The organism is Nonomuraea sp. NPDC051941 (assembly GCF_044593615.1).
Genome location: NZ_JBIUCF010000023.1, coordinates 56,639 through 112,683, shown reverse-complemented (window position 1 = coordinate 112,683; position 56,045 = coordinate 56,639). Strand labels below are relative to the sequence as shown.

The 56,045-nt window shown below is 69.6% G+C and carries 53 protein-coding genes and 1 pseudogene (2 of these 54 running past the window's edge); 27 read left to right on the top strand and 27 right to left on the bottom strand.

Annotated features, from left to right (window positions below):
* From ACIHFD_RS34390 to ACIHFD_RS34380, 3 genes are all read left to right on the top strand, one after another.
* Nucleotides 1-714: the 3' portion of a mandelate racemase/muconate lactonizing enzyme family protein gene (locus tag ACIHFD_RS34390; protein WP_397370472.1), read on the top strand. It extends 426 nt beyond the left edge of the window; only the last 714 of its 1,140 coding nucleotides appear in the window; the start codon falls outside the window, past its left edge; the stop codon is at nucleotides 712-714.
* A 190-nt stretch (nucleotides 715-904) separates the two neighbouring features.
* Nucleotides 905-1,252, top strand: coding sequence for an STAS domain-containing protein (locus tag ACIHFD_RS34385; protein WP_397370471.1), 348 nt, complete (start codon nucleotides 905-907; stop codon nucleotides 1,250-1,252).
* A 139-nt stretch (nucleotides 1,253-1,391) separates the two neighbouring features.
* On the top strand, nucleotides 1,392-2,246 hold the full coding sequence (locus ACIHFD_RS34380) for a hypothetical protein (protein ID WP_397370470.1): 855 nt from the start codon (nucleotides 1,392-1,394) through the stop codon (nucleotides 2,244-2,246).
* A 56-nt stretch (nucleotides 2,247-2,302) separates the two neighbouring features.
* On the opposite strand, the gene ACIHFD_RS34375 is transcribed toward ACIHFD_RS34380, so the two are convergent.
* Nucleotides 2,303-3,772, bottom strand: a complete 1,470-nt coding sequence (locus tag ACIHFD_RS34375) for an MFS transporter (protein WP_397370469.1) — start codon at nucleotides 3,770-3,772, stop codon at nucleotides 2,303-2,305.
* Nucleotides 3,773-3,837: 65 nt separating this feature from the next.
* Between ACIHFD_RS34375 and ACIHFD_RS34370 the strand changes: the two genes are divergently transcribed.
* On the top strand, nucleotides 3,838-4,818 hold the full coding sequence (locus ACIHFD_RS34370) for a helix-turn-helix transcriptional regulator (protein WP_397370468.1): 981 nt from the start codon (nucleotides 3,838-3,840) through the stop codon (nucleotides 4,816-4,818).
* 2 nt (nucleotides 4,819-4,820) lie between these two features.
* On the opposite strand, the gene ACIHFD_RS34365 is transcribed toward ACIHFD_RS34370, so the two are convergent.
* Entirely contained in the window at nucleotides 4,821-6,521 is a 1,701-nt protein-coding gene (locus ACIHFD_RS34365) for a GAF domain-containing protein (RefSeq protein WP_397370467.1), read from the bottom strand.
* Between the two features lie 187 nt (nucleotides 6,522-6,708).
* A complete protein-coding gene (locus tag ACIHFD_RS34360; RefSeq protein ID WP_397370466.1) occupies nucleotides 6,709-7,128 on the bottom strand; it encodes a pyridoxamine 5'-phosphate oxidase family protein in 420 nt (139 codons plus the stop codon).
* 332 nt (nucleotides 7,129-7,460) lie between these two features.
* Between ACIHFD_RS34360 and ACIHFD_RS34355 the strand changes: the two genes are divergently transcribed.
* Both ACIHFD_RS34355 and ACIHFD_RS34350 read left to right on the top strand, forming a co-directional pair.
* Nucleotides 7,461-8,102, top strand: a complete 642-nt coding sequence (locus ACIHFD_RS34355) for a response regulator transcription factor (protein ID WP_350735980.1) — start codon at nucleotides 7,461-7,463, stop codon at nucleotides 8,100-8,102.
* 279 nt (nucleotides 8,103-8,381) lie between these two features.
* Complete coding sequence (locus ACIHFD_RS34350) at nucleotides 8,382-9,446, top strand: LLM class flavin-dependent oxidoreductase (protein ID WP_397370465.1); 1,065 nt, start codon at nucleotides 8,382-8,384, stop codon at nucleotides 9,444-9,446.
* A 690-nt stretch (nucleotides 9,447-10,136) separates the two neighbouring features.
* Here ACIHFD_RS34350 and ACIHFD_RS34345 read toward each other — a convergent pair.
* Nucleotides 10,137-10,259 (bottom strand): hypothetical protein, encoded by a 123-nt coding sequence (locus ACIHFD_RS34345; RefSeq protein WP_397370464.1) that lies wholly within the window; start codon nucleotides 10,257-10,259, stop codon nucleotides 10,137-10,139.
* Nucleotides 10,260-10,598: 339 nt separating this feature from the next.
* Here ACIHFD_RS34345 and ACIHFD_RS34340 point away from each other — a divergent pair, with 339 nt between their 5' ends.
* Entirely contained in the window at nucleotides 10,599-11,504 is a 906-nt protein-coding gene (locus ACIHFD_RS34340; RefSeq protein ID WP_397370463.1) for a TNT domain-containing protein, read from the top strand.
* Nucleotides 11,505-11,771: 267 nt separating this feature from the next.
* Here ACIHFD_RS34340 and ACIHFD_RS34335 read toward each other — a convergent pair whose 3' ends face one another.
* The 4 genes from ACIHFD_RS34335 to ACIHFD_RS34320 form a co-directional block, all read right to left on the bottom strand.
* Nucleotides 11,772-11,987 carry a hypothetical protein gene (locus ACIHFD_RS34335; protein ID WP_397370462.1) on the bottom strand — a complete coding sequence of 72 codons (216 nt, stop codon included), beginning with the start codon at nucleotides 11,985-11,987 and terminating at the stop codon, nucleotides 11,772-11,774.
* Nucleotides 11,988-12,158: 171 nt separating this feature from the next.
* On the bottom strand, nucleotides 12,159-12,683 hold the full coding sequence (locus ACIHFD_RS34330) for a hypothetical protein (RefSeq protein ID WP_397370461.1): 525 nt from the start codon (nucleotides 12,681-12,683) through the stop codon (nucleotides 12,159-12,161).
* A 110-nt stretch (nucleotides 12,684-12,793) separates the two neighbouring features.
* Nucleotides 12,794-13,462 (bottom strand): CBS domain-containing protein, encoded by a 669-nt coding sequence (locus ACIHFD_RS34325; protein ID WP_397370460.1) that lies wholly within the window; start codon nucleotides 13,460-13,462, stop codon nucleotides 12,794-12,796.
* Between the two features lie 96 nt (nucleotides 13,463-13,558).
* On the bottom strand, nucleotides 13,559-14,401 hold the full coding sequence (locus ACIHFD_RS34320) for a universal stress protein (protein WP_397370459.1): 843 nt from the start codon (nucleotides 14,399-14,401) through the stop codon (nucleotides 13,559-13,561).
* 124 nt (nucleotides 14,402-14,525) lie between these two features.
* On the opposite strand from ACIHFD_RS34320, the gene ACIHFD_RS34315 reads away from it, so the two are divergent.
* Nucleotides 14,526-15,194, top strand: coding sequence for a pyridoxamine 5'-phosphate oxidase family protein (locus ACIHFD_RS34315; RefSeq protein WP_350736000.1), 669 nt, complete (start codon nucleotides 14,526-14,528; stop codon nucleotides 15,192-15,194).
* Between the two features lie 4 nt (nucleotides 15,195-15,198).
* Here ACIHFD_RS34315 and ACIHFD_RS34310 read toward each other — a convergent pair whose 3' ends face one another.
* Both ACIHFD_RS34310 and ACIHFD_RS34305 read right to left on the bottom strand, forming a co-directional pair.
* Nucleotides 15,199-16,611: a wax ester/triacylglycerol synthase family O-acyltransferase gene (locus ACIHFD_RS34310; protein ID WP_397370458.1), complete on the bottom strand. Its 1,413-nt coding sequence runs from the start codon at nucleotides 16,609-16,611 to the stop codon at nucleotides 15,199-15,201.
* A gap of 109 nt (nucleotides 16,612-16,720) precedes the next feature.
* Nucleotides 16,721-17,599, bottom strand: coding sequence for an EamA family transporter (locus tag ACIHFD_RS34305; protein WP_397370457.1), 879 nt, complete (start codon nucleotides 17,597-17,599; stop codon nucleotides 16,721-16,723).
* A gap of 68 nt (nucleotides 17,600-17,667) precedes the next feature.
* Between ACIHFD_RS34305 and ACIHFD_RS34300 the strand changes: the two genes are divergently transcribed.
* The 6 genes from ACIHFD_RS34300 to ACIHFD_RS34275 all read left to right on the top strand — a co-directional run bounded on the left by ACIHFD_RS34300 (nucleotide 17,668) and on the right by ACIHFD_RS34275 (nucleotide 24,128).
* Entirely contained in the window at nucleotides 17,668-18,537 is an 870-nt protein-coding gene (locus ACIHFD_RS34300; RefSeq protein ID WP_397370456.1) for a LysR family transcriptional regulator, read from the top strand.
* 243 nt (nucleotides 18,538-18,780) lie between these two features.
* A complete protein-coding gene (locus tag ACIHFD_RS34295; protein ID WP_397370455.1) occupies nucleotides 18,781-20,328 on the top strand; it encodes an ABC transporter substrate-binding protein in 1,548 nt (515 codons plus the stop codon).
* A complete protein-coding gene (locus ACIHFD_RS34290; protein ID WP_397370454.1) occupies nucleotides 20,328-21,287 on the top strand; it encodes an ABC transporter permease in 960 nt (319 codons plus the stop codon). The genes ACIHFD_RS34295 and ACIHFD_RS34290 overlap by 1 nt, the downstream gene beginning before the upstream one ends.
* Nucleotides 21,284-22,153, top strand: a complete 870-nt coding sequence (gene opp4C, locus ACIHFD_RS34285; protein WP_397370453.1) for an oligopeptide ABC transporter permease — start codon at nucleotides 21,284-21,286, stop codon at nucleotides 22,151-22,153. Before ACIHFD_RS34290 ends, opp4C begins: the two co-directional genes overlap by 4 nt.
* Nucleotides 22,150-23,130, top strand: coding sequence for an ABC transporter ATP-binding protein (locus ACIHFD_RS34280; RefSeq protein ID WP_397370452.1), 981 nt, complete (start codon nucleotides 22,150-22,152; stop codon nucleotides 23,128-23,130). The genes opp4C and ACIHFD_RS34280 overlap by 4 nt, the downstream gene beginning before the upstream one ends.
* Nucleotides 23,127-24,128 carry an ABC transporter ATP-binding protein gene (locus ACIHFD_RS34275; protein WP_397370451.1) on the top strand — a complete coding sequence of 334 codons (1,002 nt, stop codon included), beginning with the start codon at nucleotides 23,127-23,129 and terminating at the stop codon, nucleotides 24,126-24,128. Before ACIHFD_RS34280 ends, ACIHFD_RS34275 begins: the two co-directional genes overlap by 4 nt.
* 3 nt (nucleotides 24,129-24,131) lie before the next feature.
* Here ACIHFD_RS34275 and ACIHFD_RS34270 read toward each other — a convergent pair whose 3' ends face one another.
* From ACIHFD_RS34270 to ACIHFD_RS34260, 3 genes are all read right to left on the bottom strand, one after another.
* Nucleotides 24,132-25,253 carry a CU044_5270 family protein gene (locus ACIHFD_RS34270; RefSeq protein WP_397370450.1) on the bottom strand — a complete coding sequence of 374 codons (1,122 nt, stop codon included), beginning with the start codon at nucleotides 25,251-25,253 and terminating at the stop codon, nucleotides 24,132-24,134.
* Nucleotides 25,250-25,786: a sigma-70 family RNA polymerase sigma factor gene (locus ACIHFD_RS34265; RefSeq protein ID WP_350736030.1), complete on the bottom strand. Its 537-nt coding sequence runs from the start codon at nucleotides 25,784-25,786 to the stop codon at nucleotides 25,250-25,252. The genes ACIHFD_RS34270 and ACIHFD_RS34265 overlap by 4 nt, the downstream gene beginning before the upstream one ends.
* 78 nt (nucleotides 25,787-25,864) lie before the next feature.
* Nucleotides 25,865-26,806 (bottom strand): LacI family DNA-binding transcriptional regulator, encoded by a 942-nt coding sequence (locus tag ACIHFD_RS34260; RefSeq protein WP_397370449.1) that lies wholly within the window; start codon nucleotides 26,804-26,806, stop codon nucleotides 25,865-25,867.
* 165 nt (nucleotides 26,807-26,971) lie between these two features.
* Here ACIHFD_RS34260 and ACIHFD_RS34255 point away from each other — a divergent pair, with 165 nt between their 5' ends.
* The 7 genes from ACIHFD_RS34255 to ACIHFD_RS34225 all read left to right on the top strand — a co-directional run bounded on the left by ACIHFD_RS34255 (nucleotide 26,972) and on the right by ACIHFD_RS34225 (nucleotide 38,160).
* Nucleotides 26,972-27,763: an ABC transporter permease gene (locus tag ACIHFD_RS34255; protein WP_397370448.1), complete on the top strand. Its 792-nt coding sequence runs from the start codon at nucleotides 26,972-26,974 to the stop codon at nucleotides 27,761-27,763.
* A complete protein-coding gene (locus ACIHFD_RS34250; RefSeq protein WP_397370447.1) occupies nucleotides 27,760-28,551 on the top strand; it encodes an ABC transporter permease in 792 nt (263 codons plus the stop codon). Before ACIHFD_RS34255 ends, ACIHFD_RS34250 begins: the two co-directional genes overlap by 4 nt.
* Nucleotides 28,548-29,537 carry an ABC transporter ATP-binding protein gene (locus ACIHFD_RS34245; RefSeq protein ID WP_397370446.1) on the top strand — a complete coding sequence of 330 codons (990 nt, stop codon included), beginning with the start codon at nucleotides 28,548-28,550 and terminating at the stop codon, nucleotides 29,535-29,537. The genes ACIHFD_RS34250 and ACIHFD_RS34245 overlap by 4 nt, the downstream gene beginning before the upstream one ends.
* Nucleotides 29,538-29,553: 16 nt before the next feature.
* Nucleotides 29,554-30,606, top strand: a complete 1,053-nt coding sequence (locus ACIHFD_RS34240) for a polyamine ABC transporter substrate-binding protein (RefSeq protein ID WP_397370445.1) — start codon at nucleotides 29,554-29,556, stop codon at nucleotides 30,604-30,606.
* Nucleotides 30,603-31,676: an adenosine deaminase gene (locus tag ACIHFD_RS34235; protein ID WP_397370444.1), complete on the top strand. Its 1,074-nt coding sequence runs from the start codon at nucleotides 30,603-30,605 to the stop codon at nucleotides 31,674-31,676. The genes ACIHFD_RS34240 and ACIHFD_RS34235 overlap by 4 nt, the downstream gene beginning before the upstream one ends.
* Before the next feature lie 258 nt (nucleotides 31,677-31,934).
* A complete protein-coding gene (locus ACIHFD_RS34230) occupies nucleotides 31,935-32,894 on the top strand; it encodes a hypothetical protein (protein ID WP_397370443.1) in 960 nt (319 codons plus the stop codon).
* Between the two features lie 67 nt (nucleotides 32,895-32,961).
* Nucleotides 32,962-38,160 carry a DNRLRE domain-containing protein gene (locus ACIHFD_RS34225; RefSeq protein ID WP_397370442.1) on the top strand — a complete coding sequence of 1,733 codons (5,199 nt, stop codon included), beginning with the start codon at nucleotides 32,962-32,964 and terminating at the stop codon, nucleotides 38,158-38,160.
* Between the two features lie 48 nt (nucleotides 38,161-38,208).
* Here the strand turns inward: ACIHFD_RS34225 and ACIHFD_RS34220 are convergent, their stop codons facing one another.
* Nucleotides 38,209-38,508, bottom strand: coding sequence for a hypothetical protein (locus tag ACIHFD_RS34220; RefSeq protein ID WP_397370441.1), 300 nt, complete (start codon nucleotides 38,506-38,508; stop codon nucleotides 38,209-38,211).
* A gap of 55 nt (nucleotides 38,509-38,563) precedes the next feature.
* Here ACIHFD_RS34220 and ACIHFD_RS34215 point away from each other — a divergent pair, with 55 nt between their 5' ends.
* Nucleotides 38,564-38,923 (top strand): hypothetical protein, encoded by a 360-nt coding sequence (locus tag ACIHFD_RS34215; protein WP_397370440.1) that lies wholly within the window; start codon nucleotides 38,564-38,566, stop codon nucleotides 38,921-38,923.
* A gap of 77 nt (nucleotides 38,924-39,000) precedes the next feature.
* Here the strand turns inward: ACIHFD_RS34215 and ACIHFD_RS34210 are convergent, their stop codons facing one another.
* The 6 genes and pseudogenes from ACIHFD_RS34210 to ACIHFD_RS34185 all read right to left on the bottom strand — a co-directional run bounded on the left by ACIHFD_RS34210 (nucleotide 39,001) and on the right by ACIHFD_RS34185 (nucleotide 43,287).
* Entirely contained in the window at nucleotides 39,001-40,143 is a 1,143-nt protein-coding gene (locus tag ACIHFD_RS34210) for a sensor histidine kinase (RefSeq protein WP_397370439.1), read from the bottom strand.
* Between the two features lie 216 nt (nucleotides 40,144-40,359).
* On the bottom strand, nucleotides 40,360-41,034 hold the full coding sequence (locus ACIHFD_RS34205) for a GPP34 family phosphoprotein (RefSeq protein WP_397370438.1): 675 nt from the start codon (nucleotides 41,032-41,034) through the stop codon (nucleotides 40,360-40,362).
* A gap of 25 nt (nucleotides 41,035-41,059) precedes the next feature.
* Nucleotides 41,060-41,218: an alpha/beta hydrolase gene (locus ACIHFD_RS34200; protein WP_397370437.1), complete on the bottom strand. Its 159-nt coding sequence runs from the start codon at nucleotides 41,216-41,218 to the stop codon at nucleotides 41,060-41,062.
* Between the two features lie 64 nt (nucleotides 41,219-41,282).
* Nucleotides 41,283-41,375, bottom strand: a pseudogene (locus ACIHFD_RS34195) (hypothetical protein); the annotation flags it as partial.
* 271 nt (nucleotides 41,376-41,646) lie between these two features.
* The gene (locus ACIHFD_RS34190) at nucleotides 41,647-42,366 is read right to left on the bottom strand and encodes an ABC transporter permease (RefSeq protein WP_397370436.1); all 720 of its coding nucleotides are present in this window, start codon (nucleotides 42,364-42,366) and stop codon (nucleotides 41,647-41,649) included.
* Between the two features lie 24 nt (nucleotides 42,367-42,390).
* Nucleotides 42,391-43,287 (bottom strand): ABC transporter ATP-binding protein, encoded by an 897-nt coding sequence (locus ACIHFD_RS34185; RefSeq protein WP_397370435.1) that lies wholly within the window; start codon nucleotides 43,285-43,287, stop codon nucleotides 42,391-42,393.
* Between the two features lie 273 nt (nucleotides 43,288-43,560).
* Between ACIHFD_RS34185 and ACIHFD_RS34180 the strand changes: the two genes are divergently transcribed.
* Entirely contained in the window at nucleotides 43,561-44,025 is a 465-nt protein-coding gene (locus tag ACIHFD_RS34180) for a hypothetical protein (protein WP_397370434.1), read from the top strand.
* Nucleotides 44,022-44,624: a DNA-binding response regulator gene (locus ACIHFD_RS34175; protein WP_397370433.1), complete on the top strand. Its 603-nt coding sequence runs from the start codon at nucleotides 44,022-44,024 to the stop codon at nucleotides 44,622-44,624. Before ACIHFD_RS34180 ends, ACIHFD_RS34175 begins: the two co-directional genes overlap by 4 nt.
* Nucleotides 44,625-44,838: 214 nt before the next feature.
* On the opposite strand, the gene ubiA is transcribed toward ACIHFD_RS34175, so the two are convergent.
* Nucleotides 44,839-45,711, bottom strand: coding sequence for a 4-hydroxybenzoate octaprenyltransferase (ubiA, locus tag ACIHFD_RS34170; protein WP_397370542.1), 873 nt, complete (start codon nucleotides 45,709-45,711; stop codon nucleotides 44,839-44,841).
* A gap of 60 nt (nucleotides 45,712-45,771) precedes the next feature.
* Here ubiA and ACIHFD_RS34165 point away from each other — a divergent pair, with 60 nt between their 5' ends.
* From ACIHFD_RS34165 to ACIHFD_RS34155, 3 genes are all read left to right on the top strand, one after another.
* Entirely contained in the window at nucleotides 45,772-46,620 is an 849-nt protein-coding gene (locus ACIHFD_RS34165) for an oxygenase MpaB family protein (RefSeq protein WP_397370432.1), read from the top strand.
* Between the two features lie 1,051 nt (nucleotides 46,621-47,671).
* Nucleotides 47,672-48,229: an aKG-HExxH-type peptide beta-hydroxylase gene (locus ACIHFD_RS34160; RefSeq protein ID WP_397370431.1), complete on the top strand. Its 558-nt coding sequence runs from the start codon at nucleotides 47,672-47,674 to the stop codon at nucleotides 48,227-48,229.
* Nucleotides 48,177-49,430: an MFS transporter gene (locus ACIHFD_RS34155; RefSeq protein ID WP_397370430.1), complete on the top strand. Its 1,254-nt coding sequence runs from the start codon at nucleotides 48,177-48,179 to the stop codon at nucleotides 49,428-49,430. The genes ACIHFD_RS34160 and ACIHFD_RS34155 overlap by 53 nt, the downstream gene beginning before the upstream one ends.
* Nucleotides 49,431-49,519: 89 nt before the next feature.
* Here ACIHFD_RS34155 and ACIHFD_RS34150 read toward each other — a convergent pair whose 3' ends face one another.
* The 6 genes in view from ACIHFD_RS34150 to ACIHFD_RS34125 are tightly spaced (at most 18 nt apart) and all read right to left on the bottom strand, a layout consistent with a single transcriptional unit that may run on beyond the window.
* Entirely contained in the window at nucleotides 49,520-51,379 is a 1,860-nt protein-coding gene (locus tag ACIHFD_RS34150) for a glycoside hydrolase family 15 protein (protein ID WP_397370429.1), read from the bottom strand.
* Complete coding sequence (locus tag ACIHFD_RS34145) at nucleotides 51,349-51,861, bottom strand: hypothetical protein (protein ID WP_397370428.1); 513 nt, start codon at nucleotides 51,859-51,861, stop codon at nucleotides 51,349-51,351. Before ACIHFD_RS34145 ends, ACIHFD_RS34150 begins: the two co-directional genes overlap by 31 nt.
* Entirely contained in the window at nucleotides 51,858-53,225 is a 1,368-nt protein-coding gene (locus ACIHFD_RS34140; protein WP_397370427.1) for a molybdopterin-dependent oxidoreductase, read from the bottom strand. The genes ACIHFD_RS34145 and ACIHFD_RS34140 overlap by 4 nt, the downstream gene beginning before the upstream one ends.
* A gap of 18 nt (nucleotides 53,226-53,243) precedes the next feature.
* Entirely contained in the window at nucleotides 53,244-54,710 is a 1,467-nt protein-coding gene (locus ACIHFD_RS34135) for a glycosyltransferase 87 family protein (protein WP_397370426.1), read from the bottom strand.
* On the bottom strand, nucleotides 54,707-55,720 hold the full coding sequence (locus ACIHFD_RS34130) for an NAD-dependent epimerase/dehydratase family protein (protein WP_397370425.1): 1,014 nt from the start codon (nucleotides 55,718-55,720) through the stop codon (nucleotides 54,707-54,709). Before ACIHFD_RS34130 ends, ACIHFD_RS34135 begins: the two co-directional genes overlap by 4 nt.
* Nucleotides 55,720-56,045, bottom strand: partial view of a TIGR04282 family arsenosugar biosynthesis glycosyltransferase gene (locus ACIHFD_RS34125; protein WP_355199716.1) — the 3' portion only. Its footprint extends 325 nt past the window's final position; 326 of the gene's 651 nt are visible here — the last part of the coding sequence; its start codon lies off the right edge, out of view; the stop codon is at nucleotides 55,720-55,722. The genes ACIHFD_RS34130 and ACIHFD_RS34125 overlap by 1 nt, the downstream gene beginning before the upstream one ends.

Genomic DNA, 56,045 nt, shown 5'->3' with positions numbered 1-56,045 from the left:
TGGATCGTGTCGGGCGCCGACCCCGAATCGGCGGCCAAGGAGACGGAAGAGGGCCTGGCGGCCGGATATCGGGCGTTCAAGACGAAGGTGGGCATCTCTTCGCCCGAACACGACGCCGAACGCGTGGCAGCGGTCCGCGCCCGCGCCCCCGACGCGCCACTCTGGATCGACGCCAACCAGGCCTACACCCTCGACCAGGCTCTCCGCCTGGCACGCGGTATCGAGCCGCTGGGGGTCAGTCTGCTCGAACAGCCGCTCCGGGCCAACGACCCGATCGGCCTGAGCCGGCTGCGCGACCGGAGCCCGATCCCGATCGCCCTCGACGAAAGCCTGGTCCACCCGTCCGACCTGGCCACCTTCATCCGTCTCGGCGCCCTCGACCTGGCCGTGGCCAAGGTCCAGCGAACGGGCGGCCTCCTGCTGTCGCGCCGCCTCTGCTCTCTGGCCGAGGACAGCGGCATCGGCCTCGTCGGCTCCGGTCTCACGGACTCCGCCCTGGGCCTGGCGGCCTCCCTCCATCTGTTCGCGGCGTTCGGCATCACCCACCCGGCCGACCTCAACGGCCCCCAGTTCGTCCGATCACCTTACGTACGCGGTCCAGACGTCGTGATCAGCGACGGCACCGCTCACGTGCCCTCCGGTCCCGGCCTGGGCGTGGAGGTCGACGAGGAGGCGGTCCGGGCCCTGGCCGTCCCTCAACCGGCTTGGTCATAGGCCGTACGGGAGCGTCCGCGCGCTGCCCCGGCCGGGCCGCATCGCCCACGATCTCTTCGTCGTCCACATCCGCCCTGGTCAACCGCCATCCCAGAGGACCATCGGAGGACAAGGACCGGGACTTTCGGCCCTACTGCGGCCGCCGGAGCCCCGACAGCATGGAGCGAGGGGGATCCGGCTGGAGGCGGATATGAACGGGAAACATGCCAATCCAGGCCTATATAAGGAACATTTCCAACTTTCCGAGCAGGCGGTGAACGGCGCCGCGAAGATCATGGTCAGTGGAGAGGTCGACCTGGCTGCGGCGCTGCCTCTGCAGGAACTGCTCGTCGGCACGATGAACGGCCCGAGCTCGACCACCGAGGTCGACCTGGGCGACGTGTCGTTCATGGACGCGTCAGGCCTCACAGCGCTCATCCGGGCCGATACCAAGGCCCGAGACGTCGGCGGACAGCTGCATCTGTCCCATGTTCCCGATCGCGTCTTCCGCCTCCTCAGGATCTTCGATCTTGATCAACGATTCTCCATCCTGACCTGATCACCTGTGTGACAAGCGGCTCGCCCACCGTGCGAGTGCGCGCCAGGTGACGCGATCGAGACCGCAGCGTCGTGAGTCCCACAATGCCCCACCAGGCGCGGCTGCGGGTTGTCCGCGTTTCGTGGTGGGATGCTCCGTTATGAGATCACTGAAAGGCGCAGTGATAGGGCTCATGGTCGGGGCGGCCGTGGCCTTGATCTACGCCGATACGATCGCACAGGAGCACGAGCTCGGCACGATGCTCAACAGTGCGCTGATGCTCTTGGTTCCTTTCCCGATCGGTGCGGCGGGCGCGGCGCTGCTGCGGATGCCGCGCTGGGGTGCCGTGGCGGTCGCCGGGGCGATCGCGACGCCCGTACTGGGATCGGCGCTGATGCGGGTCATCCCCGACTTCTACCTCTTCGGCTTCGACGAGATGTGGACCACTGGGGTATGGGTCGTCGCCGGAGTGCTCGGGTACGTGGCGGCAGCCTGGTGGGCCCGCGACCGGTGGGTGGCGATCACGGTCACCGGCGTGCTTTTGTCAGTGCACGTGATCTCGGGCCAGGTGCGGGATCCGCTGAACGAGTGGCAGGAGGCCCTGGCCTTCCGGCGGTCCGGCATCCCGCTGCTCGCACCGGAGATGCCGGGCTACTCCATCATGCGAGCCGAGCTGTGGACCGGCGAGGAGGACGGGACGGCGATCCTGCTCGAGTACACGCGCCCGGACCGGACGGAGGTCCAGGTTTTCCTCCGTCCTGCCACGGCCGCCACGCCGAAGACCGCGTGCGGCTCGCCTTTCCCTGTCCTCATATGGGGCACAGACGGCGTCTCCTGCACCCGGTCAGAGGGTGACCGGTGGAATCGTGAGGACTCGAGCGGGGAGGTCGCGGCGTTCGCCTGGCACGGGAGCGCCCTGGTCCAGGCTTCCGGCATGGCCATGACCCCTCAGGAGCTGTTCGCGCTCCTCGACAGCCTGCGTCCCATCACGGCCGCCCGGCTCGCCCGGGTGTAACCGGTTGTCATGCGGCCTGGGTTGCCGCCGTCCACGTCCATGACCGGGCGTTTGGGTCACCTCGGTCCGGCAGAGCCGTGCGCGGCTTTCGGGAGTGCCAGCATCACGAGCGCCGTGATCAGGTAAAGCGCGGCGGAGGCGATCAGGACGATGCTGAGCGCGTGACCGTAGTCGGGCAGCACCGGTGCTCCGGTGGCTGAACCGGTGACGGAAGTGAAGAAGATCGTGCCGAGCACGGCGATGCCGACGGCGCCGCCGATCTGGTTGACGGTGGAGAGCACCCCGCCCGCGGCGCCCGCGTTGCGTCCGGGGACGCCGGCGAGGACGACGTTGACGAGAATGGGTGCGGCGAGGCCGAGCCCGAGGCCACCGATGAAGAGCGCGAGGGCGAGGGGCCAGTATCCGGGATCGTTGCCGTCCTTGACGATGTACCACAGGACGAGCTGAGAGGCCGCGATGGTGAGCGAGCCGGCGATCAGGAGCGTTCTGCCCGCCTTGGCGGCGAGAGCGACGCCGAGGCCGGAGGTGATGATCGAGCCGAGCGCGTACGGGAGGATCACCAGGCCGGTCTCCCATGCGGTTCGGCCGGTTCCGTTCTGGAGGTAGACCGAGAGGGTGAGGAAGTACGACCCGATGCCGCCGAAGAAGAGCACCGAAGCGCTCAGGCCGACTGCGAAGGCGCGGATTCTCAGCAGGGCCGGGTCGAAGACAGGTTCGTCTCCGCGTTCGGTGAGGCGGCGCTCGTGGGCGAGGAAGATCGCGAGCACGATGATTCCGGCTGCGAGGAGGGCGGAGCCGGCCCAGGTCCATCCCCATGTCCCGGTCTGGATGATCGGCAGCAGCAGGAGAAGGATGCCCGTGGCCGCGAGGAGCGCGCCGGGGAGGTCCGGTCGCGCGGTCGAGGCGGAACGGGACTCCGGCAGGACCTTCGCACCGATGATGAGCGCCATGACCGAGACGGGCACGTTGATCCAGAAGATCGTGCGCCAGCCCAGGTCGAACAGGTCGATGTCGACGAGCAGCCCGCCCAGCAGCGGGCCGGCGACCGAGGCGAGGCCCTGGACCGCTCCGTAGGCGCCGAACGCCTTGGCACGCTCGCTCGGAGCGAATGATGCCCGGATGATCCCGAACACCTGCGGGACCATGATCCCGGCGGTCAGTCCCTGCCCGGCCCGCATGCCGATGAGCATCCCCGGATCGACGGCCAGCGCGCACAGCGCCGAGGTGACCATGAACCCGGCCAGCCCGATCATGAACAGCCGCTTGCGGCCATACTGATCACCGAGCCGTCCCCCGGTGATCAGGCCTGCGCCCAGGGCGAGGGTGTAGGCGGCGATCGTCCACTGGATCTGAGCGTCGCCGGCGCCCAGATCTTGGGCTATCGCCGGGGCCGCGACGGTGACGATCGTCGCGTCGAGAAGGTCCATGAAGGAACCGAAGAGCACCACCAACAGCGCCATGGTCGCGCCTGTCGGAGATGCCTCAGTGGTGAGGGTGCCCTCTCGGGGGCTCGGTGAATCGGTCATGCCGGTCACCATGGCGGGCATAGTTGCCATCGAGTGACCGCTATCGGTGGGAGAATCGGACAATCATGGCTGCCACCTCCGCGCGGACGCTCAAGCTGCTGTCCATCTTCGGGATCGGTGCGACCCTGACCGCCGAGGAGCTCGCCACCCGGCTCGGAACGTCTGTGAGAACCGTGCGTCGCGATATCGATACGCTCCGGGATCTCGGGTACGAGATCGAGGCCGTCCGCGGATCGGGTGGCGGATATCGGCTCGGTCGTGCTACCCGCCTGCCGCCGGTCGTCTTCGATGAGGACCAGGCCGTCGCCACGGCCGTCGCGCTCCAGACCGTGCCGACGGTCCTCTCCGGCATCCGCGAGAACGCGGCCCGTGCTCTCGCCACGCTGCACCAGGCGATGCCCGCGCGCAGCCGCGTGCACGCCGAAGCGTTCACCGTCCTTACGGCCCGCAACTACTGGGAGTTTCCCGCGCCACCGATCGATGCCGAGATCGTCCGCGCCGTCGGCAGCGCGATCAACCGGCAACACCTCGTTCGCGTGGACTACACCGGTGACGGCGAACCCGTCACGCTCACGCTGGAGCCACACGACCTCGTGGTCTGGGCCGCACGCTGGTACCTGGTCGCCTTCGGCCCGGATGCGGACCGATGGCGCGCGATGCGCATGGATCGCATCGAACCACACATGCCCACGCACACCCCCTTCGACCGACGTGATATCCCGCACGGCGATCCCGTCGCCTTCGTCATGACCGCACACGACCGCGGAGACGCCGCCGCCGAATGGCCATGCCGCGGCTCAGCCATCCTCGCCCTGCCCGCCTCCACCGTCGCCCGGTTCGCCCCCGGCGGATCAACAGTCGGGTACGTCACCGAAACCACGTGCCGGCTCACCCTCGGCGCATGGTCATGGCCAGGACTGGCAGGACTGCTCCTCACCTTCGACGCCGACATCACCGACATCGAACCGGCCGAACTCAGGCAGGCCCTGCGCTCCGTGCGCACCCGCATCACCAAGGCGATCCGACCCGACCGACCTCACCAGTGATCTCACAGAGGGACATGCCAGCGTAGCCGCGTGCCTTTCCCGTCCGGGCCCGGACTCTCCAGCTCGGCGGCGCCGCCCAGGCGGCCTGCCCGTTCCTCGATGTTGCGCAGGCCGCTTCGTCGTCCGCCCTCCCCCAGGCCGACGCCGTTGTCGGAGACCACGAGGGTGACGCCGTCTCTCGACACCTCGGCCGAGACGTCGGCGCGGGTGGCGTGGGAGTGGCGTACGACATTGGACAGGGCCTCGCGCAGGACGGCCAGCAACTGCTCGGCGACGCCTTCGGGCACCAGCGTGTCGATCTGACCTTCCATCCGCAGGCCCGGCATGAACCCCAGATGGCTTCCGGCGCCCTCCACCAGGTCCACGATCTGTCCCCGCAGGCTGGGCGCGGCCTGGTCGTGGGAGACCTGGAGGGCGAAGATGGACGAGCGGATCTGCCTGATCGTCTCGTCCAGCTCGTCGATGCCGCGCTGCAGCCGTTTGGCCGCCTCCGGATGGTCCACCAGCCGCACCGTGCTCATGAACGTCATCGCGGTCGCGAACAACCGCTGGATCACCACATCGTGCAGGTCCTTGGCGATCCGGTCGCGGTCCTCCAGCAGGCCGAGCCGCTCCGCGTCCCGGCGCGCCTCGGCCAGTTCCAGGGCGATCGCCGCCTGGCCCGCGAAGGCATGCAGCATCTGCCGGTCCGCGGCGCTGAACGGCAGCCGCCCGTCCCGCTTGGCCAGCGCGAGCACCCCGCGCACTTTCGGCGGGGCGCCGAGCGGGATCATGAGCCCGGGGCCGTAGCCCAGCCGCCGCAGCGGCGAGTCCAGGTACGGAGCGCTCTGCAGGTCCGCGTCGGTCAGCGGCTCCCCCTGGGCGAACGCGTCGCCGGCGAGCGTGGCCGACATCTCGAAGGCGGTTCCCAGCATTTCCTCGGCGCCCTCTCCTTCCACGACCTGCGCACGCAGCGAGTCGCCGGCCGGGTCCGGCAGCAGCACCTGGACGAGGTCGGCGTCACTCATCTGGCGGGCGCGGGCGGCCACCACGGCGAGCACCTGACCCGGCTCGGCGCCGGACAGCAGGCTCGTGGTCACCTCCGAAGAGGCCTGCAGCCAGGTCTCGCGCCGCCGCGACTCCTCGTACAGGCGGGCGTTCTCGACGGCGACGCCGGCCGCGGTGGCCAGCGCGATCACGATCGCCTCGTCCTCCTCGTCGAACTCGCCACCGCCGCGCTTCTCGGTCAGGTAGAGGTTGCCGAACACCTCGTCACGCACCCGTACGGGGACGCCGAGGAAGGTGCCCATCGGCGGGTGGCCGGCCGGGAAGCCGTACGACTCCGGGTGATCCGAGATGCGGCGCAGCCGCAGCGGCCGGGCGTCCTTGATCAGTAACCCGAGCAGGCCGAGCCCATGCGGCCAGTGCTCGATACGAGCGATCTCCTCCTCGCTCAGCCCGACCGGGATGAACTGGATGAGGGTGTTCTCCTGGCCCACCACGCCGAGCGCGCCGTAGCCGGCGTCGACCAGCTTGGTCGCGGTCTCCACGATGCGCCGCAGCACCGTTTCCAGGTCGAGGTCGCTGCCCACGGACACGACGGCCTCGAGCAGCGCGTGCACCCGATCCCGGGTGGCCAGCACGGCGTTGAGCCTTACCTGCAGCTCGGCCAGCAGCTCATCGAGCCGCATGTGCGGCATCAACGGACGGTGCTCGCTTTCCATATCGATCAGTCTGGCATCCCACAAAAACGCTTCCTACCCTCCGTTCCCGGTGTCCCCAGGCCACCTTCCGGCCTCCGACGTCAGGGCCACCCGGATCATGGACGAGAGCGGTGTCGAACGGCCGGTCACCGTCGTCGCCGGCCGCCGGGACCTGCACGACGATGACGAGACCAGGCGCCGCACGCCCTCATCCGGGGACGGTGGCAGGGACCAGTTCGTAGCCGGTGATGATCTGCGGACGGATGCGGATCACCTGGTCCAGCTGCCCCATCACCCAGGGCTTGATCATGGACTTGAGCCGGGCCGCCTCACCGGGATCCTGCACGAGCTGGGCGAAACCGGTGACGACCACGTTCCAGCCGAGGCGTTCCTCGACGTCCAGTTCGTCCGCTTCGAAGGCCACCACGGCTTGGAACGCCGCCACCTCCGCGCTCAGGATGGTCCCCGCGCTGGAGCGGATGACGATCTGCCCGTCGGCGACGACGTGATTCACCGGCCGTACGGCCGGAAGCGCGTGCCGCGTGAAGATGACACGTCCGAGCGGCACGCCGGCCAGCCGTCGCAGTGAGTCCGCCGCGGACAGTTCCTTGAGGTTGCGGCCGTTCATCCCACCAGACCGCCTGTCGTCCTGTAGGTCACCGCGACAGCCTGCTGTACGGGCTAGGCCAGGAATAGGGTCCAACGTCCCTTCTTGACGCTTCTTCTCCGGACTTCCGCCGCCGCAGTGCGATGAGCCCGTGGGGAGGTTGCCCGCGTGACCGGCCCAGCCCGGAAGCGGGTGCCGGCACGCATCCGCCCGCCCCTTCGGTGTAGCGGCCGATCGCGTACGCCCACCGCGGCATGGCGTGCGCCACCCTCGACGATCGATCGCCTCGGGTGCGCCCGGCTAGGGACTTTGGCCTCTTTGTGATCGTGGATCGTGTGACTAGCGTCGGGCACATGATTCGTGTGTTTCTCCTTGACGACCATGAGGTCGTACGGCGTGGGGTCGCCGCCTTGCTGGACTCCGAGGATGACATCGAGGTCATCGGCGAGGCCGGCTCGGCCGAGTCGGCCATCGCCCGCATCCCCGCGCTCAAGCCCGACGTCGCGGTGCTGGACGTGCGGTTACCGGATGGCAACGGCGTAGACGTGTGCCGAGAGGTCCGTTCCCGGGTGCCCGGGCTGGCGTGCCTGATGCTGACGTCGTTCGCCGACGACGACGCGCTGTTCGACGCGGTGATGGCCGGGGCGTCCGGCTACGTGCTCAAGCAGATCCACGGCTCCGACCTGGTCGGCGCCGTACGCACGGTCGCCTCGGGACAGTCCCTGCTCGACCCGCAGACCACCGCCGCCATGCTGCAACGCCTGCGCGACCAGGCCGCCCGCAAGGACCCCCTCGCCGCCCTGACGGAACAGGAACGCCACATCCTCGACCTGATCGGCGAAGGCCTGACCAACCGGCAGATCGGCGAACGACTGTTCCTGGCCGAGAAGACGGTCAAGAACTACGTCTCCAACCTGCTGGCCAAGCTCAACATGCAACGCCGCACCCAGGCCGCCGCCCTGTCCGCCCGCCTGCGGGCCTACAAGCCAGAATGATCACTTCAGCGTGCCTGAGCAGACGTCAGTCACGCCCCCTGGCCGCAGCGGATGCTGTTCTACGAGCCGCCAATGGCCGGGCCGAACAGTCGACCCATGACTGCCGAGTGGCACGCCCTTGGCCTGCTCACACGTAACGGCTGCGGGCGTTCCACCTTCGATGTCGCTGAACGACACCCGCAACCGCTGGGTGCCGACTGGCCAATCGACCTCGACGTGCTCGATCCACCATCTGGTGTCAGGCTGAGTACGTTCGATTCTTTGCGCCTTGGAGGTTTGATGCGTGCAGGCGTCGTGGTCACCGCACACCCCGGTGTGGAGGACCTCGCTGTACAGGCCGAGGAGTTGGGCCTGCACAGTTTCTGGCTCAACGACACCCCGATGGTCCACGGCGACCCCTTCATCGCCCTGGCACTGTGCGCGAAGGCCACCAGCCGCATCAGGCTCGGCATCGGCGTGACCTCACCGGCGCTGCGCTCGGCCCCGGCCGCCGCGAGCGCGTTCGCCAGCCTCAACGCCCTGGCACCAGGCCGGATCATCTGCGGGATCGGCACCGGAAACACCGCCCGGCGCACCCTGGGCATGCGGCCGACCACAGCAGCCACGATGGAGAACTTCACCACCGCACTGCAGAACCTGTGCGCCGGACGCACCATCGAGTACCGCGAAGGCGACCGAGTCCGCAACGTCCGATTCCTGCACACCGGGGCGCACGCGAACACGGCCGACCCGATCGAGTTCGTCGTGGCCGCGCTAGGACCGAAGGCCGCCGCCGTCGCCGGCCGCCGCGGCACCGGCCTGATCTCCTTCGGCCTGCTGGACCCCACCGCCTGGCAAGCACTTCATGACGCCCGCCGCCACGCCGCTCACGACACGCCACGCGACCCCGACTCCCGCATGGACTCCTACGTGGTCACCGCGCTGCACATACTCGACGAGGACGAGGACCCCCGCGGCGACGCGGCCCGGGACGCAACGGGCCACATCGTCCTGTCGCTGCTGGCCTTCGCCGCCGACACCGCCGCCGACGCACACGCTTTCGCCGACCAACTCGGCCCCGAGGAACGCGAGGCGGTGCGGCGACTCCTCGACCGGCGCGGCACCACCGCCACCGCACCCGACCGGCACACCAAGCTCTACCCCAACTACCTCGAACGCATCGCACCGGAGGACCGGGACCTGATCCTGCCCTCACTGATGGACACCCTGGCCCTGGTCGGCACCCACAACGACCTCCGCGCCCGCATCACCACCCTGGAACAGGCCGGCATCGACGAACTGCTCATCCAGCCGGTGATCGACCCACCAACAGAGATGGCCCAGCTCGCGGAACTCCTCACCTGAGCGGACCCGCCAACCGTGCGCACGCGGTTCACCGACAACAAGACCTGAACAACTTCAGCCGAACCCGTTCGGATCAACATGACGGGCCGCAGGCCAGCACGTGTCCCTCCCGCCAACCTCATCCGGAAGGGACATCGGCAGAGCGGGCGGCGCAGCCGGCGGGCGCTGCTGAGCACTGACAGCGAGGACAGAGCCACTGCGGCGGCCGGTAGAACGGTCCGCAGGGCCGACTGGCGAGTCAGGACCGAGTGCGTGACCCGTCCACGAGGTGCGGCTCAGCTCGCGGGCAAAGCGGTGGCCAGCAGGACGACACCGAGCGACCCCACCAGTGAGGCCACTGCCATGGTCCGCGCCAGCCGGGGACGGGCGGCGCTCGAGGCCCAGCCGTGGAGAGCGGCGGCCGACCGCGGTCAGCACCTCGGCCCGTGGTTGATCCTCCAGCAGGCGACGGGCCAGGGGCAGCACCACCAGCGACACCGTGAGCTGCCCGCCGACCCACAACGCCGCGGACAACACGTGCAGGAACCGGACCATCGTCCACCAGGTCATCGTCGTCCGCGCCTCCTTCGGCTTCTCGCATCCTGAAGCCCACCGTCGGCATGGTCGGGCCATGGTACAGCCACGTCGGTGCGTGAGCCCCGCGTGGCCGCACCACGGGGGACCACATCGCGCGCCCCTTTACAATGTAGATCAACTACTTGCGGCCAAGCGGGCGAGCCGCGCCCTCTTGACGACGCGTTCGCCACCGACGCGGTGCTCCACGACCGCGAAGAACTCTCCGAACAACTCCGCCCCGAACGAGATCAAACGCATGGCCGCCGCCTATGACCACGAGGCCACCAGCACACCTGAGGCCGCTTGATGGCCCTACTTCGCCTACCTGGCCGCGCCCGCGACCGCCTAGGCATGATCGCCTTCGCCATCTCGACCGCCAACTCCCCCACGGCGGCGGCGCGAGATCGGCACATATCCGACAAAGACCAACATGCGCAATAAATTCAATGAATGACAATCCTTACCACTTTTGTCGCAACATCTTTACCTTTTCCTTATAACGCCGAAGATGCGCCACAGGCGGCACTGGGAATGTAGAACCCGATCACCGCCGGTGATCTATTTTTTCACTTCCCAAGTGCAACCAACGGATAAATTATGCGATTTCATCGACGAAGCGCTGTACTCGCTGCCGCGATATGCGCGCTGGCCGGCACCCAAAGCGGCGTGGCCGCGCATGCTGACAATGCCGACCCGTCAGCAACCCAGTTCGTCCAACCCATAGCCTTCCGCCCCACGGCGCCTCCGGACAAAAGCGAGACCGAAAACGGGATCACGCAGAGCAGCGGCCAGGTATGCGGATCACCGTACATAACCGGCGACCCGGATCTGGGACCGAAACTCCTGCCCCAGACCGGCTATATCAGCAATCTCCTGCGTGGCTACGTGCCGTTGGGCGGTCTGAGTCCCCAGCATTTCCTCGGGCGCTACTGGGACTACGTCGTGAACAACTATCGTTTCCCGCCCGACTCCGGATTCGCCCGTTCCGGCGATTATCCCAACGGCAGACTGCTGCTCAAGACGACGTTTCTCCAGCCTGGCATGAGACTCGACCGTTTCGGCGGCTACACCGGGTCATTCTTGGCGCCACTGGGCGACCTGTACACCAGGCGCGCGTTGCCACCGCGGAATCTCAACACCAACCCGCAGGATCCCGAGCACCTGTGCAATTATCATGCGTTCCGGGTGCTCAAGTCGTTCCGCGTCGACGTGGGCCCGGCGGCGCCCGCCTTCGAGCAACCAGGCGGCGGCACGCAATATCACGTGCTCAGCAAATACATTCCCGAAGCTCCTCAGACAAGCGACGAAGTCCCGATCAGCTGGCTGCTGCAGAACGGTTATCTGGAAGAGATCGAGCCGGTCATCCTGACCGACCTCAGGACCGGCTCTCCCATCACCAAAAACGGCACGGTAAGCAACCAGACCACCGCCATAAGCCATCGGACCACTAGCGACAAGGCCGGCGGGCTGCAGCTGAGCCGAACAACCGCCGGAAAAACGTGACGGGGAAAGCTCTCCTGTCCGCTGAGGCCGGGCAGGCACCGGCAGCACTCGCCTTCAGCGCGATTGGCACCTCTCACTGAAGGCGAGCGGCGGCGCAGCCCGGAGGCCGCGACCTGCGACCGGCCCAGCTCCAGCGGGCGCCGGCCGCCGGGCTGCGCCGCCGCCAGGGCCGGAACGGGGTGCTCATCGACGATCGACTCGATCAGCTCGATGTCCGGGTATTTCTCCCGCCAGAGCGCCAAGTGCTGCCCGATCTCAGCGATCTCGTCAACGGGCAACGGCCCGTAACCCGGCGGGGTTCGGAGCCGTGAGCGGAGATCGCCTGCCGTGCAGGACGCGAAGGCGCGCCCGGCGGACGACCGCCTGCGCCGGTGCGTACTCCAGCGCCAGGTCCGCGCACAGCGAGGCGTCGCAGCCCACCACGATGGTGTCGGCGGCCCAGGCGAGCGCCGACCGCGCGGTCCGAGAATCATCGACTCCCACGACGACCGCTCTGTTCGTCGCCGCCCTTTCCCTGGTCCTCGTACCCACATCTACAGCTCACGTCCGGCGGGACCACGCCTCCAGGGAAGGCGAGAGACCATCGGGCTCCGCGACCGCTGCACGAGCAGCGCGACGCCCACCCCTTCCGAGGGGGGGCGTGGAGGTCGCCGGCTACTTGAGGTAGGGGTTGTGCCGGACGATGGGGAGGTTGCCGAGTCCGAGGGTGGTTCCCGCGTCGGCGAGGGCGAGGCCGGCCAGGACGATCGCGTAGACGATGTGCTCGTCCATGAACGGATTGTTGGCCAGGGGCAGCTCGGCCGCCCACATGAGAGCCAGCATCAGGCCGCCGGTGACCGCGGCGATCCTGGTGCCGACGCCCAGGACCAGCGCCAGGCCGATCCCCAGCAGACCGGCCATGAACAGCCAGTCCACCCACGCCTGCCCGGCCAGCGAGCCGAAGAAGCCGCCCAGCGCGTTCTCACCGGTGCCCTTGAGGAACCCGGTCGTCGGGCTGCCGCCGGAGATCCAGGCGCGGGCGGCCGGGGTGGCTAATCCCCAGCCGAAGGTCTTGTCCAGGAACGCCCACAGGAAGATCCAGCCGATCGAGATCCGGGCGATCGCCCAGACGTAGTCGACGGGACTGCGGGTGGTGGCGGTGCCGGTGTCCGTGCCGGGCCTGTTGACGGTGGTGTTCATGACGGCCCCCTTTCGGTGGGGTTCGGTCGTCCTTGTCACATCCCAAGCACACCGTTTTCGCTCTCTTCGAGGCAGTGCCGTACGGCCTGCGGCGCCGGGACCTTCGTCCCTCAGCCGCCGTCCCGGAAGGTCCCCTGGACGATGAGGAGGTCGTCCTTGTCGAAGGTCACCTCGGATCTCACGTCCACGACCCCCTCGATCAGCCGGATCTGCTCCGTCAACGCCAGGGCCTGGGACTTCCACTCGACCACGCCGCTGATCGTCACCACGCCCTGGTGGATGCCGACGGTGAACGCCTCGGGATCCGGCAGGACGTCTCTGACGTCCGCTGCCAGTTCCTCGGCAGGGCGGGTGAAAACGCGCAGCACATCGCGCTGGTGGAGGGTGCCGACGATGCGTCCGGTGTTCATGTCGATCACGGGGAGCTGCTTGACGCGCTCGGCGTGCATCAGCCGGGCCGCGTCCCGCACGGAGGTGTCCGGTGTGACGGTGATCGCCGGGGACGTCATGAGCTGAACGGCGGTCACGCCCGCGGCCTTCTGGTGCTCCTGCTGCCGCCGGCGAGACTCGAAGATCGGCACGCCGTGGCCGACGGTGCCGGCCTCCTTGAGAAGGAGATCGTCTTCGGAGACGACTCCCACGGGCCGCCTGTAGGCGTCGATCACCGTGACCGCGCCCACCGCGAACCGTTCCATGGCCTCCACGATCTCGGCGAAGGAGGCCTCCTTCAGCACGGCGATGGCCACCCGGCCCATGACGTCCTTGACTTCGAGCGACATAACTCCACCTCCGCTTTCACGATCCGCCGGCCCGGCCTCCTCCGGCAGTGGCCAACGTCCCCGATGCCGGGTGACCAAGGTCCTGACCGGCGATTATCAGGCGCGGACCACCGCCACCGGGCAGTGCGCGTGGTGCAGGACACCCCGGCTGACCGAGCCGAGCAGCATCGAGCCCAGGGCCCCGCGCCCGTGCGAGCCCACCACCAGCAGGTCCGCCCGCTCGGACGCGTCGGTGAGCGCTTCGACGGGATGGGCGGATTGGACGTCCTCGACCACCTTCACCTCCGGGTGGTCAGCGCTGAGGATCTTCACCCGGTCGCGCACGACCTGATGCTGCGCCGTACGGATCTCGTCTATGTCGTAGCTGATCTCCGGCGCGAAGGCGTGCACCGGCAGTTGCCAGGCGTGCACCACCCGCAGCGCGCTCCCGCGCAGATTCGCCTGCTCGAAGGCGTAGGCCAGCGCGGGCTCGCACGCCGGCGAGTCGTCCACCCCGACCACGACCTCCTGGCACACCGGCCGCCGCTCGCCGCGTACGACCACGACGGGACAGGGCATGTGGCCGGCCACGTGCATGCTGACGGAGCCCAGCAGCGCGCCGGTGAACCCGCCGAGCCCCCGGCTGCCGACCACGACCTCGGTGGCGTCCTTGGCCTGCTCGCGCAGGACCTCGGCGGGCGCACCCTCGAGGTCCTCGGTCGTGACCTCGATGGTGAGCTGGCGCGCGCACACGAGCACTTCCGCCTCACGCAGGATCCTCTGCCCCTCGCGCCGCAGCGCATCCGGGAGAGCGTCGATGGGGTACTTGCGGATCTGGTACGGCGAGCGGTCCATGGCGTGGACGATCCGCAGCGGCACCCGCATGCGGTACGCGTCGTCGGCCGCCCATTCCAGCGCGGCGCGCGAGTTCTCCGAGCCGTCGGCTCCTACGATGATCACGATACGCCTCCTTCGTCACCTCCATCCGACCCGCTCACGCCCGTCCGCAGCAGGGCCGGAGGTCGGTCCGGCAAGGGCCGAAGGACCCTGGCCGCCGAGCGGGTGACTGGCTAGCTTCGTGGACATGACCAGGGAGGACACGCTCATGACCGGCACCGGCGACTTCGCGCGTCGCATCAGCTACCACCGTCATCGGCTCGGCCTCACCGCCGAACAGGTGGCCGACCGGGCGGACATGTCCGCCGGATACGTCCAGCACCTCGAAAGCCATCTGGGCACTCCTGACACAGGTACGGTGGCCCGCCTGGCCACCGCCCTCGAAACGACGGCCGAAGATCTGCTGGGCGGTGGGCGCGATCGCCCGCCCGGCCCCGGATCCGGCTCGGCCGACGCGGTCCTGGAAATCCTCGAACCCGAGGAGTGCCTGCGGCTGGTCGCCCCGGGCGGCATCGGCAGGGTGGCGTTCAACGGTCCGGAGGGGCCCACGGTGCTGCCCGTGAACTACAAGGTCCACGACGGCGCCATCGTCTTCCGCACCGCCCACGGCGGCCCCATGGACCAGGACCTGCGCAGCGGCGTGGAAGGGGTGGAGATCAAGATCGGCTTCCAGGTCGACCGGATCGACGAGGCCCAGAGGGAGGGCTGGAGCGTCCTCGTCCAGGGCCCCGCCCACCACGTGCCCGAGGACGAGGTCATCCGGGCCGACATCACCCCATGGGCGGGTGGCGAGCGTCGCCTCTACATCCGCATCGTCCCGCACCAGATCACCGGCCGCCGCATCCACGGCCTCTGAGCCCTCAGGTTTTCCTGCGGGCTCCCGCCCTCCTCGGACTCGGGCTGAGCTCGTCCAGGGCCTCGCGCAGGTAGCCGGGAAAGGCCCACACGTCGGGAACCAGCTCCCCGCAGGCGGTGAATCCGACGTCCAAGCGCCCGTTGTAGGAGAAGGCCGTGACGTTCACGGCGCCGCTCACGTCGGTGACCACGGACACCGGGTAGTGCGCCAGCAGCCTGACCCCGGCGATCCGCAGGGGGAACTGCGGGCCGGGAACGTTGGAGACGACCACGTTGACAGGCGGCCCCGTACGTCCCAGAAGATCAAGCGCGGCGCGGTCGGCCAGGCCGTTGAGGGCGGCGGGCATGCTCTCGCTCAGGTCACGCAGCAGGCGCGCGGGGGTCAAGGCGAACCGTTCCTTGATCTGCCGCATCCCCTCGCTCACGAGTTCGAGCCGCCGGCGGGGATCGTCCACGTGCGTGGGCAACTGTGTGATCATCATGCTGACCTGGTTGCCCTCGTTCACACCCTCCTGGCCGCGTACGGAGAACGGCACCCCTGCGACCAGGGGGATCTCCGGCAGCGCCGCGTGGGCCAGCAGCCAGCGCCGCAACGCGGAGGCCACGAGCGCCATCACGACGTCGTTCACGGTGACGCCGAAGGCGTTCTTGACCCGTTTGATCTCCTTCAGCGGCAGCTCGGCGAAGGCGTAACGGCGGCGGGAGGAGACCGGGCCGCTGAGCGGGGTGTGCGGGGCCTCCATGTCCGGCAGCTCAGGCCGGGGTGCGCGCCGGATCAGCCGCGCGACACCGCTCGCACCGGGCAGCCGGGAGATGACGGGGAGCTGGTCCAGAACCGGCAGGGCCTCGCCCGCGAACCGCAGCAGGTGCGCGGGATTCCCCGCAAGGTGCCAGGCGCTCCTGGCCAGCATGCGCCACAGCCCCGGAGGGGCTTCCAGCTGGTACGAGGCCGCTTCGGGCACGGGATCCATGAGCGCGGCGAGCACCTCCGCCCCCGTCAGCCCGTCGACGGCGGCGTGGTGGACCTTGGCGTAGATACCGCAGCGGCCGCCGGCCAGGCCGTGGATCAGGTACATCTCCCACAGGGGACGGGTTCGGTCCAGGCGGCGCTCGTGCAGGCGGGCCACCTGCTCGCCCAGTTGCGCGTCGTCGCCGGGAGGGGGCAGGGTGAGCTCCCGGACGTGATGGTCCAGGTCCACCTCGCCGTCGTCGGCCCAGTACGGGTGATCCAGGCCGAGGGGCACGCGGACCAGGCGCTGCCGCAGCTGCGGCACCCCGGCCATCCGCTCCGCCAGCCTGCGCTGGATCTTCTTCCTGGACAGGTCCTTGTACAGCACGGCCAGACCGCCGACGTTCGCGACGTTGGTGGCGGTCTCGAAGTTGAGGAACTGCGCGTCCAGCGCGCTGAGCTGCCGCATGTCTCTCCCCTCTCCCCTCATCCCAGCGTGCGCCACCGCGCCGCCCCAGGGCCACAAGTCCCCCTTGAACAGGGCCAACGACCTGATCGGCCGACTCGGCGTAGGACGATCAGCGCCTGGGAGCCACGGCGGCGGCGTTGGCGGTGACGATCATGGCGATGGCCAGCCACGAGGCCGCGTCAAGGCGCTGGTCGAGAACGACCATGCCGATCAGGGCGGCGAACACCGGGTTGACGCTCATGAAGATCCCGAAGAAGTGGGCGGGGACCCGGCGCAGCGCGAGCAGGTCGGCGAGGAACGGCACCGCGGAGGACAGCACCCCCGCGGCGAACGCGCACAGCAGGGCACCGGCGGTGGGCCGGTGGAGCCACAGGACGGCGACGCCGACGGGCAGGTAGAGCACGCCGGAGACGGCCGCGGCGGCGGCCGACCCCTGCAGCCCGGGCAAACGCTCGCCCACGGTGCGGTTGAGCAGGACGTAGCAGCCCCAGCAGACGGCGGCGACCAGGGCCAGGCCGATGCCGAGGTAGTCGGTGCTGGGCTGGGGGCGGGCGAGGATCGCCACGGCCGCCGCGGCGGCGAGAGCGCACACCAGATCGGTACGGCGGCGCGAACTCGCCAGCGCCACGGCGAGCGGGCCGAGGAACTCCAGGGTGACCGCGAGTCCGAGCCCGATCCGGCCGATCGCCGCGTAGAGCGTCAGGTTCATGGTCGCGAACACCGCGGCCAGCCCCAGCACCGGCCGCCACTGCGCGGCACTGAACGAGCGCAGCCTCGGCCGGCCGGCGCTCAGCAGCACCGCGGCGGCCACCCATTGGCGCACCGCCACCACCCCCACCGGCCCGAGGACCGGGAGGGCGAGCGCGGCGACCGACGCCCCGACCTGGTTGGACAGCCCGCTGCCCACCATCAGCGCCATCCCGGACCACCGCGTCGGGCTCGGCCGCGACGCGGGAGCGGCCGTCTCCGTGCCTGCTTCGAGTGCCATGGCACAACCATCCGGTACGCCGAAGCATACGCAAAATGCATTCAAGGACGTATCTATACTCTGGACGCATGGATGGTCGTAAGGAGCTGGAGCTGCGGCACCTGCGCTGCCTGGTCGCGATCGTCGACACCGGCAGCTTCACGGACGCCGGGATCGAGCTGGGACTGTCCCAGGCGGCGGTCTCCCGCACCCTGCTGGCGCTGGAACGGATCCTCGGGGTGCGGCTGCTGCACCGCACCAGCCGCACCCTCACCCCCACCACCGCCGGTGTCCAGGTCCTCGCCCGCGCCCGCCATCTGCTCGCCGAGGCAGACGAACTGGTCCACCAGGCCACCACCGGCCACACCCGGCTGCGCATCGGCCACGCCTGGTCCGCCATGGGCCGGCACACCGCCGAGTTCCAGCGCCGGTGGCACGACCGCTACCCCGGCATCGAGCTTCACCTGATCCGTCACAACACCCCCACCGGCGGCCTCGCCGAGGGCCTGTGCGACCTGGCCGTCGTCCGCACCCCCATCGACACCCGCCGCTACGCCCACGCGCTCGTCGGCCACGAGCGCCGCTACCTCGCCCTGGCCTCCGACGACCCCTGGGCCGGACGCCGCAACATCCGCCTGGACGAGATCCGCGAGCGCACCCTGGTGGTCGACCGCCGCACCGGCACCACCACGCTGGACCTGTGGCCGGAAGGCGCCCGCCCCGCGACGGAGTACACCCACGACATCGACGACTGGCTCGCCGCCATCGCCACCGGCCGCCGCGTCGGCGTCACCCCGCAGGCCACCGCCAACCAGTACCGCCGCGACGGCATCACCTACCGCCCCCTGCGCGACGCCGACCCCGTGCCCGTGCACCTCATCTGGCGGCGGCACGACCCCCACCCCGCCACCCACGCCGCCGTCGCCCTGCTCGCCGATCTCTACCGCGAAGGCGCCTGACGCTCAAGCGAAGGTCGCCCACCTGGAGGAGAACACCAAGGCCGCTGGGCTGACCCTGCCCGCCGACGCGATCGCCAGGGTCCGTCCGTCGAAGCGGAACGACCCGGACAACGCGCGGTCGTCGGAGTCAAGTCCGAGGACTCAGTGGAACGTTACACACACCCCGCCCGCTTGCGTCGAGCCTATATTACTGTAAGTATTTTTATCGTCACCCAATGTGCACGATCCTTTCAGGAGGCTCCCATGAACCGCCTGTCAGGCGCGCTGGCCATCGTCGTCTTCGTGTTCACCGCCGGCTGCTCCGGCCCGGCCGACTCCCCCGCCCAGGATTCCGCGCACAACGCGATCAACATCCACCTGTACCAGAAGCCCAAGCGCTTCTCCCCGCTGGACCCGCCCACCGGCCCCGACCAGCAGGTCATGACGTTGATCTTCGACAACCTGCTGACCGTCGACGACTCCTACGCCTACGCGCCGCGCCTGGCCGAGCGCTGGGAGGTGGACGAGGACCGGATCACCTTTCACCTGCGCGCGGGCCTGAAGTGGAGCGACGGCATGCCGTTCACCAGCGAAGACGTGCTGTTCACCTACAAGCTGCTGGCCGACGCCAAGAGCGGCAGCGCGATGGCGGGCAAGCTGGCCGGGGCCGCCTTCGAGGCCCCGGACGACACCACGTTCGTGATCAGGCCGGCCAGGCCGAACGTCGGCTTCCTCAGCCTGATCGCCGGGCCGTTCGCCTTCATCCTGCCCGAGCACGTGCTCGGCATGGAGCCGGTGGACAAGATCGCCGGCAGCACCTTCTTCAACCACCCGACGGTCGGCATGGGCCCGTACACCTTCGTGACCTACAAGACCGACCAGTACGTGGAGCTGGCCGCCAACCCGCACTACCGCAAGCCTGTCGCGATCCCCAGGATCTTCCTCAAACCCATCAGCTCGGACGTGGCGACCGCGCAGCTCGGCACCGGCGAGATGGACCTGGTTCAGATCTCCCCCACCGACCTGCGGGCGGTGGAGGGGCTCAAGGGCGTCACCGTCTCGGCGAAGCCGAGCCCGGGCTTCATCAGGATCGCGGTCGACCAGAGCGACAAGCGCTTCGCCGATCCCCGGGTACGGCGGGCGATGCTCCACGCGATCGACCGCGAGGCGCTGGTCGCCAAGCTCCTGGCCGGCCGCGGCCGGGTGCAGAACTCCTCGTTCGTCACCCCCTGGGCGCTGCCCGGCACGCTGGAGGAGTACGCCTACGACCCGGCCAGGGCCAGGTCGCTGCTGGCCGAGGCGGGCTGGAAGGCCGGCCAGAAGGTGACGCTGTCGTGGATCCCCGGCCAGCGCGACCGCGACGTGACGGCCACGGTGGTGCAGGGCGCGCTGAGCGCGGTGGGCATGACCGTCGAGCTCAAGCAGGTGCAGGCGGCCGAACTGCTGGAGTCCTACGAGAAGCGCACGTTCGACCTGGCGCTCTTCGGTGGCGGCAGCTACGCCGTGGACCCCTCCAGCAGCGTCACGATCATCAATTGCGCAGCTTTCTACCCCAGCGGGGGAAATGTCAGTAACTTCTGTGATGAGTCGCTGGACACCCTCGCCGCCCGAGCCGACGCCCGCACCGACCGCGACCAGCGCGCCAAGCTCTACCAGGAGGCCGCCGGCAAGGACAACGCCCAGGTCCCGTACCTGTGGCTGTACAACCCCGACACCCTGTGGGCCACCGGCTCGCGGCTGCGCGGCTTCAAGCCCAGCGGCGACTTCACCACCGGCTTCTGGAACGCCGACGAGTGGACCCTGGCCGGCTGATGCTCGCCTACCTCGTGCGCCGGCTCCTGACCAACGCCGCCGTCTTCCTGCTCATCAGCGTCGGCGTGTTCCTCCTGATCCGCGCCGCGCCCGGCGACCCGGTCCGGATGATGGTCGACCCCGAGCGGCTGGCCTCGGGCGGCCCGGCGTTCGTCGCCGCCAAACGCGCCGAACTCGGCCTGGACAAGCCGGTTCTGGTCACGTACGGCATCTGGCTGCGTGACGTGCTGGGCGGCGACCTCGGCCACTCCTTCGTCAGCCGCCGCCCGGTCGCCGAGGTGCTCGGCGAGCGGATGGGTCCCACCGTGCTGCTCATGGGCACCGCCCTGGCGATCGGCCTGGTGCTGGCGGTGGCGGCGGGCACGCTGGCCGCGATCCGGCGCGACACCGCGCTCGACCACGCCACCACCGTCGCGGGCCTCGGCGCGATCTCGGTGCCCGGCTTCTTCCTGGGCATCGCCGCGATCTACCTCTTCTCGCTGCGGCTCGGCTGGGTGCCGTCCTCCGGCATGTCCACACCGGGCGACGGCGGCGCCGCCGACATCCTGGCCCACCTGGTGCTGCCCGCGGCCGTCCTCGGGCTGTCCATCGCCGGGCCGTTCACCCGGTACGTGCGCGCCGGGCTGCTGGCGGAGCTCGACGCCGACTACGTGCGCACGGCCGAGGCCAAGGGCGCCGGTCCGGGCCGGGTGCTGATGCGGCACGCGCTGCGCAACGCCCTGGTCCCGCTCATCACCGTCGTCATGATCTCCATCCCGCAGCTGCTGGCCGGGGCGGTCGCCGTGGAGCAGGTCTTCGCCTGGCCGGGCATGGGGCAGCTCGCCGTCAGCTCGATCGGCCAGCTCGACCACCCGGTGGTGATCGGGTTCGCGATGTTCGTCGCGGTGCTCGTCCTGGTCTGCAACCTCGCCGCCGACCTGCTCTACGCGGTGGCCGACCCGAGGATCAGCCTGTCATGACCACGACCGTCGCCCCCGCCTCGCCCCGCTCGCTCGCCGCCCGGCGCTTCCGGCGCAACCGCATGGCGCTGGCCGGAGCCGTGTTCCTGACCGCCGTCGGCGTGCTGGCGCTGGCCGCGCCGCTGGTGGCCGGGCACGACCCGAACGCGGTGGACCTGGCCGCCTTCCGCGAGCCGCCGTCAGCCGCGCACCTGCTCGGCACCGACTCCTCGGGGCGCGACGTGTTCGCCAGGCTCGTGCACGCCGGCCGGGTCTCGCTGCTGGTCGGCCTGCTGTCGTCGCTGGCGGCGGTCGCCTTCGGCACGCTGCTCGGCGCGCTGGCCGGCATGTTCGGCGGGCCGGTCGACGCCGTCGTCATGCGCGCCGCCGACGTGGTGCTCTCCTTCCCGTCGCTGGTCGTCATCGTCGTGCTGGCGGGCGTGCTCGGGCCGGGCGCCGCGATGCTCGTGCTCGTCTTCGCCGCGTGCAACTGGCCGACCGCCTGCCGCGTGGTGCGCGGGCTGACGTTGTCGCTGCGCGAGCGGGAGTACGTCCAGGCGGCGCGCGCCTTCGGCGCCGGGCGGCTGACGGTGATCGGCCGGCACGTGCTGCCCGCCGTCCTGCCGCAGGTCGCGGTGGCCGGCACGCTGCTGGTGGCGCAGATGATCCTGCTGGAGGCGGTGCTGTCCTTCCTCGGCCTCGGCGTACGGCCGCCGCGGGCCAGCTGGGGCAACATGCTGACCGACGCCCAGAACCTGACCCTCATCCAGACCATGCCGTGGTTGTGGCTGCCGCCCGGCCTGGCCATCGCGCTGACCGTGCTGGCCGTGAACTTCGTCGGCGACGGCCTGCGCGACGCCGTGGACCCGAAGGGAGCCCGCGGATGACGCCGCTGCTCACGGTCGACGACCTCGCGGTCGAGTTCCGCACGCGGGACGGCGTGGTGCGCGCCGTCGACGGAGTCAGCCTCGAGGTGGGGCCGGGCGAGATCCTCGGCGTGGTCGGCGAGTCCGGCTCGGGCAAGAGCGTCACCGCGATGTCCGTGCTCGGTCTGGTCCGCCCGCCGGGGCGGGTGGTGCGCGGCAGCGTCCGCTTCGACGGCGAGGACCTGCTGGCCCTGCCCGCGCGCCGGCTGCGCCGGATCCGGGGCAGCCGCATCGCGATGATCTTCCAGGACCCGATGACGGCGCTCAACCCGGTCGTCCCGGTCGGCGCCCAGATCGCCGAGGCCATCAGGCTGCACCAACCGCGCCTCGGCCGCGCCGCCGTGCGGGCCCGCGTACTGGAGCTGCTGGCCTCCGTCGGCGTCGCCGACCCTGCCGCCCGGTACGGCCGGCACCCACACGAGTACTCCGGCGGCATGCGCCAGCGCGCGATGATCGCGATGGCCCTGGCCAACGAGCCCGACCTGCTCATCGCCGACGAGCCGACGACCGCGCTGGACGTCACCGTCCAGTCCCAGGTGCTCGGCCTGATCGACACGGCCAGGCGGGAGGCCGGCGCGGCGGCGGTGCTCATCACCCACGACCTGGGCGTGATCGCCGAGCTGGCCGACCGGGTCGCGGTCATGTACGCGGGCCGCGTCGTCGAGCACGGCGACGTGCACCAGGTCTTCGCCACGCCCCGCCACCCCTACACGCGCGGCCTGCTGGCCGGCCGCCCCCGTCTGGAGCCGGCGACGGTGGACCTGGTGCCGGTCCCGGGCAGCCCGCCCGACCTGCTGGCGCCGCCGCCCGGCTGCGCCTTCGAGCCACGCTGCGCGTTGGCCGCCGGCCGCGCCGCCTGCCGGGCCGAACGTCCCGAGCCGGTCGCGGTGGCCGCCGGTCACCTGTCGGCCTGCCACTTCCACGAGGAGCCGGTGTGAGCGAACCCGTGCTGGCCGCCGAGGGCCTGGTCAAGCACTTCCCGATCCGTACCGGGGCGGTCCGGGCCGTGGACGGCGTGGATCTGGCGCTGCGCTCCGGCCGTACCCTCGGGCTGGTCGGCGAGTCCGGCTGCGGCAAGACCACGACGGGCCGGCTCGTCGTACGCCTGGCCGAGCCCACCTCCGGCCGCATCCTGTACGGCGGGCGCGACCTGGCCGCCATGTCGCATGCCGAGCTCCGGCCGCTGCGCGGCGAGATCCAGATCGTCTTCCAGGACCCGTACTCGTCGCTGTCGCCGCGGCTGACCGTGCACGAGATCGTCGCCGAGCCGCTGCGCACCCAGGGCCGCTACCGCCGCGGCGGCCGGGAACGGGTCGGCGAGCTGCTGGAGCTGGTGGGCCTGTCGCCCGAGCATGCCAACCGTTACCCGCACGAGTTCTCCGGCGGCCAGCGCCAGCGTGTCGGCATCGCCAGGGCGCTGGCCCTGAACCCGCGCGTGCTGGTGCTGGACGAGCCCGTCTCCGCGCTGGACGTCTCGATCCAGGCGCAGGTCGTCAACCAGCTCGCCCAGTTGCAGCGCGAGCTGGGCCTGGCCTACCTGTTCATCTCGCACGACCTGTCAGTTGTGCGCCATCTGTGCGACAGAGTGGCGATCATGTATCTGGGCCGGATCGTGGAGGAGGGCGAGCGGGCGGAGATCTTCGCCCGACCCGCCCATCCCTACACCAAGGCGCTCATCTCGGCCGTGCCGATCTCGTGTCCGTCGCAGCGGGGCGAGCGGAGGCGGATCGTGCTCACCGGTGACGTGCCCAGCCCGGCTGACCCGCCGTCGGGCTGCCGCTTCCGTACCCGCTGCTGGAAGGCCCGGGAGCGATGCGCCGTCGAGGAGCCGGCGCTGACCGGCTCGGGGCATCGCGTCGCCTGCCACTTTCCCGAGGAGAGCACCGATGCCGGACGGGAGGAGCGGCCGGCCTGGGCCGGCCGCTCCAACCCGTGACGGTCACTCGGGCTTGTCGTCCGTCCAGCCCGCCTTGATCACCGCGATGGAGTTCCACATGGTGCCGGGCTCGAAGCCGGCCTGGAGGCCGCGCGGCTTCACCGCGACGTCCTCGCTCGCCAGGGCCGACCCGATCTCCTCGTCGATGATCAGCCGGTGCTCCGTGACGCCGCCGTCGATGGTCGGCTCGTTGATCGCCACGGCCGTGCCCGTGCGCCCCTCGGCGTCCGTGACGTTCTCGATGACCCGTACGTCGTCGAGCTCGGCCAGCATCCGGAACGCGGCACCGCGCACCTCGGGTGTCACCGGCATGTCCATGATCAACCCAGCGCTGATCACGAACAGCCACCCATCACCCTGCATCGGCACGTCGTTGTCACGACCCTTCCAGCTCAGGAGTCGCTTCTTGAGCTTGTCCGGGTCACGGGGCAGCTCGCGCAGGTCCTTCACCGAGACGTTGCGGCCCAGCCAGAACACCTTGTCCCCGTCGGTCAGCGGGCTGCGGCCGGTCATGGCCCGGCCCGGCGACGTCTTCAGGATCATGGGCTTGGGCTTCCTGGGGACCGTGACCTCGATGGAGGTGGGCGACCCGGCCCGCTCCCACGCCTGCCGGTCCTCCTCGGTGGCCGGGCGGGCTCCGAGGGACTGCATGCGGCCCCACCGCTTCTGGTCCGGGCCGGTGGCGCTGGGCGTCCAGCCCTCGTCCCGCCGCTGGTCGAGCACCCGGTAGCCGCCCTTGGCCGCGGTGAACAGGGTCCGGCGCACCGACACGGCGTGCCAGTACCCGCCCTTGCCCTCCGGTTGCCGCTCCGCCCTCGCGGCCGCGGCCAGCAGCACCTCCCGGGCCGACAGCGTCACCGCCTGCCGGGTGCTCGCCGGGGTGTCGGGGCCTCGTGCCGTGGACGCCGTGCCGTTCGTCGCGACGACCACGGCCACGGCGGTGACGGCCGCCGCGGCTCCGGCGAGCCCCAGGCTCCATACGTGCCGCGCGGGCCTGCGCCGGCGCCGGGCCGGCCGGGGCTGGGACATGGCGCGGGAGAGCTCGGCGGCCCGGGTGCGCGGGTCGATCGGGCGGTCTCCGAGGTCGGCGGGCCGGGCGGCCCGGAGTTCGTCGATGGGGTTCATGACCACTCCTCGTTGAGGCTCCGCACGTGGGGCAGGGGTTCGCGCCGAGGGCCGGCGTCCGTGGCCTCCATGGCCTGCTTGAGCCGTTTGCGCGCCCGGTGCAGCCGTACGCGGAACGCCGCCGACGAGCAGCCGACGACCCGCGCGCCCTCCTTCGGCGACAGCCCGTGCCAGGCGACCAGGACGAGGATCTCCCGATCGTCCTCGGGCACGGCGGCCAGCGCGCGCAGCACGCCCATCCGCTCGGTCACGTGTTCGGCGACGTCGCCCTCGGCCCAGGCCCGCAGCTCCGCGGCGACCGCCTCGCGGCGTACCTCGGCTCGGACGTTGTCGCGCAGGACGTTCCTGGCGACGCCGAGCAACCACGGCAGCGCCGGCTCGGGCACGTCCTCCAACCGCCGCCAGGCGATCGCGAACGTCTCGCTCACCACCTCGTCCGCCACCTGGCGGCCCGCGCGGCTCACGACGTAGGCCCACACCCGTTGTCGGCATTCGTCGTACATGCCGGTGAACCGGTGCTCATCATCTGACACCGCCCAGCCCCTTCGTTCGGGATGCGTTCTTCTGACACCACGAAGTGGCCGCAACCCGCCCGTTGTTACACCTTTCAGTCAGCTGATCGGGACGGTGAGGCGGCGGGTGGTGGGTGTCGGCTCCCTGCGCTCCCCGAGGAGGGCCATGAGCTGGTCCATGGCCACCTCGCCGAGCTTCTCGCCGTCCACGTCGATCGCGGGGACGTCGCCCAGGCCGAGACTCTCGACGATCATGCGCTCCGAGCTGACCACGACATCGCGGATCCCGCGGTGGAGCAGGGCGAACATAAGGCCCAGGCCGATCGAGGTCGCGTACGGGACCACGGCGGTGGCGCGGGCGGCCACCACGGCCTCCGCCGTCTCCACCCCGGCGGCGAACGTCGAGGGGTGGGGGCCGAGCATGGTCAGCGTCGCGCCGCTCGGCCCGGCCGCGGCGCGGATGGCCGCCTGGCGCTGGCGGTCCTGCCAGGAGCCCGCCGGGCCGCCGATGTAGACGATGCGCTCGTGGCCCATCTCGACGAACCGGGTGACGAGCGTGCCGAAGGCGGTGGCCGTGTCGGCGACCACCGAGGTCATGCCCTCGATCTCGCGGTCGATGAGCACGGTCGGCTTGAACGACGCGGCCGCGCGGACGATCTCGTCCGAACCCCGGGGCGCGGTGAGCAGGAAGCCGTCGACCTGGTGCGCGAGCTGCTCGACCGCGGCGACCTGGGCGGCGTGCTCCAGGGAGTGCACCGCGATGGTCAGCTGCATGCCCGAGTCGGCCGCGCGCGCCTGGGCGCCGCCGATGATCGGGGTGAAGAAGGTGTTGTCGAGCGTGGGCACCACGACGGCGACCACACCGGTCCGCCCGCGGGCGAGCTGCGTGGCCGCCCGGTTGGGGACGAATCCGAGCTGCTCGGCGGCTGCGCGGACACGGGCCACCGTCTCCGGGGCGGCCAGGTCCGGCCGGCCCAGGGCCCGAGAGGCCGTCGCCTTGGAAACCCCCGCCAGCGCGGCGACGTCCGCGAGTGTCGGCACTGATCCTCCTTGAGTCGTTACACGGATTTCACACAGGGGTTTGTGCGACAGGCCGCTCATAATCTATGGTCAGGCTCATGCAACCGGTTCCGTAACCGGTTCCACCCAAAGCGTACGCCACGGAGAAAGGACGCCGACATCTCCCCCAAATCGGCCCTTCTGCTGGTGCCTGGTCTCGTCCTTCTCGTCGCGGGGTTCCTCATCCCCTCCGCGGCGATGCTCTTCGCGCCCCCGGACGTGCCGACCGGCGAGATCTTCACGCGTCTGGGCAGGATGCTGACGGATCCGTACGATCTGGAGGTGATCGGGCGCACGGTCGGGCTGGCCCTGGCTGTCACGATCATCTGCGTCGTCCTCGGCTTCCCCATCGCCTACTGGCTCGCCCGCTCGCCGTCACGCTGGAGCGGCGTCTTCCTGGCAGTGGCGATCTTCCCATTGATGCTGAGCAACGTGGTAAGGACGTTCGGCTGGCTGGTGATCCTCGGTTCCAAGGGGGCGCTCGGCCGGCTGCTCGTCCAGCTCGGCATCGTCGACGTGGCGCCGCAGCTGCTCTACACCAAGCTGGCGATCGTCCTCGGCCTCACCCAGCTGTTCCTGCCGCTGGCGGTCATCTCCTGCTACTCGGCCGTCGCGCAGGTCGATCCCGGCCTGGACGACGCCTCGCGCGGGCTCGGCGCGAGCCGGATCCGGACGATGTGGAACGTCGTCATCCCGCTGACCATGCCGGGCATCGTGGTGGCCGCCACCCTGGTCTTCGCCGGGTCCGTCACCGCGTACACCACGCCCTACCTGCTCGGCGGGTCCAGCCAGCGGATGCTGTCCACGCAGCTGTTCAACTACGCGAGCACCACGGTCGACTGGGCCTCCGCCTCGGCGACGGCGCTCATCATGACGGTCCTGGTCTTCCTGGTCTCCGGGCTGTCCTCGCTGATCGGGCGGAAGGGGGCCACCTCATGAGGCGGCCGATCACGGCGGCGCTCGCGGTCATCGGCTACGTCATCATGATCGTGCCGATCATCTTCGTGGTCGCCACGGCCTTCACCGCCGGAAGCACCCTGAGGTTCCCGCCCGACGGGATCTCGCTGCGCTGGTTCGACGAGGCGCTCGGCTACGAGCCGTTCATCGAGGCCGCGGTCTCCAGCCTGGAGCTCGCCGTGCTCGCCACCGCGCTCGCGCTGGTGCTCGGCGTGCCCGTCACGCTGGCCGTCCACCGTGGCAAGCTGCCCGGCAAGGGCCTGGTCGAGGGGTTGTTCCTGTCACCGCTCATCGTCCCGGAGCTGGTCGTCGGCCTCGCGCTGTTCCAGCAGCTGATGGTCGGCCTGGACCTGGACAACTTCAGCACCCTGCTGGTCGGGCACACGGCGCTGATGCTGCCGTATGCGGTGCGCGTCACCGGCGCCTCGCTCGCGCTGGCCGACCCCGCGCTGGAGGAGGCCGCCCGGGGCCTGGGCGCCTCGCCGCTGCGCGCGTTCTTCAACGTGACGTTGCCCGTCCTGCGTCCGGGCATCTTCTCCGCCGGGCTGCTCAGCATGGTGACGTCGTTCAACAACGTGCCGCTGTCGCTGCTGCTGCAGGGACGCGACTTCCGGACGCTGCCGGTGACGATGCTCGACTACGTGCAGCAGTCGTACGACCCGATGGTGGCCGCCGCCTCCACCCTCATCCTGGCCGCCACCGTGGTCATCGCGGTGATCGCCGAGCGCACGGTCGGATTCGCCAAGATCTTCGGAGGGATCAACCAATGACCGCCGCCGCCGAGCTGATCAAAGTCACCCAGAGGTTCGGCTCCTTCACCGCCGTCGACGAGATCGACCTCGCCGTGCCGGCGGGGAGGCTGACGACGCTGCTGGGCCCGAGCGGCTGCGGCAAGACCACCACGCTCAGGATGATCGCGGGCTACTCCGCCCCGACGTCGGGGACGATCCGCATCGACGGGGTCGACAGCACGCGCACGCCGCCGGAGAAGCGCGATCTCGGGATGGTCTTCCAGTCGTACGCGCTGTTCCCGCACATGACGGTGGCCGACAACGTCGGGTACGGGCTCAAGCTGCGCAAGGTGCCGGCCGCGGAGAGACGCACGCGGGTCATGGAGACGCTCGACCTCGTCGGGCTCGCGCACCTGGCCGACCGCAAGCCGAAGAAGCTCTCCGGCGGGCAGCAGCAGCGGGTGGCGCTGGCCAGGGCGATCGCGATCAGGCCCAAGCTCCTGCTGCTCGACGAGCCGCTGTCCAACCTCGACGCCCGCCTGCGCGTCCAGATGCGGGCCGAGATCAGGCGCATCCAGGCGGAGACGAAGCTGACCGTCATCCTCGTCACCCACGACCAGGACGAGGCGCTGGAGATGTCCGACGAGATGGTCATCATGAACGAGGGCCGGATCGTGCAGCAGGGCACTCCCCAGCAGGTCTTCCCCCGTCCCGCCGATCGTTTCGTGGCCGAGTTCCTCGGCTACGAGAACTTCCTCACCGCGGCCGACGGCACGCCGCTGACCATCCGGCCCGAGCATCTGCGCATCGTGGAGAAGGGCGACGGCCTTGGTCACGGCCTCGACGGCACGGTGGTCGACGTGGCCTTCCGGGGCGTCGACCTGCTGGTCTCGCTCGACGTGGTCGACCCGTCGGGCGCGACCGTCAGGCTGCTCGCCGACGTACGCAGCGGCGCTGCCCTGACGCCCGGATCGGGCGTCACGGTGATCGCGCCCGAAGACCATCTGGTTCCACTCCCCCGCTGAAAGAAGGAACGACCCCATGCCCACGCGCCGCGCCGTACTGGCCGCTGCTCTGACGGTGCTCGCCGCAGCCGGATGTTCCGGCTCCGGCTCCGCCGAGAAGCAGGCCGATCAGAACACCATCGTCGTCAGCACCTTCCCCTTCGGTGTGAAGGAGTTCGAGCAGGCGGTCGTCGCTCCGTTCAGCAAGCAGACGGGGATCAAGGTCGAGCTGGACACCGGGTCCAACTCCGACCGGCTGTCGAAGCTGAAGCTCGCCAAGGGCGAGCCGGAGGCGGACGTGGTGCTGATCTCCGACTACTTCGCCGCGCTCGGGCAGAAGGACGGCCTCTTCCAGAAGGTCGACGTGCCCAACATGAAGCAGCTCGCGCCGTTCGCGACCGAGGGCTCCTACGAGGGGCCGGCCTACACGCACCAGCTCAACGGGATCATCTACAACACCGGCAAGCTCAGCCAGAAGCAGGCCGCCGACTGGGAGCTGTTCGCGAACGCGGCGAACAAGGGAAAGGTCGCGCTTCCCGATATTTCGGTGACTGCCGGACAACTCATGATTTCGGGGGTTGGTGAGTCGTACGGCAAGGGCCCCTACGACATCGACACCTCGCTGAAGACCCTGTCCGGCTGGGCGCCGAACGTCCTGCAGTTCTACACCTCCTCGACCGAGGTCACGAACCTGCTGACCCAGGGCGAGATCGTCGCCGCCGACGCGCTGAGCGGCTTCGCCACCAAGCTCGTCACCTCGGGCGAGCCGATCGCCTGGACGGCGCCCGCCAAGGGCCGCTACATGGCCACCAACCGGGCGATGATCCCCAAGGGCGCGCGCAACGCGCAGGGAGCGGCGAAGTTCATCGACTACATGCTGTCGGCCGAGGCGCAGAGCGCCATGGCGAAGGCCGCCGGTGACCTGCCCACGAACCCGAAGGCCGAGATCCCGGCCGACATCGCCAAGGTGACGGGCGAGGCGGCGAAGGACCCGGTGGCCGCCGGGTTCAAGACCCTCGACCCCGCCCAGCTCGTCGACACCCGCACCACCTGGGTCGACCGCTTCACCCGCGAGGTGGCCGGCAAGTGAACCTTGACCTGATGCCCAAGGTCGATCTGCACTGCCACCTCATCGGCACCGTACGCGCCTCGACCTTCGCCGAGCTGGCCCGGCGGGAGGGGCTCGACCTGCCCGACACGCCCGAGCGGATCTACGCGGACGTGAACTCGCTGCCGCCGGACCCGGCGCTCTACCTGGACACCCGGATCCCGGTCCCGCAGGGCAGGAGCGCGGACGAGCCCGAGGTCTCCTACTCGCTGTTCCAGGTGTCCTCGTGGGTTCTGCAGGTCCTGCGCGACGCCGACTATCTCACCAGGATCACCTACGAGGCGTTCGAGGACGCCCACCGGACCAGCGCGACCAGGCATCTCGAGGTCTCCTTCGACGCGCTGACCGAGCATCAGGAGAAGCTCGGCTACGCCACGGTGGTCGAGGCGTACGCCGAGGGCATCAGGATGGCCGAACGCGACTTCGGCATGTCGGGCCGGCTCATCGCGGCCGTCGACCGGAGCAGGTCGGGAGACGAGGCGCTCTCCTGGGTGCGCACGGTCGTGGACAACCCGCACGACTACGTGGCGGGGATCGGGCTGGACAACCTGGAGACCGCCGGGCCGCCGGAGCGGTTCGAGGCCGCCTTCCGGCTCGCCGGTGCGGCCGGGCTGCGCCGTACCGCGCACTCCTCCGAGCACGCGCCCGTCGCCGTCAACACGGTCACCTGCCTCGACGTGCTCGGCTGCGACCGGATCGACCACGGCTACTTCGTGCTCGAGGACGACGAGGTCGTCGCCAGGGTGCGGGACGAGCAGATCCCGTTCACCGTCATCTCGACCACGTCGCGGCGCTCGTGGCGGCCGTGGCGGCGGGCGTCGATCGCGGCGATGCTGGAGGCCGGGCTCAACGTCATCCCCGCTTCCGACGACCCGGGGATGTTCCCGACGTCGCTGGCGAACGAGTATCGGATCCTCTCCGAGCAGCTCGCCGTACCGGATGAGCGGTTGCGGGCGATGGCGCTGGCCGGGGTGGAGGCGTGCTGGCTGCCGGAGCCCGAGAAGGACGCGCTGCGCAGGCGCTTCGAGAGCGAGCTCGCGAACGTGGAGTGATCGGGACAGGCGGCTTCACGCGGACCGTGTCCCGCTCCGGTGCTCACTTCGGTGACGCCAGGGGCTGCGGCCGGAGCCGTCGAGCCCGGCCGCCAGCGCGACCCGAGCATCGGCCCTCTCTTCCGTACCAGGTCGAGAGCCGAAATCTGCAGGACAGGAAACGTTTACAGATCATCAATCAAAGATCACCCGAGTGGACGCCGACGATCTTTACGTTTGCGGCGTTGTGCATCCCCCTCCGCATGTGGAAGGACATTCATGCGCATTTCCGCTCGGGCGATGATCGCCGCGTTAGCCACCGCCCTGGCAATCAGCGGCGCGAACGTGGCCGGCAGCCCGGCCTTCGCGAACGACGACCCCACGCTGGCGGCCCTCACCAAGGTCGTCCCCGAGATCGTCGAGGAGGCCAGGACCGTCCCGCCGACCGTGATCCCCGAAGGCGACGTCCAGCGGCCCTTCGCCGCCGCCACCGACGCCGACCACACGCTGTCGGCGTCGGTCAGCGAGAACGAGATCGGCATCGGCATGCCGGAGGCCGACGGCGCAGGCAGCCAGCCGCTGCCCGGCCTGGTCACCTACGCCGCCAAGCAGCCCAGCGTCACCTTCGCCCACCAGCGCACCGGTCAGATCGCCCGCGCGATGACCGTCATCCACGGCGCTTCCGCGCCGACCGAGTACCGCTTCCCGATCTCCGCTCCTGAGGGCAGCATGCTGGAGGTCGAGGAGGACGACGGCACCGTCCTGATCTACAACAACGACTTCTACCTCGCCGAGATCGACCTGCCCTGGGCCAAGGACGCCAACGGCAACCCGGTGCCGACCTCGTACCGGGTGGAGGGCATGACGCTCATCCAGACCGTCGACCACGCGGGCGCCGCCTACCCTGTGGTCGCCGACCCCGCGCTCAAGCTGCAGTGCGAGTGGTGGAAGGCGATGTGCCGGGTGATCTTCTCGAAGAAGCTCACGAGCCAGATCCACAGCTCCTGGCTGTACGCCGGGGCGGCCGGCGCGGTCAAGGTGGCCGACGCGGCCTGCGACAAGTCCAAGAACAGCAAGATCAAGCTGGCGTGCAAGGTGATGTTCGCGGCGGGCATCGCCCAGTACATCTACAAGATTCGGGAAGCCGCCAACAAGAAGCAGTGCTTCGCGCTGCGGATGCAGTGGCCGGGCCCGATCGTCTGGGGCGAGGTCCGCAAGAAGAGCTGCCAGAGCAAGTAAATCCCCCTGTGACGACCTGACGCCCCCGTCAAGCCGGCGGGGGCGTCGCTCTACCTCGGAGCTCCCCATGTCTGCCCTCCTGCCGCGGGCCCTCGCCGGTGGTCTCGCCTTCTTACTTCTTCCGCTGGCCGTGCCCCCCTCGCCGGCCGCCGCTGAACCGGCCGCCGCCGAACCGCCCGCCGCCACCCAGGCCGTTGACGACCCCAGTGACCCGGCCCGGATCGCCGCCGAGCCGAGCGCGCCCGACGAGGCCTCCGCCCGCCTGTCCGCCCGCCTGACGGGCCGCCGGGTCGAGGTCGCGGACGCCCGTACCGAGACCACCACCACCTACGCCAACCCGGACGGCACGCTGACGGTCGACTCCTTCGCCGGTCCGGTGCGCTACCGCGGCGACGGCGGGTGGGCCCCGGTGGACATCGCGCTCACCAGGACCGCGTCGGGCGAGATCGTGCCACGCGGCCACGGCCGCAAGCTGCGTTTCGGGGGCGGGCGCGCCGGGCTGAGCGCCCGGCAGGCCACCGCGAACACCGCGGCGACCGACCTGATCACGATCGGTGAGGGCTCCGCAAAGGTCACCTTGCAGTGGAAGGGCGCGCTGCCGGTGCCGGGCCTGTCCGGTGAGACGGCCACGTACGCGGAGGCCATGCCGGGCGCCGACCTGGTCGTCACCGCCACCCGAACCGGCGCCGAGCAGTTCCTGCTGCTCAAGTCGCGCCCGGCCGCGCCACTGTCGTACACGCTGACGCTGAAGGCGCCGGGCCTGACGGCGCGCGAGGCCAAGGACGGCGGGGCGGAGCTGGTCGACGCCAAGGGCAAGGTCGCCGTCACCATCCCCGCCCCGGAGATGTGGGACGCCTCCACGCACCCGATCTCCGGCGAGCACCTGCGCCGGGCTCCGGTGGGGATGAAGGTCTCCGGCCGCGACCTCGTCTTCACCCTTGACGCGGCCTTCCTGAACGACCCCGCCACGACGTATCCCGTCACCGTGGACCCCACGCTCAACCTGGGCCAGGTCTTCGACACGTTCGTGCAGGAGGGCTACGGCACCGACCAGTCGGGCGCCACCGAGCTCAAGATCGGCAACAACGGCAGCGGCCAGGTCGCCAAGTCGTTCATCACGTGGAAGACCCCCGGCATCGCGGGCAAGAAGATCATCTCGGCCACGCTGAAGCTCTGGAACTTCCACTCGTGGTCGTGCGAGGCCCGTTCGTGGGAGGTCTGGTCGGCCGACCGCGCCTCGACGTCGTCGCGCTACCCGGGCCCGCACATGGCCGCCAAGTACGCCTCCTCCAGCGAGACGAAGGGCTACGGCAGCGGCTGCGCCGACGGCTGGGTCAGCGCCAACGTCACCTCGCTGGTGCAGCACTATGCCGACCAGGGCTGGAAGGAGTCCGGCATGGGCCTGCGGGCCGCCAACGAGTCGGACAAGTACGCCTGGAAGCGGTTCAACTCGGGCAACGCCTCGTCGAAGGTGCCGGTCGTCTCGGTGACGTACAACTCCTACCCGAGCACCCCGGTCTCGACCTGGGTCTCGCCGTTCACCGACTACGACGGCACGCTCTGGACCAACACGCTCACCCCGCAGTTGCGCAACCACGTGCGCGACCCCGACGGCGGCAACGTCCGCGGCAAGTTCGACCTGTACGAGGGCTCGACGATGCTGATCGACGACCTCTACGGCGCGTACGTGGCCAGCAACGGCTTCTCCGGCGCGAACGTGCCGGCGGGCAAGCTGGCCAACGGAAAGTCGTACATGTTCCGGTCGTGGGCCCACGACGGCTCGCTGGTCTCGAAGCTCTGGCAGACGGCGTACTTCTCCGTCGACACCGTCAAGCCGCCCGCCCCCAAGGCCGCCTCCACCGACTACCCGAACGACGGGACCTACCATGGCGACGCCGGCAAGGCCGGCACGTTCACCCTCACCCCGGCGAACACCGACGCCGGCTGGATCGCCTACAAGCTCGACAGCGACGCCGTGACCAAGGTGCTCACCACCGGCGCGGCCGTCACCGCCAAGCTCACCCCGGCCACGACGGGCGCCCACACGCTCAGCGTCTACACCATCGACAAGGCCGGCAACGCCTCCCCGACGACCGCCTACACCTTCAACGTCGGGACCGGCGCGGCCGTGGCCTCGCTCACCGCGCCCGTGAACGGCCTGCGCAGCACCGCCAAGGTGCCCCTCGCCGTCGCCGGCACGGCGTTCACGCAGGCCAGGTTCCAGTACCGGCGCTCCGAGACCGGTGCCTGGGCGGACCTGCCCGTCGCGAACGTCACCGGCACCGACGGCAAGCCGCTGACCGCGTGGCCCGTCGCCGCCCCCGGCAGGCTGTCCGGCCTGACCTGGGACGCGGGCACGCAGCTCGGCGACGCCGCGGTGCAGGTGCGCGCGGTCGTCACGGGCACGACCACGGCGGAGTCCCAGCCGGTCGAGGTCGTGGTGGACCGCCGCGCCACCCGGGCCGCCACGAAGGAGGTCGGGCCGGGCGTGCTCAACCTCCAGACCGGCGACTACCGTCTCCAGGCCACCGCGGGCGGGCCCTTCGGCTTGACGCTCACCCGTACGGCCTCCTCCCGCGAGGCCGGCTGGTCGCTCCCGGTGCCCGTGCTCAAGGAGACCTCGGCCACCTCGGTCGAGGTGACGCGGGCCGACGGCCGGCCGGTGCAGTTCACCAAGACCGCGGACGGCTGGAAGCCGGAGCCCGGGGCCGAGAACCTGGCCCTCACCGGCACGTACACGCTGACCGACGCGCGCGGCGAGGTCACCACGTTCACCAGGCAAGGCGACCTGTACGCCCCCGAGGGCCACGTCTACGACCAGGGCCGGCTGAAGTCGATCACCAGGTCGGGGCACCCGCTGGAGCTCGGCTACGACACCGCGGGACGCCTGTCCACCGTCTCTCTGCCGGGCTCTCTGCAGGGCACGGTGATCACCCAGTACGGCTACGACAGCGCGGGACGGCTCTCCGAGGCGTGGGACCCGCGGATCAGCCCGGCGCTGAAGACCGTCTACGGGTACGACTCCGCCGGCCGCGTCTCCACGCTCACCCCGCCCGGCGAGCTGCCGTGGACCTTCGCGTACGAGACTGACGGGCGGCTCCGCACGGTCACCCGGGCCACGCTCAAGGCCGGCACCGCGGACCAGGTCGCCGGCGAGGCCAAGACCACCGTCGTGTACGGGGTGCCGCTCACCACGGCGGCCGGCGGCCCGGCCGACGTGACGGCCAAGGAGGTGACGGCGTGGGGCCAGGCCGTGGCGCCCGTGACCGCGACGTCGGTGCAGCCGCCGGGGCTGGCCGCCACGGTGACGTACCTGGACGAGTCGGGTAGGGCGGTCAACGTCCTGACGCCCGGCGGGCACCTGTCCGCCACCGGCTACGACCGGTTCGGCCACGTCGTCCGCGAGCTCACCGCCGCGAACCGGGAGCTGTCGCAGCGCGACATCACCGACTTCCGCCTCGCCGAACTCGCCATCACCGGCTACGAGCCCGAGGAGCGCGCCGAGCTGCTGTCCACCCGTTCGGTCTATGACGCGTCCGGGCGGCGCAAGCTGGCGGAGCTGAGCCCGGTCCACATCATCAACCTGGAGTCCGACGTGGACGACCTGCCCGCCGGGTACGCCATCGGCGCCAGGACCCGTACGGTCAACACCTACGACGAAGGCCGGCCGGCCGGTGCGGTGGCCCGCGACCTGCCGACCACCGTCAAGACCGGCGCGGTGATCGTCGGGCGCGAGTCCAAGCCGGACGCGGACGTCCGCACCACCGCCACCACCTATGACTGGGCCACGGGGCGGCAGATCAAGACGGTCCGCGACCCCGCCGGCAAGGCGGTCACCACCACGGTCGCCGGCCCCGTGCTCTACACCGCGACCGGCAGCGCGCCGTGCGGCGGGCGATCCGACTGGGCGGGCCTGGTGTGCCAGGACGGCGGGCGCACGTACACGTACGACGCCTCCGGCCTGGCCGCCACCGTGGCCGAGGGCGACACGGCCACCACCTTCAAGCGCGACACCGCCGGCCGCCTCATCGCCACCAAGGCGGGCGGTGAGGCCGAGATCGGCCTCGGGTACGACCCCGCGACCGGCCGGCCCACCCAGCGCTGGCGCGGCACGGAGAAGGTCGTCACGGCCTACGACAAGCTCGGCCGGGTGATCTCCCACACCGACGCCGACGGCGGCCTGACCCGCACCGAGTACGACGACCTCGACCGCCCGGTCAAGGTCACGGACTCGTCCCCGTCCACCAGGACCTACGGCTACGACGCCAAGGTCGAGCCGCGCGGCCTGGCCACCTCGGTGACCGACTCGGTCGCGGGCACGTTCACCGCGCGCTACGACGCCGAGGGACGCCAGACCGAGGGTGACCTGCCGGGCGGCCTGCACCTGCAGGTCGGCTACGACGAGCGTGGCCAGAGCTACGCCCGGATCTACACCCGGGACGGCCTGGAGGCCCCGGTGATGATCGACCAGGTCGCCCGGAACGTCCACGGCCAGGAGTTGCTGAGCATGCGGACCGATCTCATGGCCGAGCGGCAGCTCGGCTACGACAAGGCGGGCGAGCTCGCGTCGGCGCTGGACATGGCGTTCCCGGTGTGCACCCTGCGCCGCTACGACCACGACGGGGCGGGCAACCGGACCCGGCTGGCGGTGCAGTCGTCGGACGAGGACTGCCCGGTGGCCGACGACTCGGCCGCGTCGATCACCAGCTATGGCTACGCCTCCGACGGCAGGCTGACCGGCGACGGCTACGCCTACGACGCGGCGGGCCGGACCACGTCGCTGCCCGGCGGGCGTACCATCGGCTACTTCGCCGACGGTCTGCCGGCCAGGATGACCTCCGGCGAGCAGAGCCTGACCTGGACCCGCGACCCAGCGGGCCGGATCCGCTCGGAGACGAACGAGGCGGGCGCGGTCACCGTTCACCACTACGGCTCGGACGGCGACAAGCCCTCCTGGACCGCCGCGAACGGCACGATCGTCCGCGACGTCGCCGGCATCGGCGGGGAGCTGGCCGCGCTCACCGGCGCGACCGGATCGGTGCGCCTGCAGTTGCTCACCGTCGGGGGGAGCGTCGGGACCGAGCTGGAGCTCGGCACCGGCCTGGCCACGGTGGTCGGGTACGACGAGTTCGGCGTGCCCTCCCAGCCGGTCCGTTACGGCTGGCTCGGCGGGGCGTACCGCCCGACCGTGCTGGACGGCAGGGTCCTGGTGTCGAGCCGCGTGTACGACCCGGCGCTCGGCCGCTACCTCCAGCGTCCGTACTGAACGCACGTGACAAAGCCCGGGTGGTCCGCCACCCGGGCTTTGTCACGTTCAGGCCGCGCAGACTCCGGCCGGCTTGACCGACAGCACGGTGTGGGTACGGGTCTCCGTCTTCCTGGCGCCTAAGGTGTAGCCGTAGGGCGTGCTGCTGACGCAGTAGGCCACGCCGGTCTGATTGGACACCTGGCTGACCTGCAGCCCGCCGGAGAAGGACCGGCTGTCCCCCTGCTTGACGAGCACGGCCCTGGCCGACGACGCGCTCGGCTGCAGGCACAGGTAACCGGTCGGGCAGACGGCCGCGGCCTGGCTCGCGGCGGTGGCGGGCTGGGCGGCGTCTGGCGCGTCCGGCATATGGCCGGCTGTTACGACCCTTGATCTGGGCCGGTTTGCTACGTACGGTCGCGATGTGGCCGAGCCGAATCGTCGTAAGATTCTGTACGCGGACATCGTCGCCGTGCTCCTACTCTTCGGCACCGGGGCCTTGTTCCTGGCCGCTCGCCACGTGCCGGCCGCCGGCCGGATCGCGACGGTGCTGAACCTGGTGGCGCAGGCGTGTGCGGTCGGCGCGGCATTCCTGCTGTTCGCTGCGCTCTGGCGGCGGCCTGACTCCGGCACATTCCTGCTGGGCCCGGTCACGGACGAACGCGAAGTTTCCCAGCGGGCGAATCAAGCCCTTTACTGGAAACTCATGCTCCTTCGCTCAGTCGTCAGCATCGTTATCCTGCAAGCCGCGCTGACCGCCATATCGGCGGTCCTCCCCCTCTGAATCAGGACCGCTCCTGGGCCAGGTGCTCGCACGGCAGCGCGAAGGCCCGGAACACGACAACACCTGCACACCGGCGATCACCGGTGCCGCTGTGCTTCGGAACGTCGGTGCGGGAATGCCGCGGCTGTCAGGAACTGCCCGTCCTTCTGTTCGACCGTCAGTTCGCCGCCTTCGGCGGTGACGCGTTGTTCGAGCGCCGCCAGGCCCCGGAGCTCGGGCAGCGGTGCCTGCTGGGCGCCGTCGTTGACGATGGTGATGCTCGACTCCGACAGGGTGACCCGCACCCGCGTCGCTTGGGCGTGGCGCAGGATGTTGGTCGTGGTCTCGCGCAGCACCTGGCCGAGCAGTTCGCTCGCGCCCGGGTCGACGTCCGCTTCGCGGTCGATGCGCACGCCGATGCCCGCGGCCTCGAAGAGGTTCCTGGCGTTCTCCAGTTCGGCGGAGAGGTTGAGCCGCCGCTGTGCGTAGGCCAGCGCCTTGGTCTGCGTGATGGTGTCGCTGACCAGGGCATGGATCTCCCGCAACTCCTGTTTGGCGCGTTCGGTGTCGCTGTCGACCAGTTTCTGGGCGAGCGCCGTTTTCAGCTTCACCACGTGCAGGGTGTGGCCCTGGATGTCGTGCAGGTCGCTGGCGAACCGGACGCGTTCGCGGATCACGGCCAGCTCCGCTTCCCGCTCCCGTGCCGCCTCCAGCTCGGTGACGACGTCGTAGAAGCGCTTGTTGGGGAATCTGAGCCCGATGATCGCCGCCGTGATGCCCGTGGGGATGAGGACGTACCGGAACAGCACGCCGGGAACGTCCTCGTGCGCCACCAGCAGCCTCGACGCGCCCACCGCGGCGACATAGACGGTCAGCGCGACGGCCCACATGACCTGGCGCCGCGACAGCTGGGGGATGACGAACGCGCCAGCGGTGGCGACGGCGAAGAACACCGCACTGCCGCCGGCCACCAGCACGGAGTAGGGCCACACGGCCGCGGTGACGATCATGCAGGGCAGCGCGACGCGCAGAACGTCTCCCCCTGCCCACCTCACGAAGGACACCAGGGCCGCCACCACGCCCACGCCCAGGACGAGGGCATCCCACCAGGACCGGGCGTCCGTCGCCACCACCACCGCCCCGGCGACGACGAGCAGCGGGAGAAACATGGTGAGGTTGAGCTTGCGCAACTGCCCCTGCGCCGGCTCGTTGTCCTCGGACACCGGGTGGGCCGGGCTCACGGGCTCCTCACCTGGTTGCCGGACGATCCGTTCACGCCGTAGGACCGTGGCCGTCCACGCCGGGCGCGCTGGTCTGACATGAGGGCTCTCCGGGGTCGAACAGCAGCGTCTGCCCAGTATTCTTCCTGCTCCACGGCGGCACCAGTGACACCGCGTCATGACGTCACCGCGAGACCGCATCGGGCGCGGCGCCGCCGTTCGGCATCGCGTGGAACTTCAGGTGACCGCCGTGATCACGGCGACACTGACGGCAGCACTCGACGCGGCGATCGCCGCGGCGGTGCGCGTCACTGCGGTGTTCACGGCCGCGGCGCCCCAGCTGCCGTTCTCGAGCTCCTTCGCACGCTCGCGGACCTTGGCCGACCACGCGAGGGGCGGCCGGAGAGCCGGCAGGGTGCCGCTTGACGAGAGCAGCGCGATCACCGCCGCGGTGCGAGCGTCGGGAGTCTCGCCGTCTGCCAGTACGGCACGAACTTTCCGCCGGAGCTCCGCCTCGTGGCCGGTGTCCTCGGCCGGCAACCTGGTCGTACGGAACACGCCCAGCACCCTCCTGCTCTCGCGACGGATGAGGCCACGCTCGACAAGCCGGTCGATCACCGGTTTCCGAAGTCCACCGCCGATGGCGAGCAGGAGTGGCTGCACCCTCTGAGGCCGCTCGGCGACCTTCACGTAGGCGGACTGAAACAGGGGGTCCGAAAGTGGGCCGTCCCCGACCGCGATGATCTTGGGACCGTTCAGCCCAGGGCGGCCCCCATCGGTCTCAATCCTGCCATTAAGGGCGAGTTCGACGAGTACGGCGCCGCCGAGGGCGTAGTGCAGTGTGCCGGCTCCGGCTATGGCCCCTGTCTCGTCGTCGAGCATCAGCAGCATCAGATCTTCGACGATCAGCATGTATCTCCCTACCTTCTCTCGGTGGTCAGGCCGGACACGCCACGTCCAGCCGTGGGCGCTCTCCCGTGACCAGGAACTCTGTCGCGATGTCGTTGGCGCACCGGTTCTCCATGAACAGGTACGCCAGGTGCCCGCCCTGGTCGGCGGTCACCATCCGGGCCCGGTCGCCGAAGGCCTTCCGCAACTGCCCGGGCACCGGCCGGCGGCGTCGCCGGGTCGCGGAGGTCCTGCAGGACGAGTACGTTCGACGGCCCCCGATCGGTGATCCGCACCGGCGGCTCGGACGGCTCGGACGGCCGGAACGCGCACGGCGTGCTGTCGGCCCCGGCCGCGCCGAACATCGGGTAGCGGACCCGGTCGATCGCGACGTTGCGCTGGTAGGCCCGGACTCGGCCGGCCACGGCATTCTCCTGTCGTAGTAGAGCTCGGCGAACGTGATCTCGCGAAACAGCACGCCGTTGAAGCCCTCCGGCTCGGCCTACGCTGCGACGTTCAAGGTGTCCGATGCCGACACCGCCGACACCGTGGCGGCGAGGACGGTCACGATGACTCCCGCATCCTGTTCCTCCTCAGGACATGACGAACGGCGCTGGTCGGGGACGGTCCCGTACGTCATCGGCGCGGCTCCCAGCGGAAGCTCCGGGAAGCCAGCGCGACGGCGACGACGACCCAGCTCAGCGTGGGTGCCAGCAGAATCAGCGAGTCAGCGATCGGTACGCCGCCGTTCCAGGCGTTGACGACCAGTTCGGCGGCCGAGCCGCCGGGAAGCAGCCGCTTGAGCAGCGTGAGATCCTCGGTGCCGGCGATCCCCACCCAACTGGCCACGACGATGGTGCCGATGGCGATGGGCAGCGTGGTCACCTGGGCGTGCTCCGGGGAGTTCGTCACTCCAGCGGTGGCCAGTGCCAGCCCCAGCATCATGATCATCGTCGCGACGACGGCTGCTGCCAGGAGAAGTACGTTGTCCGGCGCGCCCGTGACCGCGCCCAGCACGGTCGTGATCACGGCGGCCTGTACCAGCGAGATGGCGGTGACCGGGAGCAGCAGCCCCAAGAGGATGCCGGTGTCGCCCGCCGCGGTGGAGCGCAGCCGCTTGAGGAAGAGGTTCTGCCGGCGCGAGGCGAGCGTGGTCACCGTGGTGGTGTAGAGCGTGAACGCCGCCACCGTGAACAGCACCACCGCCGCGATGTATCCGAGACTGCCCAGAGTTGCGAACACCTCGTGCCGGGAGATGAAGAACGCGCTGACCGCCACGGGCATGACGAGGCAGGTGACCAGAACCAGCCGGTTCCGGAAGATCTGAACCAGCTCGCTGAGAGCGATCGAGAGCATGGCGAAGGTCCTTTTCTTGGAAATTCAGGGAGTGGGCCGGTCGCTGCCGAGCGCGCGGAAGACGTCGTCGAGCCGGGTCGGCCCGGCCTCGAGGTCCCGCAGCTCCACCGCGTGGTCCTGGGCCCAGCGGAGCAGGGTGTGCAGGTCCTTCTGCAGGCCGAAGGTCTCGATGAGGTACTTCCCGTCACCCTCGCGCGTGGCCTGCAGCGGCAGCGCGGGTGCGGGGGCCGGCAGGGAGAAGCGGATGGCGGCGGGCAGGGTGCGCGTCAGTTCGGAGACGGTCCCTTCCCGGTGGAAGGTGCCTTTGTGCATGAGCCCGATGCGGTCGGCACGCTGCTGAGCCTCTTCCAGGTAGTGCGTGGTGAGAACGATGGTGGATCCGTCTTCGCGCAGCCGGTCCACCGCGTCCCACAGGTCGTCCCGGGATTGGATGTCCAGGCCGGTGGTGGGCTCGTCCAGGAAGATCAGCTCAGGCGCTCCGTACACGGCGGTGGCGAAGTCCAGTCGTCGCTTCTCTCCGCCGGAGAGCTGGGACACCTTGGTGCCGGCCTTGCGGGTGAGGTCGACGATGCCGAGCAAGCGTTCGACCGTGTCGATGCGCTGGGTGAGGTTTCCGATCAGCCGGAGCGATTCCCGCACCGTCAGATCCGGCGAGAATCCGCTCTCCTGCAGCATGATGCCCATCCGGGGCCGCACCGCCCGCCGGTCGCGCGGGCTCTGCCCGAAGACCCGTACGGTGCCCGAGGTGGGCGTGCGGTGGCCTTCGATGGTCTCCAGGGTCGAGGTCTTCCCCGCCCCGTTCGTGCCGAGCAGAGCGTAGAACTCCCCGTGCCGCACCTGGAAGGACAGGTCCCGCACGGCGCGGAAGTCGCCGTAGGTGAGGTTCAGACGGTCGACGTCGATGACTGGTGTCGAGGACATACCGTAGATCTCAGCCGTCGCCGCACGTATCTCCCAGTGCGACCACGTCATGACCTCGCCATGACATCCTTGGCGTGAACGCATGACGTGGTGTCACTGGTGCCGCCACGGGACGGGAAGAATACTGGCGGACTCTGCCGTTCGATCCCGGAGAGCCCACACATGGACGCCAGACCCGTGCGCATTCTGCCGACGGCCGACATGACCGCTCAGCCCCGACACACAGCACCCAGCTGAGGATCGGTGAGCCCGCCCGGTGGAGAGCCACCCGTGATGCATGAGCGCGCTGAGCGCATGCGGTTCGCCGGCAATCTTCACGACATCCGGGGCCACACGCTGCACGTGGTGAAGCCGACCGCGCCGGCCCGGAAGCCGGTGCGCGCCGACGCCGAACGGGCCGAGGAGGAGCTCCGGGAGATCCGCGTACGCGTCGACCGAAAGGCCGAGGTCGCCCCACACGCAGGCGAACTGCCCGGCCCGGTCCTCCGGGAGACGACCACCGACATCCTGCGGCACGTGCAGACCGAGCAGGTACGGATCACGCTCCCCCAGCCGGGCATCGCCGTCATCGACGACGGCCCGCAGGAGGCTCCGCTTCCCGCTCTCCGGGGCCTCGCTACCCTCAGGGAACGAGTGATGGCCAACGGGGACGAGCTGACGGTGGAGCAGAAAGACGGGCGCTTCCTGACGATCGCGGCATTCCCGCACCGACGTTCCGAAGCACAGGAGAACCGATGACCACCGTGGTACTCGCCGACGACGAAGCCCTCCTCCGCAAGGCGCTGGCGTCACTGCTCCCGCTCGAGGGCGAGATCACCGTGCTCGCCGAAGCGGGAGACGGCGAGGCGGCGGTACAGGCCACACTGCTGCACCGGCCCGACGTGCTCGTCGTCGATCTGGAGATGCCCGGTGTGGACGGGCTCGGCGCCGTCACGGAGATCCGTCAGGCGCGGCCAGACCAAATAATCCTCATGCTGACCCGCCATGCCAGGCCCGGCGTGCTCCGCAAGGCGCTCAAGCTCGGCGTCCAGGGCTTCGTCAGCAAGTCCGCGGAACCGGCGCACATCGTCTCGGTCATCAAGACCCTGCACGAGGGCAGGCGATGGATCGACCCGGATGTCTCCGCCCTCGCCCTCGTCGACGACTGCCCGCTCACCGACCGCGAGATCGACGTGCTGCGGGCGACGGGCGACGGCTACTCGGTCGCCGACATCGCCGCCCAACTCCATCTGGCGGAGGGCACGGTGCGCAACTATCTCTCGAACGCGATGCAGAAAACCCAGACCCGGACCCGCCATGAGGCGGCGCGGTACGCACGCGAACACGACTGGCTGTAAGTGGGCATCTTATGATGATTTATCATCGTTCGTCCCGCTTTCGTCGTGGCCCGATATGTGTGGATTGATCGGACCTGTCCGATACCCGCTGGGCGTTGATCGAACCGACACTGAACGCCTGGCGAGCCGCACGCATACAGGCTCGCGCGCGGGCTGGGGATCACTCGCGGATCTCTTCGGAAATTGGAGGCCGGCCGGGACGACGCTCCCGCCGTCAGCTCCGGAAGAGGTACTCGAGCGCGATACCGACGAAGATCACCATGCCGACGTAGTTGTTGTTCGCAAACGCTTTCAAACATTCCGTACGACCGCGCCGGCGAATGAGGAACTGCTGGTACAACGCGAGCAGGGCGGCGGCTGTCACACCCCCCACATGCCATGCTCCAAGGTGCAGTTCCCGGCCGGCCAGCAAGATGGCGATCAGCATCCCCGCCTGCATGATGCCGACGACGAGGCGATCAGCGTCGCCGAACAGGATCGCGGTCGAACGGATGCCGAGGGCTCGGTCGTCGTCGCGGTCGGCCATCGCGTACATGGTGTCGTACGCCACCGTCCACAGCAGCCCGGCGGCGAACAGGAGCCAAGCCGCCCGTGGCATTCCGCCGCCGTGAGCCGCGAAGGCCATGGGAACCGACCAGGTGAAGGCAGCGCCGAGGTACACCTGCGGCGCCGGGAAGAAGCGCTTCATGAGCGGATAGGTCAGCAGCAGCACACCGCCGGCCAGCGCCAGCACCTGCGTCTGCCGATTCAGCGTGAATACGAGTCCGAGCGCAGCGACGCCCAGGACGCAGCACAGCCCGACCGCCTCGGCCGGCCTCACCTCGCCGGTGACCAGAGGGCGGCCCTTGGTGCGCGCCACATGCCCGTCGTACTGACGATCCGCGAAGTCGTTGATCGCGCAGCCCGCCGAACGCGTCAGCACCGTCCCGGCAATGAACACGAGGAACACGCGCTCGTCCGGGTCGCCGTTGGACGACAGCCACAACGCCCACAGCGCCGGCCACATCAACAGCCAGATACCGATGGGCCTGTCCAGCCGGACCAACCGCGCGTAGGCGCTGATCCGGACGATCGCTCGATGTACCATCGCCACCGAGGATGATCCCGTTGCCCACCGTGGCGCCTCGGCAAGGATTGCCTATCTCTCATGAACCGTGACATCGGCGTGTTCGGGCCCGACTCGGTGAGCTGGAAGGTCTTCGGCGAGCCGATCGTCGCGCTGGGCGGCTTACGCAGCCTGTACCTGCAGGCGCTGCATCCGCGTGCGGTCGCGGGGGTCGCGCAGAACTCCTCGTACCGGACCGACCCGTGGCGCCGGCTCATTCGCATCTGGGTCTACCTGCGGACCATCCTGTACGGCACGAGCGCCGAGGCGGAGGCCGCCGCGAGCCGGGTCCGGCGCCTGCACGCCGGGATGCGGGCAACTGACCCGCGGACCGGCGAGGTGTTCCGTATCGACGAGCCCGACCTGCTGCGCTGGGTGCACGTGGCCGAGGCCGAGTCGTTCGTGACCACGGTTCGCCGCGCCGGTCTCCGGCTGACCGGCGCCGAGGTCGACCGTTACTACACCGAACAGCGCCGGAGTGCCGAGCTGATCGGCCTCGACCCCACCTCGGTCCCCGGCACCGCAGCGGATGTGGCGGCCTACTACGAGGCCGTTCGTTCGCAACTGAGCCTGACTACGGAAGCAGCCGACATCGCGACCTTCCTGGCCACCTGCCCGCCCGTGCCCGCGGAATGGAACAACCGGGCTCTTCGGCGCGCGCTCGCGAGCGGTCCGTCGCGCGGGGCCTACCGGGTCCTGGCCGCGACCGCTGTCGGCCTCCTACCGCCGTGGGCCCGCCGGCTCTACGGCGGTAGGGGCGGTCCGGCGACCGACGTCATCGCCGGACTGTCGGCCCGGGGAACCCGGCTTCTGGTCCGGACGGCTCTACCGCCGAAATATCGCGTACCACCCATGCGTCGAGCGGCGCTGGAACGAGCCGGCCGCAGCTGACGGCCGCGGATTGCCCATCCTGCGATCGACGGTGCGGGTGCCGATCATTCGTCCGGCCAGGTCAAACCGCATGGCGATACTCCTTCAGGACACCGCCCAGTCGATCGCGTCGGCGAATGTCGAGCGGCGCGATCGGTTGGATGAGGAAGCGCTCGATGTGGCCCATGTTCGTTGTAGAACGAGCCGACTCCGCGGATAGGTCCACTGTCGTCCGACCACCTCCGGGTGCCGGCGCAAGAGCGTGGCCGGGGTCACCACGAACGCCGGCCACCGGATTTGGGGGCACCGACAGGCTGAAATCATATCCAGAAAACGAACCAGATGTTGCGGATTTGGGATTGTCACTGGAAGGCCAGCAGATCAGAATTGATTTGGCGCCAGAGGTTCAATAAGATGGGCGATTTGCTCACGTTTGGCCGCGATGGACCTGTCGATTGCTGCGTGAAGGCGCAGGCATCTTGTCGATGAGGCCACCCACTGGTTGACAGAAATCGATCAAGATGTCAGCTCCAGTTTTAAGGAGCCTGGTCCTTCTGCAGCCAAGGTACGCGCGAATCGCTCCGACCGGCGAAGTCAAGAAGCTGGAGGAACGAGAAATGAAAGACGAGCCGAAGCTGACCGTGCCGAAGCTTCCCGAAGTCCCACTCGCCGAGCAGAGACTCATGGGTAACGTTTTCGGCGGCTGAGTCGACCAATGGAGCTGCATTGGCAGCCCGACGCTGGGAGAGCACAGCTCGAGAGAGCTGCACTCTCCCAGTTCCTCGGGTCACAGCTAGCGGACATATTGAGGTGCGACGCCGTCGAACTCGAACGGGAACTCGGCGGGGATCTCTCCCACCCCGCCGCTTTCGCTCTGGCATGGGCGAAAGCGAGCGGTACTCCTCCAGCGCTTTCGAAGAACGGCTTGCTCAGGACGGTTCAAGAAAGTCGCCGACGCGCCAGCGATGTGGCGAGTAGAGCCGGATTTGCGGTTGATCTGACTCCGCTGGAAGAACCGGTGATCGCACCTACCGTTGAGCGACACATACGTATAGCCCGGCAGGCGGGAGATGTGGAGACGCTGGTTTTCCATTCACCCGATCAGCTGAATTGTTACGGCTTCCTGCGGCAAGCCCATGGGCTCATCGTCGACTGCTGGCCGGCCATGGTCCAAGAAATTCGGACGACGGTGACCTGTCTGTCGTTCTTCACCGCCGGAAATGCCATCGGCTTCGCAGATATTTGTACACACGGCCTGATCTGCTTACGAGCCGATAGCTTAGCGAATGTGACCGTCCTCGCCGAGGAGATCATCCATGAGTCGTCACACGTTCGGCTCAATGGGATTCTGGCAAGCACGCCATGTCTAGAGGACGACAATGGCAGACTATATCAAACACCATTGCGCGAAGACCCCCGGCCCGCCGCAGGGCTACTGCATCAGCTCTTTGTCCTGGCACGCCTGTGCGACTGGCATGCACGACTGGGTGCGCGTGCGGTACCCGAGAGAGCCGAGCGTGCGATGCATGACCTGGTGGCTGCGTACACAACCGTGCAGAACGAGCTGCCGTTGACGGATGCGGGACGCGAACTCGTATCAACAATCAAGCCAGCTCGTCATGCCGGGTAGTTCAAGTACGGCGTTGAAACCTGCGATCCCTTTCCGTGCCAAGGCATGGCTTTGTGCCGCAGCGGTTTCCACGACAGGAAGCATGGCTTTCACCGTGGCTCTCACATGGGCTGCGACTGCCCACGGTGGAGCGGCTGCCGGCATCACCCTGACCGTCGGCATTTTGCCGCAGGCAACCCTGCTATTGGTCGGTGGAGCTCTCGCCGATCGAGCAGGTCCTCGGCGAGTCATGGGGTTCACCCTCGGCGCCATGACGCTGAACTCTCTACTCTTGGCCGCCGCTGCCACTGTTTTCGGTACGCAGGTGTGGCTGCTGGCCGGATTCAGTCTGATCACCGGGCTGATCAATGCATTTCATCTTCCCTCGGTCACCTCAATAATGCGTCGTCTGGTGGCTCCGGAGCAACTGTCCAGAGCTCTGGCCGTCCAGCAGGCCGGTCGTCAGGTGGCAGGATTTGTCGGTGCGCCGCTCGGCGGGGTGCTCACCGTCGGCTTCGGAATTTCTGGCGCGGCGATTGTGAATGCTTTCAGCTTCGTCCTGACACTTATCGTCCTGGCGTTCGTGCGCCCACCCTTCGAACCGGCCGAAAAAGGGAAGAGAGCAGGGCTGATCCATGAGGCGAGCGACGGCTTGAAGCTTGCGGCAAAGGTTCCTGTCCTACAGGTCGGGTTGTCAGTGATGGCTGGCGGTGCGGCCTTTATCGCACCGATCGCCACACTCTTCGTGCCACTTCTGGCTCGAATGCGCGGTTGGAGCCCTTACGACGTCGGATGGCTGCTGGGGGTCCAGGACGTGGTATTTTTCGCGGTAGCGTTAATGACATCACGCTATGGCACCTTCAAAAGGCCCGGTGTCGCCTCGGCTACTGGTATTCTTATCACCGGTGTCGGGGCTGCGGTGCTTTCCCTGTCGCCTGTCATGCCTCTTGCGCTTGCCTCTGCGGCTTTGGTGGGACTGGGGTATGGCATCGCTGCCATGCATTTGACTCCCCTGGTCGTTCAGTCGGCACCAGAATCACATACGTCCAGAATTTCTGCGATGATGACCCTGGTGCAAAGTCTGGGCGTAATATCTTCGATAAGTGGTTTTGGGGTGTTGGGAGAGATCGCGGGACCGGTAATTGCGAGCACCGCGAACGGGGTCCTGCTTGTATCGGTCGGGTTGCTGGCATTCACTTCCAGAAATTTTCGCGCCGCTTAGCGATCTTTGCTCAGCGAATTATCACCACCACGGCCTTGTTCGCTCCCGGATGGTGGAGGGCATCACGCTTGGTCTCCCAACCGTGACGGTCATGCCCGTTGAGCGTGACCGTTTCGACGCCGGGCGTCCCCGATGGCGCGGGCGGCGTTGATCAGGCCGATGTGGCTGAGGGCCTGAGGGTAGTTGCCGATCGCCTCTCCTGTGGTGGGGTCCACCTCTTCGCTGAGCAGGCCGACATCGTTGGCGCAGGAGGCGGCGGTCTCGAACGCCCGCCTGGCCTCGGCGTCCTGACCGGTGAGGGCCAGCGCGTGAGCGAGCCAGAAGGTGCACAGCAGGAACGGGCCCTCCTGGCCGGCCAGCCCGTCGGCGGAACGGTAGCGGTACACCAGCCCGCTCGCGTCGGTCAGCCGGGTGGCGACGGCCTGCACCGTGGAGCGGATTCTCGGGTCGTCCGGCGGCAGGAATCCGACCAGCGGCATCATCAGGGTGGCCGCGTCGACCTGGGTGCCGCCGAACGTCTGGGTGAAAGCACCCGCCTGCTCGTTCCATCCATGGGTCAGGATCGCGGCATGGATCTCGTCTCGGACGCGCGTCCAGTCGGCGACCCGGGAGGCGGCCCCCAGCACCGGGGCCAGGGTGATGGCCCTGTCCAGTCCCACCCAGCACATCAGCTTGGAGTGCGTGAAGTGCCGGCTGGGGCCACGGACCTCCCAGAGGCTCTGATCCGGCTCCTGCCAGCGGCGCGCGGCGGTCTCGGCCACTCCGATCAGCAGCGAGCGGGTGAGGGGGTCGAACGGGCCGATGTCCCGATAGGTCTGGTGGGCGGCGTCGAGCAGTTCGCCGTACACGTCGAGCTGACGCTGGCGCCAGGCGTCGTTGCCGACCCGCACGGGGGCGCTGTCCCGCCACCCCCGCAGGTGCGGTAGCCGCCGTTCGCTCAGGTCGCGCTCGCCGCCGATGCCGTACATGATCTGCAGGTCCGGGTCCGTGTCGACCTGGGTCGCGCATGCGCGGGACAGGAAGGTGAAGTAGGCGGTTTCCTCCTCCTCGCAGGTGGCCGTGTTCAGGGCGTGCAGGGTGAAGCTGGCATCGCGGACCCATGTGTAGCGGTAGTCCCAGTTGCGCTCCCCGCCGATGCTTTCCGGCAGGGAGGTGGTGGCCGCGGCCACCATGGCCCCCGTCGGGGCATAGGTCATCGCGCGCAGAACCCGGCCGCTGTGGTTGACCTGCCGGCGCCAGGGTCCCTCGTAGTCGGCGTGCCCGCGTGACCAGGAGCGCCATCCCGCGACGGTGTCGCGGATCCGGCGCGCGACGGCCCAGGAGGTACGGCACGGCGGGTCGGGCGCCCAGACCCGGCCGGCCTGCAGGGCCAGGCCGACGTTCTGTCCCGCGCGCAGGGTGAGAGCGGCGTCCGCGACCGAGCCGCCGGTCCGGAACTCCACCGGGCTGGACAGGGTGAGCACGTCGGCGCCTCCACGGGCGATCAGGCCGCCGCGGACCGGTTGCATCAGCGGGCGGACGAGCCCGAACTCGGGCCGGGGCGCATACACGATCTCCACGGACACCCGCCCTTCGGTACAGGCGAGCCGGCGAAGGAGCAGGCCGGGGGATGACGTGCCCAGCGCGTGCCCACGTTCGCCACGACCCAGCGCGAGAGCGTCCAGGAGCACCAAGGTGCCGTCGCGCGTCCGGAACGTGGTCTCCAGCACAAGGGTGTCCTCGACGTACCGACGGGTCACCTCGGCCGGACATGCCGGCCGGATCGCCCAGAAGCCGGCCTCTTCGTCCAGCAGCCGGGCGAAGAGCGCCGGGCTGTCGAAACGCGGCAGGCACAGCCAGTCGACAGAGCCGTCGGACGTGACCAGCGCGGCGGACCGGCAGTCCGACAACATCGCGTAGTCGCCGATCGGCCGGGCGCTCAACGGCCGGCCCGCCCCGCGGCCAGGCATCGCAGCAGGTAGAGCAGTGCTGAGGCGGCGAAGAGCACCAGGGTGACCAGAATCCACCGGTTGAGATAAGGGATGGTGCTCAAACCGACCGCCGCCCTGTAGTTGGGCTCGGCACCGCGCAGGATGAGTGGGGACCACACCAGCAGCAACAGACCCGAGAACGCGGTCGGCACGCGCAGGTGGTTGATCGGAGCCGGCCGCCGCCCCGTCGGCCGAGGCCGACGCCGAGCGGCCGTACGACGACGGCGACGGGTACGGGCGGTGGCGGACCGGGCGGCGAGGTCGGCGGCGGAGTAGAGAGGGAACAGCACCAAGTCGTGGAGGATGACGGCCCCCACGAACCACACCAGAAAGCCCGGCCAGATCCCCACGTCGACCACCCGGGTGACGGCGTAACCGGCGACCAGAAAACAGAGGGCGAGTACGAGCAGGTGCCACGAAGGGGCGCCGTAGGTCCTTGCCCACCGGCTGCGGCCGTTCAAGATCGCTCTTGGGTGAAGTCGAGCTCGCGCACCCACTTCGTGTTGTGCACGCCGGGAGCGTTGGGGACGATGACCCGCGCCGGGTATCCGTGGTCGAGGGACAGGTCGGCGCCGTTGACCCGCAGCGCCAGCAGCGAGCGCGGGTCGGCGACCTGCGCGGCGCTGAGCGAGGCCTGACCGAAATAGCCCCCACGTTGCAGAGACCTGGCGGTGACGCCTGTCGAGCCCGCCCGGATGCCGGCGAGGCGGGCGAGATCGGCCAGCCGTACGCCGGTCCAGGTCTGGACGGTCGACCAGCCTTCCACACAGGCGATCGGCAAGGCGTAGGTGTGCAGAGGCATCGCCAGCAGGTCCGCGCGGGAGAGTTCCGTCCGGTGTGGCCCGACGAGTGCCAGCCGCCAGGACTCGCCGGTCCGGGCTGGTGTGACGCCGAGGCTCGCCGCTGTCTTGTTGACCTGGAAGTCGTTGGGGCCCGTCCCGTAGAGGCGTCCATGGGGAGCGAGCAGCGCGGTACGGCGCAACGGCCCGTCGACGCACTGACCGACGGACAGGCCGAACATGACCAGCGAGCCGCCGCCGGCGAAGGCCAGCAGGCCGCGCCTGGACATCGTGGGGGGCGCCGGGTCGACGGCGACCAGGCCATCGGGGTCCGGCGGCTCCGGACGGGTGTCCGCCACAGAGAGGCGCAGGTAGTCGCGCAGGCCGTACGTTCGCAGGGTGTGGATGACGCGGGGCAGCTTGATGACGACGTGGACGACGAAGGCGGCCAGGAAGATCCATGCGCCATAGAAGTGGGCCGGGTAGAAGGAGAACGGGAAGACGTAGAAGAGCTGGATGTTGAGGATCCCGGTCACGAACTGGAACACCGCGCCGCCGACCAGGAGCAGCAGGCTGGCCCGCTCGACGGCCTCCGCCACGGAACGGGCGGGCGGCCAGGAGAACAGCTTGGGGATGACCGACCACAGCTTGGCCAGCAGGATCGGCACCAGCGTCAGCCCGCCGACGACGTGCGCACCCTGGGTGACCCGGTACAACCAGACCGGGTCCGTGGGCCAGTCGAACAGATAGAAGCCCAGCAGGCCCCTGCCGGGGGTGGTGTCGTTGCCCGGCAGGCGAGGCTCGTAGGCGGCGTACGACACCAGCCCGGTGATCGCGACGAGGAGGATCCCGGCCAGCAGGATCAGTCCGAGCACCGAGGTCAGCCAGGGGCCGCGGAGCGGGCTGCGCCAGAACTCCGGCCGGAACGGCCCGGGCGGCCCGCTCCACCCTCTGAGGCGCGCGGCCAGGCGGCCCTTCTTGTCGGGCTTGACCTCACGATCGCGCCCCCGCGACGCATCCGGCACCGATCCCCCCGAAATCCCCATGTCGGCTGTTCGGTCTCCTTACCGGAAACGGTCCTTCCAAAGCCACGCCCCGGCACCCATTCGGCAATGTCCGGCCGATCTTCGCGATCTCGGGACGTCGTACGCGCTGCCGGGTGAGGGACGGATCGCGCGTGCGACAAGCCCGGCGGCCACCGCCAGCGCGGCGAGAGCGTAGGCGATGGTCCCGGAGCCAGTGACCATGTACGCCGCGCCGCTCGCCAGCGGGATGCCTAGCCACTCCCACCGACCGTCGAGGGCGACCAGCGCGACGACCAGTACGGCGTACCAGGAATAGCCGGGCGTGAACACGAGGAACCCCACCCCGGTCACCAACAGGGCGCCCTGCCACGGCCGGTCCGCGTCACCGTGGCGGAGTACGTGGAAGATCGCGATCCCGAGGATGACGAGGGCCGCGGGGAACGCCCACGAGTCGGGGAGGACCAGTCTCAGCAACGCGTACCGGTCCCTACTGCCGGCGTCGTCGTAACCCTCCTCGGTCAAGTAACCGAAGAAGTATCCGAGTACCGAGCCGCGCGAGGTGAGCACGTACGGCAGATAGGCGAGCGCCACGACGAGAGCGGCGGGGCCGAGGACGGCCAGGGCGTCGAGTATCCGGCGCGCCGGCGTCTTTCCGCCTGTCGCGAGGACCCCGGAGAGCGCTCCGGGTACGGTGACGGCGGGCAGCAGCTTGGCGGCGGTCGCCGCCCCGAGCAGCGTGCCGCCGAGGACCCTGTGCCTGTTCACCGTGGTCAGGGCGATGACGGCGAGCAGGACGCCGAGCGCGTCGACGTGGGCGTTGTTCACCAGTTCGAGCGGGACGGCGGGACACCATGCGTAGCAGGCGGTGTACGCCGGAGCGTTGTCCCGGGTGCCGGCTCGGCGGCTGAGCGTGATCAGCAGCACTGCCGAGGTCGCGAAGGCCAGGAGCGCGCCGCCGATCTGCAGCGGCTTGTGCCGTGCCCCTTCGGGCGAGAGTCCGTGTACCAGGAGGAAGTAGGCCTCCGCGAGGGGCGGATAGATCGTGTGCACGCCGGGGCGGTTGATCCGCGTGCACGACGTGACCGGGTCTCCGGAGTGGATCGGGTAACGATCGGGCCCTTCGCAGCCGGCGCCGCGGGGGAAGAGCCAGAGGTCGCGCAGGGGCGCCAGCGCCGCCTCGGCCGGGGCGTGATCGTAGGGCGAGATGCCCGCGGCCTGCACCCGTCCGTCCCAGGCGTAGCGGTAGGAGTCGGTGCTGGTGGCGGGCGGAGCGAGGAGGCCGGTGGCGGTCACGGCGATCCCTCCGACGATCACCAGGCACATCGCCTGGCGCGTCGGCAGCCCGCGCACAGCCCACGTCGCCGCGCAGAAGAACGCCCACGCGAGCGCGTACGCCCAGAACAGGCCGTGGCGATCCGCGGGAACGACGTCCCCGCCGATCGCCAGCGCGAGCGTGCCGACAAGGGCGGCCAGCAGGACGGCCGTTCCCGCCGCGCGGCAGGTCACGCCGGGCAAGCCAGGGGTGCGGTGGCGAACTCCTTCATCCCCTCGTCGAACCCGATCCGGGAGTGGAAGCCGAGCTCCGCACCCGCCTTGTGCGGAGCGGCCACGATGTGGCGGACGTCGCCCAGCCGGTACTCCCCCGTCGTCACCGGCTCCGGCCCGCCATGGTGCGTGGCCAGTGCCACGGCCATGTCACCGACACTGTGCGGCTCCCCGCTGGCGATGTTGTACGCGGCCAGCAGGCCCGGTCGGCCGCCGGAGAGCGCGGCGACGTTCGCACGAGCGACGTCGCGGACGTGGACGAAATCCCGCAACTGCCCGCCGTCCTCGAACACCCTGGGTGCTCGACCGGCCTCCAGCGCGGACCGGAAGATCGCCGCTACCCCGGAGTACGGCGTGTCCCGGGGCATCCTGGGCCCGTACACGTTGTGGTACCGCAACGCGACGGCCGTGCCGCCGGTCTCGCGCGCCCAGTTGGCGGCCAGGTGCTCCTGCGCCAGCTTGCTGGTGGCGTACGCGTTGCGGGGATCCGCCGGCGCGTCCTCATCGATGGTGGCGTAGACCACCTCCGAGTCGCACCGAGGGCAACGAGGTTCGAAGAGCCCGCGTGCCAAGGCGGCGGCGGAACGCGGCGCGGGCCGTACCCGGCCGTGCCTCGGACAGTCGTAGGCGCCCTCGCCGTAGACCACCATCGAGGAGGCCAGCACCAGCCGCCCGACCCCTTGCCGGGCCATCGCGGCGAGCAGCACGGCCGTGCCGTACACGTTGACCGAGGCGTAGTCCGGCAGGTCGGCCACATTCACGCCGAGCCCGACCTTGGCCGCCTGGTGCACGACGACGTCGACCCCTGCCATCAACCGGTCGAGCGTGGCGGCGTCGCGCACGTCGTCGCCGGTCCTGAGGTCAAGGCGGACCACCTCGTGTCCGGCCGCTTCCAGCGCCTCCGTCACATGGCTCCCGATGAACCCGGCCGCGCCGGTGACCAGCACCTTCGCCTCGCGAGAAGGGGTCATCACAACACCGCCGTTCCGGCGAGCGCGGCGGCGAATCGGGAGTGGGGAGCCAGCGCCGCCACCTCCACCGCGTCCTCCATGGTGTCCACATCGGTCAGGCAAGGCAGGCAGGCGACGCTCATTCCAGCCTCAATCAGTCTGTTCAGCTGGATCTCTCCTGTGGTCGGCTCGGACATCGGCACGCCGAGCAGCAGATCGGGGTCGGGGGCGCGCAGCCCGAGAAGCCAGAACCCACCGTCCGTCGCGGGGCCGAACACCGCGTCGTGGGCACCGAGCAACGACACGGCTTCAGCCAGCAGGCCGACGGACACCTGCGGGGTATCCA

Bases quoted from the DNA above. Each gene is read 5' to 3' on its own strand.
- ACIHFD_RS34240 (WP_397370445.1), top strand. From the start codon at position 29,554: ATGCCCACGCGCCGCGCCGTACTGGCCGCTGCTCTGACGGTGCTCGCC.
- ACIHFD_RS34385 (WP_397370471.1), top strand. From the start codon at position 905: ATGAACGGGAAACATGCCAATCCAGGCCTATATAAGGAACATTTCCAA.
- ACIHFD_RS34185 (WP_397370435.1), bottom strand. From the start codon at position 43,287: ATGTCCTCGACACCAGTCATCGACGTCGACCGTCTGAACCTCACCTAC.
- ACIHFD_RS34245 (WP_397370446.1), top strand. From the start codon at position 28,548: ATGACCGCCGCCGCCGAGCTGATCAAAGTCACCCAGAGGTTCGGCTCC.
- ACIHFD_RS34370 (WP_397370468.1), top strand. From the start codon at position 3,838: ATGGCTGCCACCTCCGCGCGGACGCTCAAGCTGCTGTCCATCTTCGGG.
- ACIHFD_RS34380 (WP_397370470.1), top strand. From the start codon at position 1,392: ATGAGATCACTGAAAGGCGCAGTGATAGGGCTCATGGTCGGGGCGGCC.
- ACIHFD_RS34375 (WP_397370469.1), bottom strand. From the start codon at position 3,772: ATGACCGATTCACCGAGCCCCCGAGAGGGCACCCTCACCACTGAGGCA.
- ACIHFD_RS34150 (WP_397370429.1), bottom strand. From the start codon at position 51,379: ATGCCTGGCCGCGGGGCGGGCCGGCCGTTGAGCGCCCGGCCGATCGGC.
- ACIHFD_RS34295 (WP_397370455.1), top strand. From the start codon at position 18,781: ATGAACCGCCTGTCAGGCGCGCTGGCCATCGTCGTCTTCGTGTTCACC.
- ACIHFD_RS34280 (WP_397370452.1), top strand. From the start codon at position 22,150: ATGACGCCGCTGCTCACGGTCGACGACCTCGCGGTCGAGTTCCGCACG.
- ACIHFD_RS34130 (WP_397370425.1), bottom strand. From the start codon at position 55,720: ATGACCCCTTCTCGCGAGGCGAAGGTGCTGGTCACCGGCGCGGCCGGG.
- ACIHFD_RS34205 (WP_397370438.1), bottom strand. From the start codon at position 41,034: ATGCTGATCGTCGAAGATCTGATGCTGCTGATGCTCGACGACGAGACA.
- ACIHFD_RS34330 (WP_397370461.1), bottom strand. From the start codon at position 12,683: ATGAACACCACCGTCAACAGGCCCGGCACGGACACCGGCACCGCCACC.
- ACIHFD_RS34325 (WP_397370460.1), bottom strand. From the start codon at position 13,462: ATGTCGCTCGAAGTCAAGGACGTCATGGGCCGGGTGGCCATCGCCGTG.
- ACIHFD_RS34355 (WP_350735980.1), top strand. From the start codon at position 7,461: ATGATTCGTGTGTTTCTCCTTGACGACCATGAGGTCGTACGGCGTGGG.
- ACIHFD_RS34305 (WP_397370457.1), bottom strand. From the start codon at position 17,599: ATGGCACTCGAAGCAGGCACGGAGACGGCCGCTCCCGCGTCGCGGCCG.
- ACIHFD_RS34140 (WP_397370427.1), bottom strand. From the start codon at position 53,225: ATGGGGATTTCGGGGGGATCGGTGCCGGATGCGTCGCGGGGGCGCGAT.
- ACIHFD_RS34225 (WP_397370442.1), top strand. From the start codon at position 32,962: ATGTCTGCCCTCCTGCCGCGGGCCCTCGCCGGTGGTCTCGCCTTCTTA.
- ACIHFD_RS34345 (WP_397370464.1), bottom strand. From the start codon at position 10,259: ATGCGTTTGATCTCGTTCGGGGCGGAGTTGTTCGGAGAGTTCTTCGCG.
- ACIHFD_RS34290 (WP_397370454.1), top strand. From the start codon at position 20,328: ATGCTCGCCTACCTCGTGCGCCGGCTCCTGACCAACGCCGCCGTCTTC.
- ACIHFD_RS34250 (WP_397370447.1), top strand. From the start codon at position 27,760: ATGAGGCGGCCGATCACGGCGGCGCTCGCGGTCATCGGCTACGTCATC.
- ACIHFD_RS34340 (WP_397370463.1), top strand. From the start codon at position 10,599: ATGCGATTTCATCGACGAAGCGCTGTACTCGCTGCCGCGATATGCGCG.
- ACIHFD_RS34360 (WP_397370466.1), bottom strand. From the start codon at position 7,128: ATGAACGGCCGCAACCTCAAGGAACTGTCCGCGGCGGACTCACTGCGA.
- ACIHFD_RS34270 (WP_397370450.1), bottom strand. From the start codon at position 25,253: ATGAACCCCATCGACGAACTCCGGGCCGCCCGGCCCGCCGACCTCGGA.
- ACIHFD_RS34180 (WP_397370434.1), top strand. From the start codon at position 43,561: ATGCATGAGCGCGCTGAGCGCATGCGGTTCGCCGGCAATCTTCACGAC.
- ubiA (WP_397370542.1), bottom strand. From the start codon at position 45,711: ATGGTACATCGAGCGATCGTCCGGATCAGCGCCTACGCGCGGTTGGTC.
- ACIHFD_RS34365 (WP_397370467.1), bottom strand. From the start codon at position 6,521: ATGGAAAGCGAGCACCGTCCGTTGATGCCGCACATGCGGCTCGATGAG.
- ACIHFD_RS34190 (WP_397370436.1), bottom strand. From the start codon at position 42,366: ATGCTCTCGATCGCTCTCAGCGAGCTGGTTCAGATCTTCCGGAACCGG.
- opp4C (WP_397370453.1), top strand. From the start codon at position 21,284: ATGACCACGACCGTCGCCCCCGCCTCGCCCCGCTCGCTCGCCGCCCGG.
- ACIHFD_RS34230 (WP_397370443.1), top strand. From the start codon at position 31,935: ATGCGCATTTCCGCTCGGGCGATGATCGCCGCGTTAGCCACCGCCCTG.
- ACIHFD_RS34300 (WP_397370456.1), top strand. From the start codon at position 17,668: ATGGATGGTCGTAAGGAGCTGGAGCTGCGGCACCTGCGCTGCCTGGTC.
- ACIHFD_RS34350 (WP_397370465.1), top strand. From the start codon at position 8,382: ATGCGTGCAGGCGTCGTGGTCACCGCACACCCCGGTGTGGAGGACCTC.
- ACIHFD_RS34155 (WP_397370430.1), top strand. From the start codon at position 48,177: ATGCGGGACGCGAACTCGTATCAACAATCAAGCCAGCTCGTCATGCCG.
- ACIHFD_RS34175 (WP_397370433.1), top strand. From the start codon at position 44,022: ATGACCACCGTGGTACTCGCCGACGACGAAGCCCTCCTCCGCAAGGCG.
- ACIHFD_RS34310 (WP_397370458.1), bottom strand. From the start codon at position 16,611: ATGCGGCAGCTCAGCGCGCTGGACGCGCAGTTCCTCAACTTCGAGACC.
- ACIHFD_RS34315 (WP_350736000.1), top strand. From the start codon at position 14,526: ATGACCAGGGAGGACACGCTCATGACCGGCACCGGCGACTTCGCGCGT.
- ACIHFD_RS34220 (WP_397370441.1), bottom strand. From the start codon at position 38,508: ATGCCGGACGCGCCAGACGCCGCCCAGCCCGCCACCGCCGCGAGCCAG.
- ACIHFD_RS34165 (WP_397370432.1), top strand. From the start codon at position 45,772: ATGAACCGTGACATCGGCGTGTTCGGGCCCGACTCGGTGAGCTGGAAG.